A 56,777-nucleotide genomic window follows, 5' to 3' on the forward strand; every position below is an offset into this window, starting at 1 on the left:
CTTGCGGGAGCGGTAGAGCTCGATCAGCACCGGCAGGATCGAGAGGAACACGATGCCGAGCACGGCGATCTCGATGTGGTCCCGGATGAAGCCGACCTCGCCGAGCACCGCGCCCAGGGTGGTCAGTCCCACGGCCCAGATCAGGGCGCCGACGAAGTTGTAGATCACGAAGGTGCGGTACTTCATGCCGCCCACGCCGGCGACGATGGGGGCGAAGGTGCGCACGATCGGCACGAAGCGGGCGATGAGCACCGTCTTGGGGCCGTACTTCTCCAGGAAGTCGTGGGCCTTGGTGACGTGGCTCTGCTTGAAGAGCCGGGAGTCCTCCCGGGTGAAGAGCGCCGGGCCGACCCGCTTGCCGAACTGGTAGCCCACCTGGTCACCGAGCACCGCGGCGAGGAAGAACATCGGCAGCAGCACGAACAGGTGGGGCATGCCGTCGACGACGGGGGCGAGGGCGTGGCCGGGCTGGCCGAGCTGCACGTAGTCGTGGGCGCCGCCCGAGGTCAGGAAGCCGCTCAGGAAGAGCAGCGAGTCGCCCGGCAGGAAGAAGCCGAAGAAGAGCCCGGACTCGGCGAAGATGATGGCGGTGACCACGTACGCGGCGCTGCCGCCGGCCTTCTCGAGCCAGAACTCGGGCTTCCACGGTGCGGACGCGGCGAGCAGGGACAACCGGGCGAACATGGCCCGAACACTAGGGGGCGGGGGTCAGCCGGCCCCAGGCAGCGGAGCGCCACGCGGGTGCGGGCCGCGCCGCCGGGGCCAGGTCTCGGTGGGCCCGCCGATCGGCTCGCCCCGGGAACGGCGAACGGCGTGCACCCGGGCCCCGGTGGGGGAGGGTGCACGCCGTTCGCGAGGCGCGGTCCGGGGCGGTGCCCCGGTGGCGGTTCAGATGGCGGCGTCGGCCGCCATCTTGTCGCCGGACTTCTTCGAGTAGCCGATGGCACCGGCCACGACGATGGCGGCGATGACCGCGATCACGATGGCCATGCCTTCGGGCGACTGCTTGAGCACGCCCAGCTTGTCCTTGTCGTACACCTTGATGATGGCCGGCAGGATCAGCAGCGAGACCAGGTTCATGACCTTGATCAGCGGGTTGAGGGCCGGGCCGGCGGTGTCCTTGAAGGGGTCGCCGACGGTGTCGCCGATGACGGCGGCCTTGTGGCTCTCGGAGCCCTTGCCACCCTCGGCGCCGTCCTCGATGTACTTCTTGGCGTTGTCCCAGGCGCCGCCGGCGTTGCTGAGGAAGTTGGCCATCAGCTGGCCGACCACGATGACGCTGGCCAGGAAGGCGCCCAGCGAGATGGGGCCGAGGCCGAAGCCGATGATCACCGGGGCCAGCACGGCGATGATGGCCGGGGTGGCCAGCTCGCGGAGCGAGGCGGTGGTGCAGATGTCGATGGCGGGGCCGTAGTCGGGCTCCTTCTCGCCGCTCATGATCTTGCCGTCGGCGAACTGGCGACGGACCTCCTGGACCACCACGCCGGCGGTGCGGGACACGGCGCGGATGGCGAGGGAGGAGAAGATGAAGGCGATGGAGCCGCCGACCAGGAGGCCGATGAAGACCTTGGGGTCGGCCACGTTGATCGGGAACGAGTTGTCGCCGGCGTCGAGGCCGAGCTGCTCGATGATGGTCTCGCCGTAGGAGGCGAACAGGGCCACGGCGGCGATGACCGCCGAGCCGATGGCGAAGCCCTTGGTGACGGCCTTGGTGGTGTTGCCCACTGCGTCGAGCGCCACCATGATCCGCTCCGGCTCGCCCTCGAAGTCGCCCGACATCTCGGCGATGCCGGCGGCGTTGTCGGCCACGGGGCCGAAGGTGTCCTCGGCCACGATGATGCCGGTGGTGGAGAGCATGCCGATGCCGGCGAGGGCCACCAGGTAGACGCTGAACTTGAAGGAGCCGCCGCCGAGGGCGATGGCGCCGCCGATGGCCACGGCCACGGCGATGAGGGCGAACACGGCCGACTCGAGGCCGAGGCTCATGCCCTCCAGCACGGTGGTGGCCGGACCGGTCCGGGTGGCCCGGGCGATGTCCTGCACCGGCTTCTCGGTGGTGGCGGTGTAGTAGGCGGTGATCTTCGAGGCGGCGAAGCCGAGGGCCACGCCCACCAGCACGGCGCCGAACATGCGGGCGCCGGGGCTGCTCACGAGGAGCTTGCCGCCGTCGGCGGCGTCGGGCGTGCCGACGTAGAGGAAGGCCAGGGCAGCGGCACCGATGAGGGAGATGACCTGCGCCACGCTGATGCCCCGGTTGATGCACTTGAGGGCGTCGTCGTCGGTGGGGCCGGCCTTGACCATGAAGATGCCGATGGCCGAGGACACGAGGCCGAAGGCCATGACGGCCACCGGGAAGACGAGGCCGCGGGCGGCCTGGTCGGGCCCGACGCCGATGGCGGTGAAGGCGCTGACGCCCAGGATGATCGAGGCGACCAGGGTCACGCCGAAGCTCTCGAAGAGGTCCGAGGCCATGCCGGCGCAGTCGCCGACGTTGTCGCCCACGTTGTCGGCGATGGTGGCCGGGTTGCGGGGGTCGTCCTCGGGGATGCCGGCCTCGACCTTGCCGACGAGGTCGGCGCCGACGTCGGCGGCCTTGGTGAAGATGCCGCCGCCGACCCGCAGGAAGAGGGCCAGCAGCGAGCCGCCGAAGCCGAAGCCGACGAGGATGGCGGAGCTGGTGTTCTGGAAGATGAGGATGATCAGCGTGGAGCCGAGCAGGCCCAGGCCGGCGGTGGCCAGGCCGACCGAGCCGCCGGTGCGGATGGCGACCTTGAGGGCGCCGGGGAAGTCGCTCTTGGTGGCCGCCGCCGTGGTGCGGATGTTGCCGCGGGTGGCGAGCCACATGCCCAGGAAGCCGATGGAGCCCGAGGCGAGGCCGCCGAGCAGGAACGCCAGGGTGCGGAAGAGGCCGGACTCGGCGAAGCTCAGCGCGATGTCGCCCGGCGACTTCTCGATCTTGGCCGAGGTGGCGAACACCACGACCGCCAGGGGCACCACGATCATGCCGATCGTGCGGAACTGCCGCGTGATGTAGGCCATGGCGCCCTCTTGGATCGCGGTGGCGATCTTCTTCATGGCGGGCGTGCCGTCGTCGGCCTTGAGCACGTCGGACATCAGGAAGTAGCTGACGCCGAGGCCGGCCACGGCGATGAGCAGGCTGATGTAGAGGAGGGCCTTGTCGGTCCCTCCGAGCGTGAAGAGCTGGTAGCCGCCTTCGGCTGCGAGCAGGTGCACCGTGGATCCTTCGCGGGTCGGGGTGGGGCTGAGCATCTCCGAGGCGGGCCGAGGACGGCCCCAGACGGGCCGGACCGGGCGCGAACGGCCCGGAGACGGCCCATTCGCTACTACGAGGGGACAGACGTGTGCAAGATGGCACACCTCGTCGGACCGGGCGTGGCGCGCCGGTCCGGACGGGCCCCGGGCGTGGGATCTCCGGGGCGGGCGTCATGGCGGTGCCACGCTCTGGTCCTGCTGGCGTGGCTGGACGGATGGGGGAGGCGACGGCGCCCGTCGCCGCGCCGCGCCCCACGCCGCGCCCCCACGGCGCGGCGGTCGGCCCCCGGCCCGGGCGGGCGGGTGCTGCCCGCCGAGCCGCGCCCCGGCGAGGGCGGCGGCGGACGGCGCACGGCCCGCGGTGGGCCCTGGCCCTCGCTGCGCTGGGCAGCGCCGCCTGGACCGCTGCGCTGGCCAGCGTCGGCGGCTTCTACTACGACGACTTCTGGAACCTCACCGTCGCCCACGACCTCGGGTGGGGGTGGTCGTTCCTGGGGCGCCCGGTGTTCGGGCACGTGATACCGGGCGCCAACGCCATGGTGGGGCTCGTCGCCGGCCCCGGCGGGTTCCACCACGGCTGGGCGGTGGCCACCCTGGCGGTCCTGGCGGCGCCCATCCCGGTGCTGGGCGCCGCAGCCGCCCGTGCGCTCGGCGCCCGGCCGTGGCCGGCGGTGGCCGCCGGCGTGGTCGCATCGAGCTCGGCCGGGCTCGCGGCGGCGTCGGGCTGGTGGTCGGCCGGCCTGAACCTGTACCCCTCGGTGCTCGGGGGCATGGGCCTGGTGGTCGGGTTCGGTGTCGCTCGGAGCGGCCGGCGCTGGGGCGCTCCCGTCGCGGCTGCGGCGCTGGGCGTCGGCCTGGCCTGCTCGGAGGGCGCAGCGGTGTTCCTCGTCGTGCCGGTGGTGCTCGCGGTGGGCACCGGCTCGGGACCGCTCTTCTGGCGGCTCGTCCGGACGTGGGGCCGGCCCTCGGGGTGGGTGGTGGTCGCGACGCCCCTCCTCGCCGCGGTCGTGGCCCGGGCTTCGGCCGCGGCGCCGCTCGGCTCCGCTCCCCGCGCCCCGCTGGCCGACGTGGCGTCCTTCCCCCTGGTGTTCCTGGCCCGGGGGTTCCTCCCGAGCCTGGTGGGCCTCACCCCCGGGCGCGTCGACCTCCTCGGCCGGCCGGTGCTGAGCGTGTTGGCCGGCGTCGTCGGCCTCGTCGTGGCCGGCCTGGCGCTGCGCGACCGGCTCCGCCCCGGCTTCGCCGTCCCCGTGGTGGCCGTGGCCCTCGTGGTCGCGGCTCGCGCCGGGCTGGTGGCCTGGTCTCGCCTGGCCCTGCTCGGCTGGGACGACGCCGTCGAGCTGCGCTACCACGCCGACCTGGCGTGGCTGGTGCCCGTGCTGGTGGCGGCCTGGTGGCAGCCCGCCGGGCGTCGAGCCCGGTCCACGCCTGCTCGCCGGCGCCGGCTGGTGCTCGCGGTCGGCGTCGTGGCGGCGCTCGGCCTCGTCGGCCAGGTGGTCACCACCTCGGGCGAGCCGGCGCGGGCCAGCCGGGCGTACCGCGATCGGCTCGCCACGTCGTGGGCCGATCAGCCGTCGGGGACCGCCGTGCTCGACGCGCTGGTGCCGGCCGAGGTGCTCGGCCCGCAGTTCGGCGAGTTCCTGTTCCTCTCCCGCACGGTCGCCCGTGGCGGGTTGGACCTGCGCTACGGGCCGGCGTCGCGGGTGGTCGCTCCGGACGGATCGGGGCGGCTGGTGCCGGTCCGCCTCGGTCCGGTGGCCGACCTCCTACCAGACGCCGCCTTCACCGCTGCGGGCGAGGCCGGCGTGGACCACCGCGGCGGGTGCTGGGTGGCCCGCGACCGGCCGGCGCTGGTGTGGGTGCCGCTCTCGCGTCCCGTCCTCCCGGCCGCCTGGGTGCTGGACCTGCGGCTGGCCGGCCGGTCGGCGACGGCGGTGTCCTTCGTGGCGGCGGGGCAGGCGCCCGCAGCACCGATCGCGGCGAGCCCGGAGGGTCGGGGCCGCCGTCGGTGGGTGGTCACGACCGTCCCCTTCACCGCCTCGCAGGTCGGCTTCGCCATCCCGGCCGGTGAGCGGTTCTGCCTCGCCTCGGGCGTGATCGCCGCGGCCGAGGCCCGGCCGTGACGGCCCGAGGCGCCGTCCGGTGGCTCGTCGACCGCGCTCGGCCGGTGGCGGCGCCGGGGCCGGCCGCGGTGGGCGTCGTGGTGGCCGTGCAGCTGTGGGCCCTGCGCCACCTCTTGCGGCTGGTGTCGTGGCCCAACGACCTGTCGTTCCACGCCTCGATGGTCGACTGGGCCACCGGTCGCTTCCGAGCGGGCCAGGTCCCCACCGACGGCTGGTACCCGCGCTTGTCCGGCGGGCTCCCGCAGTTCCACCTCTACCAGAGCCTGCCGCACGTGCTCACCGGGCTGGCGGGCACGGTGATCGGCCCCGAGCGGGCCACCCACCTGGCCCTGTGGCTGCTCGTGGCCACCTGGCCGGTGGCCGTCTACCTCGGCGCCCGCGCCCTCGGGCTGTCGCCGCTGGCCGCGGCGGCGGCTGCGGCCTGCTCGCCCCTCGCGCGCTCGGCCACCGGGTACGGGTTCGAGCCCTACAGCTACCTCTGGATCGGCAACGGGCTGTGGTCCCAGGCCTGGGGCATGTGGGTGGCGCCGCTGGCGCTGGGGTGGACGGCGCGGGCGGTGCGCACCGGCGCCGGGTGCGGCCGGGCCGTGCTCGCCGTGGGCCTGACGGTGGCGTTCCACCTGCCCACCGCCTGGTTCGTGCTGCTGGCCCTGGGGCTGTGGCTCCTGGTCCGGCCGAGCGAGTGGCGGGCCCGGCTCCCCCGTGCGGCCGGGCTCGGCGTGCTGTCCGTGCTCACCGCGGCGTGGGTCCTGGTGCCGTTCCTGGTCGACCGCTGGGCGAGCAACGCCTCGTCGTTCAACGGGCAGGGAAGCTTCGCCGACTCCTTCGGCTGGCGACGGGTGGGCGGCTGGCTGCTCGCCGGCGACGTGCTCGACGCGCACCGGATCCCGGTCCTGAGCGTCGCTGCGCTGGCGGGGCTGGCGGTGGCACTGGCCACCTGGCGGCGCAGCGCGCCCGGCGGCCGTGAGGTCGTCGCCCTGGTGGGGCTGTCGACGGTGCTGTTCGTGGGCCGCGATCCGTTCCGGCTCCCCATCGCCGCCCTGCCGGGGTCGTCGCAGGTCTTCCTCCACCGCTACGTGGCGACGCTCCAGCTCGGCCTCGTGCTCGCGGTCGGCCTCGCCGTCGAGGCGGCGTGGCGGTGGTTGGCGTCGCGCCCGCCCGAGGCGCTCAGCCGTCCGGCGAAGGGCCTGGCGGCGGGGGTGGCCGTGCTGGCGCTGCTCGCGACCCCCGTGCGGTCGACGGCCCGGCTGTTCCACGAGGACGCCAGCTGGGTGCGGCAACAGGAGCGCCAGGACCGCGACGAGGGCGGCGACGCCGCTGCGCTGGTGGCCATCGCCCAGCAGCGAGGCGGGGGTCGGATCTTCGCCGGCAAGCTGAACGGGGCAGGCCGCGACCTCCGCATCGGCTCGGTGCCCGCCCCGATCTGGCTGGCCCACCTGCCCGTCGATGCCCTGGGCTTCACGCTCCGCGTCTCGGCGCTCGCCGCCGACCTCGAGACGTACCTCGACGAGCGGTCGGTCGCCGACCTCGACGCCTTCGGGATCCGCTACCTGCTCGTGCGGGCGGGGCAGGAGCCACCGGCCGGCACCTGGTTCCTCGCCGCGCGGGGGGACCTCCAGCTCTGGGAGGTCCCCGGCGACGGCCTGGTGTCGACGGCCCACGTCCTCGGCCCGGCCCTCCCCGTCGGGCGCGACGCCCTGGCCGCGGAGCTGCTACCCGTCCTGCGCGCCCAGGGTGGCTCGCCCACCGCGGTCCGGCTCCTCGACCTCGAGGGGCGGTCGCCGGCGGTGCCGACCCAGCGCGACCACCTCGACGTCCCTCCGGGGACCCTCACCGGCACCCGGCTCGACCTGGAGGCCGGACGGCTCGACACCACCACCCACTTCCGGACCGCCGGGGCGGTCGTGGTGAAGGCCAACTGGCACCCGAGGTGGCAGGCCACGGTCGACGGGAAGCCGGTGGCGGTCGCCGCGGTCGCCCCCACCTGGCTCGCCGTCCCGGTCGGGCCGGGACACCACCACGTGAGCCTGCGCTACCGGCCGTGGCCCTGGACCCCGCCGCTCGTCGCGCTGGCCATCGCCGCGGTGGTCGCGGGTTGGTGGTGGTCCGGGCGGGCCCGCCGGGCCGGTGCCCGGCGCGCCGAGGGCGAGGTCGGCGTCGCCGCCGACGAAGCCCCCGCAGCCCTCGAGGTGCCGGCATGACCGACCCTGGTGCGGGGTCGAGCGCGCGGCCCCTCGTCGGTGCGCTCGCGCTCCTCGTGGCCGCGACCCTTGCGGCCTGCGGCACCCCCCACGGCCTGCCGTCCGTCTCCGCTCGACGGGTCCCGGCCTCGTCGCCGCTCGCGAGGATCGAGGTCCGACGGCCCGACTCGTTCGCGACGCTCGACCGGCTGGTGGCGCCCGAGGGGCGGACCGTCCTCGTCCTGGTGGGCCCGGGGTGCACCCGCTGCCTCGCGCTGCTGGACCGGCTGGCGGCCACCGCCTTCGGTCGCCGTCCCTTCTCGGTCCTGGTGCTCGAGGCCGATCCGTCCGACGGGTCGGCGCCGCCTCCGGCCGTCGCCCAGGCGTGCGTCCGCCTCGGGCTCAGCCGCTGGAGCGTGCCCGCCCGCTCGGCGTCGGGCACCCCGGCCCGGGTCGGCCCCGCGCTCGGGCTGGCGCCCGCCGACCGGTCCGGCGTCGCGGTGGTCGCTGCCGACGGGCGCCGCCTGGGCCGCTGGTCGGGTGCACCGGAGCCGGCCGACGCAGCCGACATCATCGAGGAGGCAAGAGGATGACGACCACGCCACGGGTGGGAGCGGTCCGGTCGACGGGCGGGGGCTCGCCAGGTCGATCGCTCCCGGTGGTGGTGCTCGCCGTCGCGCTCGTCCTGCTGGTGGGGGTCGCCGGCGGCCGAGCCGCTGCCGACGTCCCCACCGGTCCGACCGGTCCGACGGGGCCGACCGGTGCGATCGGACCGAGCGGCGCGGCGCCGATCGCCTGCTTGGACGGCCGGCTGCGGCCGCGCGACGACTGCCCCACCGTGCAGGTGGGGGTGTCGCTGCGCGTGGACGGTGACGAGCTCGAGGTCCGGATCGCCAACGCCGGGGCCCGGCCGTGGGCGGGCGGGCCGGTGGCCGTCGAGCTGCCGCTGCCGGGGTCCGGCTCCGGTGCGCCGGACGACGAGCACGGGCCCACGGGGGCGGGGAGCGCAGCCGGTGCGGCCGAGGTGGCCGTGCGTGCCGGCGTGCGGGTGGGCCGGTGCGTGTTCGAACCGGTCGAGCGGCTCGCGCCGAGGCGGGCGCTGACCTGTCGCCTCCCGCGCTCGGGGTTGGCCGACGGTGAGCACGTGCTCTGGTTCACCGGCTTCGTCGGCGGGCTGCCCGCTGCGGCTGGGGACCTCGGCGATGCCGCCCCCGCCGTGGGGGTGGTGCCGGTGGCGACGCCACGCTCGCTCCGCTTCCGGCTCGTCGGCTCCACCGTCGCGGTCCTCGACGCCGCGACCGGAGCGGTCGCGGTCACCCGACCGGCTGCGACGACCGCCGAGCGCGGGGACGGGCCCGGACCGGTGCTGGCGGTGGTGCTGGGGTCGGGCCTGGTGGTGGCGCTCACCGTGGTGGTGCGGGCCCGGCGGCGTGCCGCCCGCTGACGGCGCTCCAGCCCCTCGCGTGCGAAGGCTGCCCGGACCTCCGTCATGATCGGCGGCGGATCTGCTCCCTGCTCTCTGGGACGACTCGGCACCGGGCCGAGCTCGCGTGCGACAGGGGCCATTCGATGCTGCGAACGAACCGACCACGGCGAGCGGTGGCGGCGCTCGCCGGCGCCACGGTGCTCTTGGGCCTGGGGCTGGCCTCGCCAGCGGAAGCCGGTCCCATCAGCGGCATCCCGGGGTCCTCGAGCTTCGTGCCGGCGAACCCGGGCGCCGGCGGGACTACCTCGTCCACCGGCACCGTCCCGGCCGGCGTGTGCCGGGGTCGCATCGAGGCTCGCGGCGGCGACGGCCAGCAGGTCGAGGACGGCCTGGCGGGCACCGGCTCCATCGTCCGTGGCACCTTCGCCGTCACCCCGGGCCAGGCCATCGACGTGCGTCGGGCCTCCGGCGGCACGGGCGGCCGCGGCGCCGGGAACCCCGGCGGAGACGGCGGTGACGCCATCGAGGTCCTCGTCGGCGGGAGCACCCGCATCGTCGCCGGCGGCGGTGGCGGCGGCGCCAACAACTCCGACGACTCCGCCAACACCGCCGACAACGGCCGCGGCGGCAGCGCCGGTCGCGCCACCGCCACCGGCGTGCAGAACGGCCAGGGCGGCTACGGCGGCCAGGCCACCAGCCCCTCGGGGGCCTCGGGCGGTGCTGGTGACGGCGACAACGGCACGGGTGGCGGCGGCGGCACGGGCGTCGTGGGGGCCGGTGGCGCCGCGGCGTCCAACGGTGGCAGCGGCGGGTCGGCCGGCTCGGGCCGGACGGGCGGGACCGGCGGCGACGGCGAGGACGAGTTCTTCGCCGTGGGAGCCGGCGGTGGCGGCGGTGGCGGTGGGGCCGGCTACGCCGGCGGTGGCGGCGGCGGTGGCGGCGAGGACGACCTCGCCGACGGCAACCCCGACGTCGGCGGTGGTGGTGGCGGCGGCTCGTCCTACGTCGACGCCAGCGTCCTGCTCGGCAACCGGCAAGAGGTCGCCTCGACGGTCAACCACCAGATCGACGCCCTGGCCAACGGTGCCGGGTTCGACGCCAACGTCGGCGCGACCATCACCTGGTTCCCGTGCGCCTACGACCTCGGGATCACCAAGACCCCCGCTCGGACCGCGGTGTCGGCCGGCGACGTCGTGACCTGGACCCTCGTGGTGACCAACTCCGGTCCGGACGCCATGTCCGCCAACACCGCGGCGGCGCCCGCCGGCGTGCCCGCCGATCGCGACACCGTGGTGATCACCGACTCCATGGTCCCCGCCGGCGCCTCCCTGGGCGCGCTGCCCAGCAACTGCCGGTCGACCGGTGGCGGGTTCCCGGTCACCTGCTTCAACATCGCCTCGGGCGCCAGCGTCTCGGTGCCCGTCAACTACACCGTGCCGGCAGGCACGGCCTCGGGCACCTGCTACCCGAACACGGCCAGCATCGACGCGCAGCGCCCGTCGGCGCCGGCCGGCGGCGATGCTCTGCCCAACGCGTCCTCGGCCCAGCAGGTCTGCGTGCTGGCCGACACCGGCCTGGCGAAGGTGGCCGGCAGCACGACGGTCCAGCGGGGTGGCTCGCTGACGTGGACCGTGACGTTGACCGCGGCGGACCCGATCGCCCCCGGCGGCCTGCCGACCATCGTCGACACCGGCCTGCAGAGCCTGCCGGCCGGCTTCACCCTCTCGAGCACCACCATCGGCGGGACGCCGGCGGGTTGCACCGGCACCACCGTGGTCGGGTGCACCGGTGGCCTGGCTGCCGGCCAGTCGATCACCGTGACCTACGTGGTGGCCGTGCCGTGCACGGCCCGCACCGGGTCCGTGCTCTTCAACAGCGCCTCGGCGCAGGACGAGGTCCGGACCGGGCCGGAGTCGGCCGACGAGGCCGGCGCCAGCGTGCTGGTGGTCGACAACCCGGCCTGCCCCGCCGAGCCCTCCGGCCCGAGCGGCCCCACGGGCGCCACCGGCCCCACGGGAGCGACGGGCGCCACCGGGGCGACGGGTGCCACGGGCGCCACCGGGGCAACGGGGCCGACCGGAGCGACCGGGGCCACGGGTGCCACGGGCTCCACGGGTGCGACGGGTGCCACCGGGGCAACGGGGCCGACCGGTGAGACGGGTCCCACGGGTGCCACGGGTGCCACGGGGGCGACGGGCGCCACCGGGGCAACGGGGCCGACCGGAGCGACCGGTGCGACGGGCTCCACCGGGGCGACGGGGCCGACCGGTGAGACGGGTCCCACGGGTGCCACCGGTGCGACGGGTCCGACCGGCGCCACGGGTCCGACGGGTGCGACGGGTGCCACCGGGGCGACGGGGCCGACCGGTGAGACGGGTCCCACGGGTGCGACCGGTGAGTCGGGCCCGACCGGCGCCACGGGGCCGACCGGTCCGACGGGTGCGACCGGCCCGACGGGTCCGACGGGTGCCACGGGTCCGACGGGTGCGACGGGTCCGACCGGTCCGACGGGTGCGACGGGTCCGACCGGCGCCACGGGTCCGACGGGTCCGACGGGTGCGACGGGTCCGACGGGTGCCACGGGCCCGACGGGTGCCACCGGTCCGACGGGTGCGACGGGTCCGACGGGTCCGACGGGTGCGACGGGTGCGACGGGTGCCACCGGTTCGACGGGTGCCACGGGCCCGACGGGTGCGACGGGTCCGACGGGTGCCACGGGCCCGACGGGTGCCACGGGCCCGACCGGTGCGACCGGCCCGACGGGTCCGACCGGTGCCACGGGTGCGACGGGTCCGACCGGTCCGACGGGCTCCACCGGTCCGACGGGCTCCACGGGGCCGACGGGCTCCACGGGTGCGACGGGGCCGACCGGCTCCACGGGCGCAACCGGCTCGACCGGGCCCACCGGCCCGTCGGTGCTCATCGAAGATCCGGTGGTCAAGGGGAACGGGGCCGGCAACGGCTCGGGCTCCGGCAGCGGGTCGGGTGGCGCAGGGGCGCTGCCCCGCACGGGTGCCGACCTGGACCACCAGATCCTGGCCGGTGGCGGGCTGTCGCTGGCGGGCGGTGCGGTCCTGCTCGCCACGCGGCGTCGCCGTCGATCGGCGGCCTGACCCCGGGTCGTTCGGTGCCGTCGCCTCGGCCGGGCGGCGGCACCGACGGCGTCCAGCGATCCCGGCGGCCGGCGAGCCGGTCCGCAGGCCCGAGCGATCAGGCCAGGAGCGTCACCACGTCGGCGGCGGTGGCTTCGCCGGAGCGCACGGCGCCCTCCATGTAGCCGTTCCACACCGGTGAGCACTCGGCCCCGGCCCAGTGCAGGCGGCCCACCGGCGCTCGGAGGGCGTCGCCGTAGGCGGTCCAGACCCCCGGCGTGAAGTGGGCGCCGTAGCAGCCCCGGCTGAACTCCTCGCCCATCCAGTCCCGCTCGAGGTACTCCAGCGGCTCGGCGGCCTGCGGGCCGAAGTAGCGCACGAAGCAGTCGATCGCCGCCTGGCGCCGTTCGGCGAGGGGAAGGCGGGCGAACCGCCGGCCGTCGTTCGCCTCCATGAACCCCATGAGCACGCCCGGCGTTCCCGACGGCGGCGAGTTGTCGAAGGTGACCTTGATCGGGCCCTGGTCCGAGGCTGCCTGGCCGTTGAGCCCGTCGGCGCGCCAGAAGGGCTCGGGGTAGACGGCGTAGAGCTTGATGACCGAGCCGGCGGGGAGCCGTTGGGTGAGCTGGTCGCGCCACGAGGGCAGCGCCGGTCCGTACTCGATGCGCCCGGCCAGCGTGGGCGGCAGGGTCACGATCACGTGGGATGCCTCGTGCACCTCGCCGCCCCGGGTGCTCACCCGCACGCCGTGTGCGTCGTGGTCGATGCGCCGCACCGGCGACGACAGCCGCACCTGGTCGCCCAGGCCGTCGGCCATGGCCTCGCTGATGCGGATCGAGCCGCCGACGACGCGGTCCTGCTGGGCGCCCCGGTCGACGGCGAGGAGGGTCTCGAGGTCGGTGCCGGAGTGGGCGTAGAAGAGGGCGTGCAGCGCCGAGAGGTCGGTGGACTCGGCGGAGAACACGGCTTCGCACGCCACCCGGAAGTACGAGCGGCCGGTGGTGGTGCGGAGGTTGCGGCGGATCCACGTCTCGAACGTCTGGCCGTCGAGGTCGTGGGCGCGGTCGGCCTTCCACGGCTCGGTGAGCGAGATCTTCGACGCCGCCTTGGTGAAGCGGGCCATGCCCTGGGCCAGGTCGGCCAGCGCGAAGGGGTTCAGCTTGGGCACCGCGCCCTTGTGCGACTTCATGCGGGAGGTGCTGCCGCCCAGCTGGATGAGCGTGGCGCCCTCGTTCCAGGTGGGGAACGTCTCGAGCCCCAGCTCGGCGATGAGCTCGTACATGCGGTTCTGGGTGGGCCCGACCCACTGGCCCCCCAGCTCGACGGGCGTGCCGTCGGCGGTGAGGCCGCCCTCGGTGCGACCGCCCACCCGGTCGCGCGCCTCCAGCACCGTGACGTCGATCCCGGCGGCGGCCAGGTGGCGGGCGGCGCTCAGGCCGCTGAGCCCGGCGCCGACCACGATCACGCCCGAGCCGCTCACGAGGCCACCGCCGCGGTCGATCCGGCCTGGGCCGACGGCTCGGGGTCCACCGCCAGGCCGGCGGCATCGTCGAGGCCCGACCACAGCGAGCGCAGCCAGCGGGGCCGTCGGTCGGGGAGCCCGGCGTGCACCAGGTCGTCCAGCCACGCCTGCTCGAGCTCGTCGGCGGCGGCGAAGGCCTCGGCGGTGGTGGGCGGCGCAGCCAGCCAGGCGGCCTGGGTGCGGTCCCGGCCGGCGGCGTAGCGGGCGGTGGCCGCGGCGTGGTCCCGGAGGCTCAGGCGGTGCAGGCGCTCGTGGCGCCACCACGCGCTGTCGGGGTCGGCGTGGTTGGTGGGATCGGGGCCGAGGTCGGTGGGCTGGCCGACGCGCACCGGCTTGAACAGCGACGTGCAGGGAGCGGCGGTCGCGGTCACCCAGTGCAGGGGGTCGGCCCGGAGGTCGGCCACCCAGGACGACGTGGTCTGGGTGGACGTGACCTTGCCGCCGGCGTGGGCGCAGGGCGCGCCGAGGGCGCCGTTGAGGGGCGACCAGCGTGGCGAGGGGTCGTCGCCGTGGTCGCGGAGGGCGGCGAAGAGGTCGGCCGGCGTGGTCGACCGGGCGGCCGACGCCTCGGTGCGCGCGGCGCAGGGAGCAGGACGCCACCCGGCCCTTGAGCCGGTCGGCGTGGGCCTCGGCGAAGCCGGCGATCGTCAGCCCGTTGGAGATCGAGCGGCCGGGGCCGCGGACCTCCTCGGTGGCCCAGTGCACGTCGGCGGTCTCCAGCACGATGGCCCCCTCGGGGTCGGCCACCAGGAAGCTGTTGTGGTACGTGAACCCGGGCCGCTCGTGGCTGCACGCCCCGCCCTGGCCGTGGCGCTCCAGCAGCTCCACCACGACCTGCACGGCCTCGGCGGCGGTGGTGGCTCGCTCGAGCGCGAGCCGCACCAGGTCCATGCCGAGCAGCGCGGTCTCGCCCTTGGGCCGCTTGGTGAACACCGCCTCGTTGCCGATCACCACGCCGTGCTCGTTGGCCCCCATCTCGGCGCCCCACATCCACCACGGCTGGGACAGTGCGACGGCGTGGGTGCGGGCGACCTGGGGGATCGAGATCCAGGTGCACGCCACCTCGGCCCCGGGGACGTGGTCGGCGGCGGCGTGCCAGCGCAGGACCTGGGCCTCGTTGGGGTCGCGGTCGCTGTTCTTGGCGAAGAGCACGCCGTCGTCGGTGAGGCTGACGAGGGTGTCGCACATGGCCGGGAGGCTACCGAGGCCCCAGCGGGGCTGGGGCCTCGCCGCCGGCAACGGCGCGCTCGAGCCGAGCGGCCGTTCAGCGGTGGGCGGCAGCCTGCTCGCGCACGCGGTCGACGATGTCGCCCATGGTGAGCGAGACGTCGACGAGGTGGAGGCCCCACTCGGGGGTGAGGTCGCCGCCGATGTCGTCGGCCCGAGGATCGGCGGGGTCGCCGTGGACCGTGACCTCCAGGTAGCGGAAGCCGTCGCGCTCGGTGCAGCGTCCGCTGACCAGTCCGGGCACCGAGACGAAGGGGGTGGTGATCGCGTCGCCGGCGGCGCCGGGGAGCCAGGGACCCTGCTTGCCGCCGCCCAGCGAGCCCAGGATCGACACCGTGGTGTCGGCCGGGAGGTAGGCGTGGAGGTCGTCGCCGTCGGCCGGGCTCACGCACCCGGCCACCAGGCCCTCGCCGCCGCCGCGGGGCTTGCCGAAGTACGCGCTGGCCGGGGGTGGGGCGGTCGATCGGAACGACGACCAGGTGGTCACGCACCCCGTGGGCGAGGCCGAGGAGCACAGCGGCACGTGCTGGAAGTCGCCGCCCACCGCCTTGCCGGCCGGGACGCCGACGGCGGTGCCCGCCAGGTAGGCGCCCACCAGCTCGCCCCGCACGTCCTCGTGCGGGTCGACCTCGGTGCGGATCAGCTGGTCGAGCAGGCCGGCGCCCTGGGAGTGGCCGAGCAGCACGAAGCCCCGGCCGTGGTTGTCCTCGGCCAGGTAGGTCCGGAAGGCGTCGAGCACGTCGGCGAACGGGTCGGCCTTCGGCCCCTCGAGCGGCTTGCCGCTCAGCCGTCCCAGCAACGAGGGCAGGGTCGCCTGGCGGTAGACGGGGGCGAACACCCGGCAGACCGACCCGAGCCGGGCGGCCTGCTGCTGGGTGACGTAGCCCTCCTCGTCCGGTGAGGCGTCCCAGTCGCTGAAGGGCGTCTCGTCGCGCGAGATGGTCGGGTACACGTAGAAGCAGTCGATGGGGGCGTCCGGGTCGGCGGTGAACCGCTCGACCGACGTCGTGCCGTCGGCCTGGATGATGGTGGTGTCGAGGTCGCCGTCGCACGCGCCGTCGGTGGCGTCGGGCCGGCACAGCCAGTGCGCCGGGTCGTCGTAGCTCTTCGACCGGTAGTCGGCGTAGCGCTCGAGCGTGGTCCCGTCGGTCCCGTCGGCCCGGTCCCCGCCCCCGCCGGCGTCGGTCGTGGAGGTCGTCGCGGCACCGTCGGCCGCGGTGGTGGCCGATCGCGAGCGGGCGCCGTCGCTGCCGTCCGACGAGCACGCGCCCAACCCGAGGGCGGCCACCGCCACCACCGCCGCCAGCTTCCGCACCGTCCTCGTGGTCCCCATGGGCGCCGACCGTACCGTCACCTCGGTGGGCGGTTCAGAAGGTGCGGTCGGGCACCGGCAGGTGGTTGGCGTCGCCGAGGGCGCGCAGCGACCAGATGTGGGCGCCGGCCATGGGCGTGGTGGTGAGCAGCGCCACCGAGGCGTGGCCCATGCTGAACCGGTCCCACTCCCACGGCTCGGGGGCGGCGCCGAGCAGGTGGGCGATGATCGTGGAGTTGGTGCCGCCGTGGGCCACGGCCACGATGCGGTCGGCAGCGGGGCCGTCGGCCGGCGGCGCCAGGTCCCAGAGCCCGGGCTCGGCGGCCGGCGTCACGCCCAGGTCGGCCAGCAGGCCACGCAGGCCGGTGGTCACCCGCTGGTGGAAGTCGCGGAGCGACTCGCCGCCCTCGTGGCCCTCCCACCAGGCCTCGCGGCCCTGGCGCTGGAGGTCGGCGAAGCGCTGCTCGATCTCCTCGATGGGCGCGCCCTCCCAGGCCGGCGGGTTGCGCAGCTCCCACAGCCACTCGTGGGTCTCGATCGGCAGGTCGAGGGTGGCGGCGATCGGGGCCGCCGTCTCCTGGGCCCGGACGGCTGGCGACACGAAGAGCCGGTCGACGTCGCCCCGGCCCGGGAGGTCCTCGGTGTCGGCCAATCGTTCGCCCACCCGGGCGGCCTGGGCGTGGCCGAGGTCGGTCAGGCCGGGGTCGTTGCGGCCCTTGCCCTCCGGGGTGGCCCAGGCGGGTTGGCCGTGTCGCACGAGGATCAGTTCCATCCGTGCCGACCCTACCGACCACCCGGTCCCGCCCCGGCGGTAGGTTCGCGAGCACCGACGACCCCGGGAGGCCGCCATGGCCCAGCTCGACCCGAAGCGCATCCAGGCCATGGTGGAGGAGGCCATCGACGAGGGCGCCACCTCCGTCGAGGAGATCCACCAGGCGGTGGCGGCGGCTCCGCTCGAGGCCCTCAAGGGCATCGACGCCCTCGCCGGCCCGGCCGAGACCGCCCAGGACCTCGCCGGTCGCAGCATCGGCGCGATCTACGACACCATCCGCACCGTCAACGAGCAGGTCGGCATCTTCGCCGAACGCCTCCTGGGCCAAGCCGAGGAGCGCGCCGGGGACTGAGCCCGAGCGCGCCGGTGCCCGGCCGAGGCCGGGCACCGGGGAGCCGTTCGTGGTGGGCGGGTGCCCGGCCCTCAGCCGCGGCTGAGGGTCTTGCGGTTCTTGAACTTCGACTTCAGGTAGTCCTTGTTCATCAGGGCGATGAAGTCGATGGAGATCTCCTTCGGGCACGCCTCCTGGCACTCGCCGTGGTTGGTGCAGGAGCCGAAGAACTCCTCCATGGTGTCGACCATGGCCTCCACCCGGCTGAAGCGCTCGGCCTGGCCCTGGGGCAGCAGGTTGAGGTGGCCCACCTTGGCGGCGGTGAACAGGTTGGCCGCCGAGTTGGGGCAGGCCGCCACGCAGGCGCCGCAGCCGATGCAGGCCGCGGCGTCCATGGCGGCGTCGGCCACCGGCTTGGGGATGGGGGTGAGGTTGGCGTCGGAGGCGCCGCCGGTCTCGGCGGTGATGTAGCCACCGGACTCGACGATGCGGTCGAAGGCCGACCGGTCGACCATGAGGTCCTTGACGATCGGGAACGCGGTGGCCCGCCAGGGCTCGATCACGATCTCCTGGCCGTCGTGGAACTTGCGCATGTGGAGCTGGCAGGTGGCCGTGCCCTTCTGCGGGCCGTGGGCCTGGCCGTTGATCATCAGCGAGCAGGTGCCGCAGATGCCCTCGCGGCAGTCGTGGTCGAACACCACGGCTTCCTTGCCCTCGTTGATGAGCCGCTCGTTGACGACGTCGAGCATCTCCAGGAACGACATCTCGTCGTTGATCCCGGGGGCGGCGATGGTGTCGAAGGAGCCAGGGGCGTCGGGGCCGGCCTGGCGCCAGATCTTCAGGGTCAGGTTCAGCTCGTTCACTTGTAGCTCCGGACGGCGAGGTGGACGTTGTCGAACTCGAGCGGTTCGGTGTGGCGGTTGGGGGCGCCGGGGTCGCCGGTCCACTCCCAGGCGGCCACGTGGGCGAAGTGGTCGTCGTCGCGCTCGGCCTCGCCCTCGTCGGTCTGGTGCTCGGCCCGGAAGTGGCCGCCGCAGGACTCCTCGCGGGTGAGCGCGTCGAGGCACATGACCTGGGCGAGCTCGAAGAAGTCGTCGATGCGCCCGGCCTTCTCCAGGGTCTGGTTCGTGCTCTCGCCGGTGCCGGTGACGCGCAGGTCGGTCTTGAACTGCTCGTGCAGGATCGGGATGAGGCGGAGCGCCTCCTGCAGGCTCTCCTTGGTGCGCTCCATGCCGCAGTGGTCCCACATGATCTTGCCGAGCTCCTGGTGGAAGGAGTCCGGGGAGCGGGTGCCGCCGATGGCGAGGTACCCGGCGAAGCGGTCCCGCGCCGCCTGCTCGGCCGCCTGGAACTCGGGGTGGTCGGTGGGGACCGGCGTGGTGCCGAGCTGCGGGGCGAGGTAGTTGCTGATGGTGTTGGGCAGCACGAAGTACCCGTCGGCCAGGCCCTGCATCAGCGCCGAGGCGCCGAGGCGGTTGGCGCCGTGGTCGGAGAAGTTGGCCTCGCCGGCGGCGTAGAGCCCGGGCACGGTGGTCATGAGCTCGTAGTCCACCCACAGCCCGCCCATCGTGTAGTGGACCGCGGGGTAGATGCGCATGGGCACCTTGTACGGCGACTCGTCGGTGATGCGCTCGTACATCTCGAAGAGGTTGCCGTAGCGCTCGCGGATGGTGTCCTCGCCGAGCCGGGCGATGGCGTCGGCGAAGTCGAGGTACACGCCGTTCTTGAGCGGGCCGACGCCCTTGCCCTCGTCGACCACGACCTTGGCGGCCCGGCTGGCGATGTCTCGCGGGGCGAGGTTGCCGAAGCTCGGATAGCGCCGCTCCAGGTAGTAGTCCCGGTCCTCCTCGGGGATCAGCTCGGGGGAGCGGGTCTCGTCGGGGCTCTTCGGGCACCAGATCCGGCCGTCGTTGCGCAACGACTCCGACATCAGCGTGAGCTTCGACTGGAAGTCGTCGCTCTGCGGGATGCACGTGGGGTGGATCTGGGTGTAGCAGGGGTTGGCGAAGGCGGCGCCGCGCCGGTGGGCCCGCCACGCAGCCGAGGCGTTGCACGCCATGGCGTTGGTGGAGAGGAAGAAGGCGTTGGAGTAGCCGCCGGTGGCCAGCACCACGGCGTGGGCCGAGTGGCTGGTGACCTCGCCGGTGAGCAGGTCCCGGACCACGATGCCGGCGGCCTTGCCGTCGACCACCACGACGTCGATGAGCTCGGTGCGGTTGTGCAGCTCGACGTTGCCGAGCCCGATCTGGCGGGCCAGCTGGGAGTAGACGCCGAGCAGCAGCTGCTGGCCGGTCTGGCCCCGGGCGTAGAAGGTGCGCGACACCTGGGCGCCGCCGAAGGAGCGGTTGTCGAGCAGGCCGCCGTACTCCCGGGCGAAGGGCACGCCCTGGGCGGTCATCTGGTCGATGATGCGGACCGACTCCTCGGCCAGGCGGTAGACGTTGGCCTCACGGGACCGGAAGTCGCCGCCCTTCACGGTGTCGTAGAAGAGGCGGTACACCGAGTCGCCGTCGCCCTTGTAGTTCTTGGCGGCGTTGATGCCGCCTTGGGCGGCGATGGAGTGGGCCCGGCGAGGGGAGTCGTGGAAGGTGAAGGCCTTCACGTTGTAGCCCTGCTCGCCGAGGGTGGCGGCGGCCGCCCCGCCGGCGAGGCCGGTGCCCACGACGATGATGTCGTACTTGCGGCGGTTGGCCGGGTTCACCAGCTTGCGGTCGAACTTGTAGTTCGTCCACTTCTCGGCGATGGGGCCGTCGGGGATCTTCGAGTTGAGCTCCATGGTGGTCCCTCAGTTCCCGACGATGCCGGCGAGCACGGCGATGGGGAACGACACGTTGCCGATGACGATGATGGCGGCGAAGCCGGCGGCGAAGTTGCGTCGCATGGCGTTGAACCGCGGGTTGTTCCAGCCCATCGACTGGAACAGGCTCCAGGCCCCGTGGAAGAGGTGGATGCCCAGGGCCAGGTTGGCCACGATGTAGAGCCCGGCCACCGGGAAGCGGCTGAGGCTGTGGTCGACGTTCTGGTAGGCCTCGCCGCGCACGTAGGTGGCGCCGGTGCCGGTCCAGCTCAGGTCGAACAGGTGCCAGATCAGGAAGAGGCCGAAGATGACGCCGGTCCAGCGCATGGTGCGGCTGGCGAAGTTGGCGGCGATGTAGTCGCGCTTCGACTGGTACTTCACGGTGCGGGCGGCGTGGTTCATCCGGGTCAGCGAGTACGCCGAGTGGATGTGCAGCCCGAAGGCCCCGATCAGGCCCAGGCGCAGGAGCCACAGGGCCACGGTGCGCGGGAGGATCGGCACGATCAGCTCCCGGAGGAACTCCCCGTAGTGGTTGAAGTCCTCGGCGCCCAGGTACATCTTCAGGTTGCCCACCATGTGGGCGAACACGAAGCCCATGAGCATGATCCCGGTGATCGCCATGACGTACTTCTTGCCAAGGGCGGACCGGTAGAACTCGACGGGGAAGGGGGCCTTGCGCTTTGCCTTGGTGGAGCCGGCCGCAGCCTTGCCCCGGGCAACTGTTGTCGTAGCCATCGCCGCCGACGCTACCCCTGCACGACTCCGCCACAAGAAACGGCGCGGACCCCCTCTGACGGGTCGTCAGAGGGGTGGTCCCGACCTAGGCTCACGGCGACCCGGGAGGCCGGGCGTCGAACGGGCTGGTCGACGGGGGGAGCGAGGGTTCCGCTACTGATCGGTCTGTCGACCGATCAGTCGCATCCTGGGATCTTGGGCGCAGATGGAAGGGACCATGCAGCGCGTCGTCGGCGCCAACATCCGCCGCGTGCGGAAGGCCCAGGGCCTCTCGCAGGAGACCTTCGGCGAGTCGGTCGGCTGGCACCGCACCTTCGTGGGGGCCGTGGAGCGCGGGGAGCGGAACCTCACGCTGCGCACCGTCGAGCGCATCAGCGACCAGCTCGGCGTGCACCCCATCGACCTCCTCTGGGACCGCGCCGCCGTCGCCGTCCAGCTCGACGCCGACGGGACGCTCCGATCCGTGGAGCCCCGCGCCGACCTGCGGGCGGCGGACGGCGGCACCGAGGCGGCGCCGGCCGGCGACGCCGGCGCGCGGCGACCTCGCCCCTCCCGATAGCGGTCGTCGCCCCTTCCCTGTCAGAGGGGGCTGCCATCATCTGCCGATGGCGGCATGGAACCCCTGGCGCGCCCTCCGGGCGATGGACGTCGACCTGTGGTTCGCCGCGCTCGGAGGCCCCCGGGGGCTCTGGACCCGCACCGGCGGCCGGGACGAGATCCTCCTCGAGGAGACGTTGGGCCGCCGTGAGCGGCGGGAGGTCCTGGCCCACGAGCTCGTCCACGTCGAACGGGGCATCGGGTGGCCCCTCGCCACCGCCGCCACCATGCAGCTCGAGGAGGACCGGGTGTGGCGGGTCGCCCTGCGGCGCCTCGCCCCGCCCGCGGAGGTGCGGGCCTTCCTCGTCCGGCGCGCCACGGTGGGGCCGGTCTCGGTGGCCGACCTCGCCGAGGAGTTCGACCTGACGATCCAGGGGGCCGAGCGGGTGGCCCACCTGCTGTCGCTAGAGGTCGGCGTCGTCCACCCAGAGGCCATGGAACCCGAACGGCACCCGGACCGGTAGCTCCACCTCGGCCACGGGGCCCCGCCGCATGGCCTGGGCGTCGAAGATGCCCAGCGACGACCGGTCGGTCCGGCGGTCCCAGATGTAGGTGAGGACGAACCCGTCACCCTCGTCGTCGCCCGTGGGCACGAAGAAGCCCTCGCCCGACCGGCGGTCCGGGCCCGGGTCCCACACGTCCTCTTCGCCGGTCTGCAGGTCGAGGTGGCAGATGCCCTTCAGCTCGAAGCCGTGCTCGGCGTCGACGCTGGTGGTGGTGGCGAACCAGCCGTGGCGGTTGGCCCGGCCGAGGTGGCGGCGGTCGATGGTCGGCAGGTCCATCTCGCGGTCGGTGACCCGACGCTCGGCGACGGTCAGCTGCGCGCCCCCGGTGCCGATGCGCCACTCGGTGAGGTGTGATGGCACCAGGTCGCCCTTGGGGCCGAAGGCCTGCTCCAAGCGGTGCAGGTGGACCACCACGTCGTCGCCCTCGCGGTGGGCGTTGAGGCCGTGGAAGGCGAACCCGAGCGGCACGTCGGCCCAGCGGATGTCGGCGCCGCTGCCGTCGAGCGGCATGACCCCCACGCGGGACGGGCCCGAGGGGTCCCAGTGGAAGGGGATCGACGGGTTGGGGTTCTTGGCGTCGGCGCCGAAGACCACCGGTCCGATCCAGAACACGGCGTCCCGGTCGGTGACGGCGAAGTCGTGGATCATCGTCGCCGCGTCGACGGCGATCGGGCTGACCGTGTCGAGCACGCCCTTCGGGTCGGCGGCGTAGTAGGTCAGCCCCGGCTTCAGGAACTCGTAGCCGAAGAAGTGCATCCGGCCCGTGTCGGGGTCGATCTTCGGGTGGGCGGTCATGGTGGGGCCGAGCTTGCCGCCGTAGCCGAAGGCGCCCTTGGTGGAGAGGTCCCTCGGGTCGAGCTCGAACGGCCACCCGACCTCACCGGTGGTCAGGAGCTTGCCGGCGTGGTGGACCAGCGCCACGTTCGACTGGTTGTTGGCCTTGCCGGGGATGCCGCCGAACTCGAGCAGGTCCTTGCCCGCCGCCTGCAGGGGGGGTCCGCACGTAGCGGTTGCGGTACCACTTGGCCCTGCCGCCGCCGAGCTGCACGCCGTGGACCATGCCGTCGCCCAGGAACCAGTGCAGCGACCTGCCGGTGGGCGGGTTCGAGCCGTTGCGGACGAACAGGCCCGACAGCGCCGCAGGGATCGATCCCTTGACGCGGAGGTCCGTGAAGGTCTCCTCGGTGGTGACCGGGGCGAAGTTGCCCTGCTCCCAGTACGGGACGTCCGGGTCGTAGCCCGCCGACGCCCGCAGGCTGGTGGTGGTCGCCGCGGTGCTGCTCGGGCTGCCGGTCGCCCGGGGATCGTCGTCGCTGGCGCACCCGGCGAGCAGGCCCAGGCCCCCCCACGGAGATGCCTGCCGCGCCCAGGCCGAGGGCGCGGAGCACGTCACGGCGCGCTCCAGGCCTCGTCGTCGTTCCCCCGTGCTCGTCCCACCGCGTCCCCTCGCTCCCGGCTCGGTCGGCGCTTCCCCTGCGCCGACGGCTGGCGAAGGTGTAGCACCTGCGGCGACCGAGGACGTGACCGGGAGCGGGTGCCCTCCGGGTGCGACGGTCAGCGGGTGACGATGCGGCTGCGGTCGGTGCGCACGATCGGCCCGTCGGGCACGCCGTCACCGGCGAGGGTGACCTCGAGGGCGACCGGTCCGGGGCGCTCGGGGACCTCGATCGGCAGGGTGCCCACGCGGACCACCGAATCGGCCTCGACGTCGCCGCCGAAGCGCCACCGCTGCTCGCCGTCGGCCCACGTGAGCTTGGCGGTGACCTCGATGTCGGCCACCGGCACCCGGAGGTCCGAAACGACGTGGACGTCGAGGGCGTGGGTGGCCCCGGCCACCAGCTCGACGGGCAGCCGGTCGGCCACCACGATCACGGGGCGGCAGGCGTCGCGGAGCGCGGCGTAGCCGGCCTTGGGCACCCGCTCGTGGTCCAGGACCGACCACGACACGGCGGGGTGGCCGTCGGCGAGGTGGAGCTGGGCGAACCCGCCGGTGGGCCGGTACTTCAGGCGACGCAGGGTCTCGACGTGGTGGCGGAGCAGCTCGGCCTGGTAGGCCTGGGTGGCCTCCCGCCACGACGCGAACGACGGGTGGTCGGCCGGCGGCACCCGCTTGTCGAAGGTGGCCTTCTGCAGGCCGTGGGTGCGGGCGAGGCGATCCCAGTCGAGGTCGGGCCAGCGCTCGGGCTCCAGGAAGGCATCGGTCTCGGGCACGGCCTGGGCGCCGAACTCGGACACGAACCGCACCTGGCGGGGCACCAGGCGGGCGAACCCCGGCAGGTCGCGCTCGTCGCCGTGGTGCCAGCCGAAGGAGAGGTGGCTGTCGGTGCCGTCGAGCAGCGGCGGGTGGGGGAGCACGCCGGAGTGGGCGATCACGGGCCGGGTGCCGTCGGCCTTGTCGATGGCCCGCTTCACCGAGCGGTCGAGGATCGTCTTGTTCCAGGTGGGCAGCTCCTGGGCGGCCACGTACCGGCCCAGGTGGGCGGTGAGGTCGCTGCCCTCCGTCGCCGGGTCGAGGTCGAGCGCCAGCGGCTCGTTGTGGCCGCACCAGATGGCCACCGACGGGTGGTGGCCGAGCAGGTCGACCGCCTCGCGGGCCTGGCGCTGGGCCTGCTTGCGGATGGTCCGGGCGTAGCCCCGCTGCAGGGGGAAGTCCTGCCACAGCAGCATGCCGGCCTCGTCGGCGGCGTCGTAGAGCTCGGGCCGGGAGATGTGGGCGTGGATCCGCAGCAGGTCGAGGTTGGCGTCCTTGGCCAGCGTGACGTCGCGGCGCAGCTCGTCGGGCGTCGCGTCGGCCAGGGCCAGGCGGGTGGGCCCGAGGTTGGCCCCCTTGAGGAACAGCCGCTCGCCGTTGACGTGCAGCACCCAGGCCCGGAGGTGCACCTGGCGCAGGCCGATGCGCCGGGTCAGCCGGTGGCTGGCCGGGGTGCCGTCGGGGAGCTCGTCGGCGCCCTCGGGGTGCGGGGTCACCTCGACCACGACGTCGTGCAGGACCGGCTCCCCCAGGGCGTGGGGCCACCACAGCTCGGGGTCGTCCACCCGGATGGTCCACTCGACCTGGTTCTCGCCGGCGGCCAGCCGCCGCACGTCGACCAGCTCGGTCTCGCCGACGGTGGACCGCAGCGTCACCTCGCAGGCGTCGGCGGCGTCGAGCACGGCGCGGAAGGCCACCTGGGCGCGGGTCTCGTTGGCGTCGCGGCACAGCACCCGCAGGTGGCGGATGCGGACCGGTCCGGTGCGCTCGAGGCTCACCGGCCGCCAGATCCCTCCGGGGTTGGCGTCGGGGTCACCGCTGTCCCAGTCCTGGAACACCCCGGTGATGTTGCGCTTGGCGGCGCGGTCGCGCTGCGGGCTGCAGGTGACCTCGACCCCGAGGGCGTGCTCCCGCCGCTCCGCCAGGGCGCCGGTCACCTCGAAGGTGTGGGGGAAGAAGTAGCCCTCGGTGTCGCCCACGTAGCCGCCGTCGAGCCACACGTCGCCCTGGTAGAAGAGGCCGTCGAAGCGCAGCCACCACCGCTCGTCGCCCTGCGGGCCGTCGTGCTCGAAGGCGGTGCGGTAGAGCAGCGGCCCGTCTTCGTCGGCGAAGCCCTCGCTCCCGCGCCAGTGCCCGGGCACCGCGATGGGTGCCCAGCCCTGCTGCTCGGCCGCGGCGAGGTCGGCGGGGCCGTCGTCGAGCCAGGTCCGCCGCAGGTCCTCGTCGGCCACGATCGCCTGCCACGACCCCTCCAGTTCCATCCGGACGACGCTACCGGTCGCCCACCACCCCCCGTTCTGGCGACCTCACCGCCGGGTCGCAGCGATCATCGGGTGGGCGGCGGACGCGGTGGGGGAGGGCGGCGATAGCGTCGGCCAGATGTCGAACCGGGCTGCCACGATCGGTCAACTGCGCGACTCCGGGTGGGAGTCGATCCCCGTCAAGGAGGAGCTGCGCCGCAACGCCGTCGCCCGCATCCGGGCGGGCGAGCCGCTGGTCGACGCCGTGCTGGGCTACGAGGACACGGTCCTGCCCCAGCTGGAGAACGCCATCCTGGCGGGCCACGACGTCATCTTCCTGGGCGAGCGGGGCCAGGCCAAGACCCGCATGATCCGCTCGCTCACCGGCCTGCTCGACGAGTGGCTGCCGATCATCGCCGGCAGCGAGATCAACGACGACCCCTACGCACCGGTGTCGCGCCACGCCCGGGAGCTGGTGGCCGAGAAGGGCGACGACGCCCCCATCGACTGGATCCACCGCGACACCCGCTACGGCGAGAAGCTGGCCACGCCGGACACCTCCATCGCCGACCTCATCGGCGAGGTCGACCCCATCAAGGTGGCCGAGGGCCGCTACCTCTCCGACGAGCTCACCCTGCACTACGGCCTCGTGCCCCGCACCAACCGCGGCATCTTCGCCATCAACGAGCTGCCGGACCTCGCCGAGCGCATCCAGGTCGGCCTGCTGAACGTGCTCGAGGAGCGCGACGTGCAGATCCGGGGCTTCAAGGTCCGCCTGCCGCTCGACGTGATCCTGTTCGCGTCGGCGAACCCCGAGGACTACACGAACCGGGGCCGGCTGATCACCCCGCTGAAGGACCGCTTCGGCGCCCAGATCCGCACTCACTACCCGCTCGACGTCGAGACCGAGATGGCCATCGTGGAGCAGGAGGTCCGCCCGCTCGAGGGCGATGGGCTCGAGGTGGTGACGCCGCCGTTCATGGCCGAGATCGTCTCCACCATCTCCCAGCTCGCCCGCCAGAGCAGCCACGTGAACCAGCGCTCCGGCGTCTCGGTGCGGCTCACCGTCACCAACGCCGAGACGCTGGTGGCCAACGCCGCCCGTCGCGCCCTGCGCGCCGGTGAGGACCAGGTCGTGCCCCGCGTGTCGGACCTCGAGGCCCTCGCCGCCTCCACCTCCGGCAAGGTCGAGCTCGACACGCTGGACGACGACGGCGGCGAGATCATCGAGCGCCTCGTGCAGGCGGCGGTCCTGCAGGTCTTCCGGGACCGGCTCGACGTGGGCCAGCTGCGCGGTGTGCTCGAGGCGTTCGACGACGGTCGGGTGATCCACGCCGGCGAGGACGTCGCCGCCGCCGACGAGGTCGCCCTCGCCACCGAGATCCCCGCCCTGCGTGATGCGGTCGTCGCCCTCGTCGAGGACGACGAGCGCCCGGGCGTGGTGGCCAGCGCCGTCGAGTTCGTGCTCGAGGGCCTGCACCTGTCGAAGCGGCTGAACAAGGACGCCGACCACCGGGGCACCCGGGCCACCTACCGGGCGCGCTGAGCCCGCCAGCACCCTCGGGCCGGGCGCGCGACGATGCGCCCATGCTCGATCACCTCTCCATCCAGGTCGACGACTTCGCCGCCGCCGGCTCCTTCTACGACGCCGTCCTCGAACCGCTCGGCTACCGCCGGCTCATGGACTTCGACGGTGCGGCCGGGTACGGCGAGGCGTTCCCCAGCTTCTGGATCGGCACGGCCACGGACGCCATCCCGAACCGGCAGACCCACATCGCCTTCCAGGCGCCGAGCCGTGAAGCGGTGGAGGCGTTCCGGGACGCCGCGGTGGCCGTCGGCGCCGAGGTCCTCCACGAGGCGCGGGTCTGGCCCGAGTACCACCCCGGCTACTACGGCGCCTTCGTGCGCGACCCCGACGGCAACAACGTCGAGGCCGTCCACCACGACTTCTCCGCTGCCCCGGAGGCGGACGGGTAGCGCCGGCGGCCGGCTCGGCGCTCAGCCGCCGAAGGGCTTGGCGCAGTCCCAGGCCTGCTCGATCTCCACCTTCTGGCGGCCGAGGTAGGCGTTCGGGTGCTCGCGGCGGCAGCGCCAGTCGGTGACCACCGGGCCCCACCCGACGCCCACGCCGGCCTTCCCGCCGGTGGCCTCGTTCGGGTTGTCGGGCTGCACGAGGTCGAGGCGGACCACGCAGAACAGCAGCTGCAGCGCCACCAGGCCCACGAGGAGCGCCGGCTTGCGGTGGAGGGCCACGGCCAGGGCCACCGCCAGGCACAGGAGGCAGGGCAGCAGGTGCGGCATCTTCCAGGGGAAGCGCACGAACAGCGCCTGGGAGAGCACGAAGCCCGGGACGGCGAAGCGGACGAGCCACGAGGTGCGCCAGGTGCGCAGGGCGGCCCAGAGGGCGGGCACCGCGAACAGCAGGACCACGCTGGCCACCGGGCCGAGCAGCGTGAGGTCCTTGATGGCGGCCCGACCGAGCTGCACCACCAGGGTCGAGGTGGCGAAGTCGTTCTGGGCGAAGGCCAGCCCGCCCGCCGCCACCACCGAGGGGATGAACAGGACGGCGGTGACCACCGCGGCCACGGCTGCGGTCACCACGGCGCGCCGGCGCGACCTGGCCCGATCGGCGGTCGGGGCGTCGGTGTCGCCTGCGGCGACGGAGCTCGCCGGAGACCGGGGCTCGGTGAGCTCGGCCAGGAGCAGGGCGAGCACCAGGAACGCCGAGCCGATGCGGCACCCCATCGACGCCGCGGCAAGTGCGCCGGCAAGCACGGGCCGGTCCGAGCGCAGGGCGAGGGCGGCGAGCACGACGAACAGGAGGGCGAAGACGTAGTCGGCGGTGGAGGTGGCGGCGACCAGGAACCACGGGTTGGCGGCCACCAGGGCGAGGGCCCACCGTCGGCCGGGGCCGAGGCCTTCGCGGGCGAGCAGGCGGTCGAGGGCCAGCAGCAGGCCGATGGCGGCGGCGATGGACGCCAGGTTGGTGAGCAGCGGTCCACCCACCAGGTCGAGCACGCCGACCACCAGCTCGTGCACCGGCGCCCCAGGGGCCCGGCTGGGGACGTAGGAGAGGTGGCGGGCGATGGCCCGACCGGAGCGGAACACGTTGCCGACGTCGAGGTCGTTGCCCGGCCCGGAGACGGCCATGGGGATCCCCACGACCAGGGCGAGCAGCCCTCCGGCGAGCAGCCAGCGGGTGGACTCGTCACGCACCCGCAGCCGTTCCAGCACGATCGGCGAGTCTACGGACCCCGCCTCCAGCGGCCGGAGCGCCGGTCGGAACGCGCTGTCGTCAGGCCGCCCTCCTGGAGCAGGCTGCCGCCATGCCTGTGCCCGCCGCTCCCGCCGCCGACCCCCACCGCTGGTACGCCCAGGAGGAGCTCACCGGCGCGCTCGTCCACCTCCGGCCCCTGCGCCACGAGGACGCGGCCGGCTTCCTCGCCGCCCTCCACGCCGGGAGCGGCGCCGACGCCGTGTACGAGTTCCTGGGCAAGGGCCCCGCCCCGGCCACCGAGGCCGCAGCACAGGCCGAGGTGGACGCCGCCCTGCGCGCCCGGGCACGGGGCGAGCGCCTGGCGTTCGCCCAGGTCGACCTCGCCAGCGGCGAGCTCATCGGCACCACCAGCTACTACGAGGTCTCCCCGGCCTCGCGCTCGCTGGCGATCGGCCACACCTGGCTGGGCCGGCCGTGGTGGCGGACGGGGCACAACACCGAGTCGAAGCTGCTCCTCCTGGCCCAGGCCTTCGACGTGCTCGGCGCGGCGCGTGGTCTGGCACACCGACCTCCTCAACGAGCGTTCGCAGGCGGCCATCGCCCGCCTGGGTGCGGTGCGCGAGGGCGTGCTGCGCAAGCACCGCATCCGGGCCGACGGCACCTGGCGGGACTCCGTGCAGTTCGCCATGACCGACGACGACTGGCCGGAGGTGGCCGCCCGCCTCCGGCAGCGCCTGGCCGCCGGCTGAGGGCCGGCTCAGCCGAGCTTCGAGAGCTGGGCGGCGGCGGTGAGCAGCCACAGCCCGCCCAGCCCGAGGGTGGCCAGCGGCAGGGGCCACCGCTTCGCCGAGCCCAGCACCACCAGGATCGAGAGCAGCCCGGCCTCGGTGCCCGCCCGCATGAACGCCGTGGCCCCGGACCAGAGGTAGCCGTTCAGCAGGAGCACCACCACCACGGCCGGCAACCAGGCGCACCGCTCCGCCAGCGGCGTCGCCGATCGGCGCCAGCACCATGCGGCCAGCCCGACGAGCAACACCAGGCCGGCCGCGGACAGCACCCGGAACGCTTCGTCGCCGCCGCTCGGCGGCAGGCTGTCCCGGGCCAGGTCCACCAACCCCACGAGCGGGCCGCTGAGGTTGTTGTCGCCGGACGACGTCAGCGGGAGCGCCCCGAACCGGGCCCGTTGGAGCAGCTGCCACGCGCCGAAGGCGACGAGGGCCACCAGTCCGGCGGCGGCGAGGCGAGGCCCGTCGCCAGGGGCGACTGCGGCGTCCGGCGCCGACGCCGGGGTGCGGGCTCCCACGGCGGCGCCGGGTGCCGACCCTTCGCGACGGTCGGCGGTGTCGGGCCCCGTGCCCAGCGCGGCGACCAGCGCGCCCGACGGCTGCCGGGCGGTCCACCAGGTGACCGCACCGGCGAGCACGATCCCGGCGGGGATGGCGGCGGTGGTGTCCCGCGTGAGGACCGCTGCCGTGAGGAGCAGGCCGGCGGGCAGCCACCGCCGGTGGCGCAGGGCGAGGAGCCCACCGAGGGCGAAGGCCGACGCCACCAGCTCCGAGGTGTCGAGCGACAGGGAGTAGGCGAAGCCGGGCCAGAGCACCAGGGCCAGGCCCCAGGCGGCGTGGCGGCCCGAGGCGCGGGCCAGCCCGCCGCCGACGGCACCGACCGCCACCGCGGCGACGAGGTTGAGGCCCACCAGCGCCCACGGCACCAGGTCCGGGTCGCCGCCGCTGGCCACGAAGGCCAGCGCGCCGTAGCCCCAGCGGGCGTTGCGCAGCGAGGGCAGGTCGTAGGTCACCCCGCCGACCTCGCGGTCCTTCGACCACGGGCTCACGCCCAGCCGGTAGAAGAACTGGCCGTCGAAGCCCTCGTCGGCCGCCTGGACCGTCAGCGATCCGGGAGCGGCGGTCGCCGAGGTGTTCGGCGGTGCGGCGTGCACGAGCAGCGAGGCGTCACCGCCGGCCCGCACCAGCAGGGCGCCCACGAACGCCAGCGCCAGCAGGCCGGCCAGCAGCGCCGGCAGCCACACCTGGTCGGGCAGCGCCCGCCCGGCGGGCCGTCGGTCGAGAGCAGCGGCCGAGGTCACCGGCCGACCCTATGCGGCGGTGCTCAGGCCGACGGGAGGGGAGCGGCGTCGGCGTCGGGGATGCCGTTGGCGAAGCCGCCCGGGCGCCGGCGGACGGCGCTGCCGCTGCGCCGCTCGATGCGGGTGGCCAGCAGCGAGAGCAACGAGCAGAGCACGACGTAGACCGCTCCCACCACGATGGCCACCGGGATGATCGGCCGTCCGAAGCGGGACTCGTCGGTGATGCCCTGGCCCTCGAAGAGCAGCTCCTGGAAGCCGATGACGAAGCCCAGGGCGGTGTCCTTCAGCACCACCACCAGCTGGCTGATGATGGTGGGCAGCATCGCCCGCACGGCTTGGGGGAACAGCACGATGCGCAGCGTCTGCGCCCGGGTGAGCCCGATCGCCGAGGCCGCCTCCTGCTGGCCCTTGGGCACCGCCACCACGCCCGCCCGGAAGATCTCGGCCAGGACCGAGCCGTTGTAGACGGTGAGCCCGAACACCACGCACCACAGCAGGGGGATGCTGGTGTCGAGCAGCGGCTTGGCGCCCAGGTACGGGAAGTACATGAGCACCACCACCGGCAGGGCCCGGAACACGGTGACGACGGCGGTTGACGGCCAGCGGACCCAGGCGCGCGTCGACAGGCGGCCGACGGCCAGGCCGAGGCCCAGCACGATCGACAGGAAGGCGGCGATGGCGAAGGCCTTGAGCGTGGTGATCAGGCCGCGGAGGAGGTTGCGCTGGATGCCCTCGTACTCGATCCACTCCCACCGGCGGCCCTCGAACTGGCCGCTGGCGTGCAGCCGGGACACGGCCACGAAGGCGATGAACAGCACCAGCACGGCGCCCAGCACCGTGAGGACGGCGTTGCGGCGCTTTGCCGCCGGGCCGGGCTCGTCGAACAGGACCGAGCTCATCGGGCGAACGCCACCCGTCGCTCGAGCAGCTCGAAGGCCCAGCTCATGGCGAGGATGAGCACCAGGTAGCAGAGGGCCACGCCGAACAGCGCCGGCACCGCCTTGCCGCCCTCGTTGAGCCGGCTGACCACGCTGGTGAGCTCGAGGACCGAGAAGCCCACCGCCACCGAGGTGTTCTTGGTGAGCGCGATCAGGGTGCTGGCCATGGGCCCCACGACGGATCGGAGGGCCTGCGGGAGGATCACGAGGCGCAGGTTCTGGGTGAACCCGAGGCCGATGGCTCGGGCTGCCTCGGCCTGGCCCGCCGGCACGGTGTTGATGCCGGAGCGCACCACCTCGCACACGAACGCCGCCGTGTAGAGCCCGAGCGCCAGCACCGCCCGGGTCCAGTAGCTCGTGCCGCGGATGTCGACCTTCGGAGCGCCGAAGACGATCAGGAAGAACAGGACCGTCAGCGGCAGGTTCTGCATGAGGTTCACGAACCCCGCCGCCGGGATGCGCAGCGAGGGGACCGGCGACACCCGGCACGCCGCCAGGAGCACGCCGAGGACGAGGGCCAGCGCCGCCGACGCCGCGGTGAGCGTCAGGGTCGTCTTCATGCCGGCCCAGAACAGGTCGGCGTTGTCGATGATGACGTTCACGGCGTGGCCCTCGTCCCGACCGAGGTCAGGCCGAGGCCTTCCCCTCGGTGATGGCGGGGATCTCGGGCATCTTCGTGCCGGAGCGCCCGAGGGTGGCGTCGTAGGCCTTCTCGTAGTCGCCGCTGTCCTCGTGGCGCTTGATGGCCGAGGCCACGAAGTCCTGGAGCTCGGTGTCGCCCTTGGCCAGGCCCACGCCGTAGGGCTCCTCGCTGAAGGTGTTGCCGACGACCTTCAGGTCGTCGGGCTCCTCGGCGGCGTAGCCGGCGAGGATGGCGTCGTCGGTGGTGACGGCGTCGACCTCACCGTCGAGCAGGGCGTCGACGCACTTCGAGTACACGTCGAACTCGGTGGTCTTGGCCTTCGGGTGCTCGGTCTTGATGCGCTCGATCGGCGTGGAGCCGGTGGCCGAGCAGACGTTCTTGCCGTCGAGGTCGTCGGGGCCCTTGATGTCGTCGTCGTCCTTCTGGACGAGCAGGTCTTGGCCGGCGACGAAGTAGGGGCCGGCGAAGCTCACCTGCTCCTTGCGCTCGTCGTTGATGGTGTAGGTGCCGACGTACAGGTCGACCTCGCCGTTGGCCAGCGCGGTCTCGCGGTTCTTCGACGGGACCTGCTTGAACGTGATGCCGTCGGCATCGATGCCGAGGTCGGCGGCGATCATCTTGGCGATCTCGATGTCGAAGCCGGAGTACTCGTTGGTGTCGGGGTCCTGGTAGCCGAGGTTGGGCTGGTCGGCCTTCACGCCGATGGTGATCTTGCCGGCGTCGGCCAGCTCCTTCGGCGTGCCGCTCAGGCCGTCGACGGCCTTGACGTCGTAGGTGGGAAGCTCGGCGGCGCTCTCGCTGCCACCGTCGCTCCCGCCGGTGGCGGTGCCGTCGCTGTCGCTCTTGCCGCACGCGGCGGCCACCATCAGCAGGGCGGCGAACAACGCCACCACGCTCAGGGATCGGGTCCTTCTCATGGGGAGCTCCTTGGTTCGGGGGGGATTGCGGGAGATCGTGCAGCGGCACGGCCGGGGGCCGCGCCGTCAGTGGCTGAGGATCTTCGAAAGGAAGTCCTTGGCGCGGTCGGTCTTCGGGGCGGTGAAAAACTCGTCCGGCGGCGCCACCTCGAGGACCTTGCCGTCGGCCATGAAGACCACCCGGTTGGCCACCCGGCGGGCGAAGCCCATCTCGTGGGTGACCACCACCATGGTCATGCCCTCCTTGGCGAGGGCGGTGAGCACGTCGAGCACCTCGTTCACCATCTCGGGATCGAGCGCCGAGGTGGGCTCGTCGACCAGGAGCACCTTCGGGTCCATGGCCAGCGCTCGGGCGATGGCCACCCGTTGCTGCTGGCCGCCGGAGAGCTGGGCGGGCATCTTGTCGGCCTGGTCGGCCAGGCCCACCCGCTCGAGCAGCTCGCGCTCGGGACGCCGCTTCGGCCTTGGCGACGCCTCGCACCTTGGTGGGCCCGAGCGTCACGTTCTCGAGCACCGACTTGTGGGCGAAGAGGTTGAAGCTCTGGAAGATCATCCCGACGTCGGCCCGCAGGCGGGCGAGGGCCTTGCCCTCCACCGGCAGCGGCTCGCCGTCGATGGTGATGGTGCCGCCCTCGATGGGCTCGAGCCGGTTGATGGCTCGACAGAGGGTGGACTTGCCCGAGCCCGAGGGCCCGATGACCACGACGACCTCGCCGCGGCCGATCGTGAGGTCGATGTCCTGCAGCACGTGCAGGTCGCCGAAGTGCTTGTCGACGTGGTCGATGACGACCAGGGGATCCATGCGGGAGCGCCTCTTCCAACGGGGGCTTGGAGCGAGTGCGCCCCTACGTACCCCCTCGTCGTCCGGTTCACCCCTCCGGGCGAGCGGCTCAGCCGGGGACGGTGCGCTCGTCCGCCACCCGGGCGAGCAGCTCGGCGGCCGGCTTCGCCCGCCGATCGGCGTCGAAGAGCCCCGGTCCGGGCACCGGGTGCGCGGCCCGACGGGCGGTGGCGGCGACCTCCGCCGGAGCCAGCGGATCGATGGGCGTCTCCCACCAGAAGCCGCGCAGGTCGATCCCGCCGTCGACCGCCTCCTCGGCGATGGCGAGGCCGTCGCGCAGGTGCTCGGCCTGGTCGGCCGGATCGTCGAACGCCCGCCCGTAGCCGGCCACCAGCAGGCCGTGCTCGGGCAGCGACTCGGCGACGTGGTGCAGGGCGAGGCCCAGGCCCTCGGCCCAGGGGACGTGGCCGTCGGGGCCGGTGACGGTGTTCTGCGGGTACGGGAACAGGGCGCCGTCGCCGCGCACCGCGAGGGCGTGGCGGTAGGTGAGGCCGAGCACGTCGAAGGCCGTCGCGCGCCGGGCACGGGCACCGGTGGCCGGCCGGGGACCACCAGCACCTCTTCGGCGAGCATCCGCTGCCAGCACCCCCAGAGCGCTTCGTCGACCACGCCGGTCATCACCTCGGCCTCGGCCCCGGCCGGGCTCGACGGGTCGGCCCGAGCGGGGAAGAGCGGCACCAGCCACTGCGCGGCGGCGACCGGGTGGCCGTCCTGGCGGAGGCGGAGGGCGGCATCGACCGATGCGAGGTGCACCCCTTCGAGGATCGCCGCGAACCCCTCGGCGTCGTCCTGCTTGCCCGGGGGGCGCGAGCCGTCGATCCAACCCTGGGTGGCATAGCGGGACGGCTCGAACACGGGCATCCAGCCGTGCACCAGGTCACCGAAGGCCTCGCCCACCAGCTCGACGTGGCGCGACCAGAAGTACTGCCGGCTCCGCACGTCGGCGAAGCCCCGCTCGTCGTGGGAGAACCAGCCCGGCAGCGTGCTGTCGAACAGGCACCCCCACACCAGCACCCCGGCGGCGCGGGCCTCCTGCAGGACGAGGCGCAGGTGCTCGACGGCCTCCACGTCACGAGCGCCCGGCGTCGGCTCGATGCGGGCCCAGTCGAACGTGACCCGCAGGTGGGTGAGCCCGTGGCCCGCCAGCAGCGCCAGGTCGTCGCCGTACGTCGTGGCGAAGCCCGAGCCGGCGCCGGACGGGACGAGGCGGCCCTCGCGCTCCCACGCCGCGAGCTCCGAGCCCGGCGCCGCCCCCTCGGCGACGGTGCCCGACGCCCCCGAACCGAACCAGAAGCCTTCGGGGAACGTCATGCCGGCATCCTCCCACCGATGGGTCGGGACGCCGACCGGCCGGCCGTGGGCCGCCGTGCGCCTCGCGGTGCGGGTCCGCCCGAGGGCCCGACGCCGGGGCGGTTCCCCGACCGGGGCCGCAGGGTAGGCCGACCCCGACCCCGACCCCGACCCCGACCGTGGAGGTGGAGCGATGGACGACCCGGCCCCTGGACCCACCCTGCCCCCGCCGCCGGCGCCGCCGCAACCGGTGCCCCCGGCCGGCTCGGAGCTCCGGGGCGGGCCGGCCGACGTGCTCCGCGTGGCCAGCGCCGTGGTGGCCCTGGCGGCCCTGGCCCTCTACCTGTGGGCGGTGTCGGTGCCGCCGGTCACCGTCGGCCCCGACCGCAGCCGGATCGCCTCGCTGGCGAACCCCGGCCAGGTCGTCACCCTGCTGGCCCCGATCCTGCTGCTGGGCGCCCTGGCCGGCACCGCGGCGCTGGGCCGCGGGTGGCGAGCGGTGGTGGGCGCCGCCCTGGCCTACTTCCCCGCCACCGCGTGGGCGGTCGGCCCGACCGTGCTGTGGGAGTACCCCGAGCCGCTCCGCGCCGTCGACGGCTACCGCTGGTTCGGTTGGGCGCTCGTGCTGGCCTGCGTGGCCACCGCCCTCGGGGCGCTGGCCCTCGCTGCCGCGGGGATCGGCCGGCCCGCCGAACCGTCGGCGGGCGCCGGCGCACCCGCCGTCGGCCGGCCCGGTCCGGCGGTCATCGAGCGGGTGGCGGCAGGCGTGGGCACCGCGGTCCTGGTGCTCACCTGGTTCCTGAGCCGGGAGGTCATCGTCGAGCCGGACCGCCGGGTGGACCAGGGGGCCGTGCTGTACCGGCACTGGCCGGCGATCGGCGACGGGATGGGCAGGGTGGCCAGCGTGCTCGGGGCGCTGCTCACCCTCGCCGTCCTCGTCGGTGGGTTGGCGCTTGCTGGGCGCCAGCCCGGCGGCCGCGTGCGGGCGCAGCTCTGGCTCGGCGCGGCCGTGGGTCTGGTGCTCGACCTCGCCGCGCGCGCCCTGTCGTTCGGGAACCTCGTCCGCCCCGAGGTGTACCGGGACCAGCCGCCGGCCTTCCCCGACCCCCCGACCACCGCCGTCTACCCGTTGGGGATCCTGCTGGTGGTGCTCGCCGCCGTGGCGCTGGCCGTGGCGGCCTGGTCGGCCGCCCAGGTCCCGACGGCCCGGGCGGGACCGCCCGACGCAACGGGGTGAGGCGGGCGTAGCCTCGGCGCGGTGCCCCGTCGACCTCACTTCCGGTACTCCCGTTGGGACGGCACCCAGGTCGGCTTCGACCTCGATGCCGACTCGGTCATGGCCGAGATCAACGACGACCTGCTCTACCACGGCGACCTCAACGCGGCCCTGCGCCGCCTCATGAACCAGGGCTTCGAGGACCGCAACGGCGAGCGCGTCCAGGGCATGAAGGAGCTCATGGAGAAGCTGCGCCAGCAGCGGCGCGAGCGCCTCGAGAACCACGACCTCGGCGGGGTCTACGACGACATCGCCGAGCAGCTGCGCGAGGTGGTCGACATGGAGCGCGCTGCGCTCGACGAGCTCCAGCGCGAGGCCGCCGAGTCCGGCGACGCCCGCCGCAAGGAGGTCACCGACGACGCCGTGGAGAGCCGTCGCATGGAGCTCGACCTGCTCCCGCCCGACCTCGCCGGCATGGTGCGCGAGCTGTCGGACCACGACTTCACCTCCAGCGAGGCCCGCGAGAAGTTCGAGGAGCTCACCGACCAGCTCCGCCAGCAGCTGGCCCAGAAGTGGTTCAACCAGATGGCGGGCGCCATGAACGACGTCTCGCCGGAGGCGCTGGCCCGCACCAAGGACATGCTGGCCGAGCTCAACCAGATGCTCGAGGCCAAGGCCGCCGGCCGCGAGCCCGACTTCGAGGGGTTCATGGAGCGCTTCGGCGACTTCTTCCCCGAGGACCCGCAGAACCTCGAGGAGCTGCTCGAGGTCATGGCCCGCCGCATGGCCGCCATGCAGGCGATGATGAACTCGATGACGCCCGAGCAGCGGGCGCAGCTGCAGGGCCTCTCGGACCAGCTGCTCGAGGACATGGACCTCAGCTTCCAGATGGCCCAGCTGTCCTCGAACCTCCAGCAAGCGTTCCCCGACCTCGGGTGGAACCGCCGGTACGACTTCTCCGGGCAGGACCCGCTCGGCTTCGCCGAGGCCGCCGAGGTCATGAACGAGCTGGGTGACCTGGACCAGCTCGAGCAGATGATGCGGGGCGCCGCCAACCCCGGCGCCCTGGCCGAGGTCGACGTCGACCGGGCGCGCGAGCTGCTCGGCCCGGAGGCGGCCGACAGCCTCGAGAAGATGGCCGAGCTGGCCAAGATGCTCACCGAGGCCGGCCTCATCGAGAACAAGGAGGGCCGGTACGAGCTCACGCCCGCCGGCCTGCGCCGCATCGGCAAGAACGCCCTGAACGACCTGTTCTCCAAGCTGGCCCGGGACAAGTTCGGCCAGCACGAGCTCACCCGCACCGGCCTCGGGCACGAGCGCTCGCAGGACACCAAGCCCTACGAGTTCGGCGACCCGTTCAACCTCCACATCGAGCGCACCATCCGCAACGCGGTGTCCCGCTCCGGTGGCGGCACGCCGGTCACGCTCACGCCCGAGGACTTCGAGATCGAGCAGACCGAGCAGAGCGTCCGCTCCGCCACGGTCCTGATGATCGACCTCTCGCTGTCGATGCCCATGCGCGACAACTTCCTGCCCGCCAAGAAGGTCGCCATGGCGCTGCACTCGCTGATCAGCAGCCGCTTCCCGCGCGACTACCTGGGCCTGGTGGGCTTCAGCGAGGTGGCCCGCATCATCGAGCCCCGCGAGCTGCCCGAGGTCTCGTGGGACTACGTCTACGGCACGAACATGCAGCACGGCTTCCAGCTGGCCCGCAAGCTGCTGGCCCGCGAGCACGGCACCAAGCAGATCATCATGATCACCGACGGCGAGCCCACGGCCCACATCACCGCCAGCGGCCAGCCGCTGTTCAACTACCCCCCGGTGCAGGAGACGGTCGATGCCACCCTGCACGAGGTCATGCGGGCCACGCGGGAGAACATCCGCATCAACACCTTCATGCTCGACGCCACGCCGTACCTCACGCGGTTCATCGAGGAGCTGACCAAGCTCAACCGCGGCCGGGCGTTCTTCACCACCCCCGAGACCCTCGGCGACTACGTCCTGGTCGACTTCCTCGAGTCCCGTCGCCAGATGTCTCGCGGCGGGCGCGGTCGCCGCTCCGCCTGACCGCTCGGGGCGAACCGGCCGGCGGTCAGGCCAGCAGGGCGTCGTAGCGGGCGAGGTCGTCGGCGCTGAACGCGCACAGGACGACCTCGGCGACGGGGGTCTCGGTCGAGCGGATGGTGTCGACGGCGATCCGGGCCGCCTCGTCCTTCGGGTAGCCGTAGACGCCGGTGGAGATGGCGGGGAACGCCACCGAGCCGGCACCCAGCTCGGCGGCGACCTCCAGCGAGCGCCGGTAGCAGGACGCCAGGAGCTCGGCCTCGCCCTCGGTGCCCCCGTGCCAGACCGGCCCGACGGCGTGGATGACCCAGCGGGCCGGGAGCCGGAACCCCGGGGTGGCCTTGGCGTCGCCGGTGGCGCACCCGCCGAGCGGACGGCAGGCCGCCAGGAGCTCGGGGCCGGCGGCCCGGTGGATCGCACCGTCGACGCCACCCCCGCCGAGCAGCGAGGAGTTCGCGGCGTTCACGATGGCGTCGACGTCGAGCGTGGTGAGGTCGGCACGGCGGGCACGGACGGCGGGGGAGGGCACGGCCGCCCGCCCTACCCCGTGCGCGGCGTCCCCTTCGCCGGGCGCTTCGTGGCCGCGGCCTCGGCCGCAGCCGGGGCCTTGGCGGCGCGGGCCCGCCGAGCCGGCTTCGGCGCGGGGAGGCGACGGGCCACGAAGTCGTCGATGGCGGCGGCGATGGCGTCGGGCTCTTCGACCGGCAGCGTGTGGCCGGCCTCCGGGAACGTGATGAGCTCGCTGCCGGCGATGCGGTGGTGCATCGCCTCCGAGCACCGGGCGGGCGTGAACACGTCGGCACCGGCTGCGACCACCAGCGTGGGCACGGTGATCTCCGGCAGCAGGTCGGCTGCGGAGTGGGCTCGCATGGCCCCGGCCATGAGCATGACCACCGCGAGGTCGGCCGCCTTGAGGTGGAGCAGGTACGGGTGGAGCTGGGCGGCCGTGGCCTTGGGGCCCGCCGCCTTGGCCGCACGGGCGCCGAAGTGGCCGACGCTGGCCGGGCCGATGGTGGCCTGCACCGGCTTCACGACCTCGGGCAGGTACCGCATGGTGGCGCCGAGGAGCGGGAACAGCTTGTCGCCGATCGAGTACCCGTAGAAGGTCTTCGCCGGGTTCTCGTAGGTGCCGGCCAGCAGGACGAGCCCGGCCACCCGCTCGGGGATCTGTCGGTACACCTCGAGCGCGGTCTGCACGCCCATCGAGTGGCCCACGACCAGGGCCCGGTCGAAGCCGGCGTCGTCCAGGACGGCCACCAGGTCTCGGGCGATGCGGGCCATCGAGAGGTCGTCGATGGTCAGGTTCCGGGCGCCGCGCCCGGCCGGGCGGGGAAGGCCGGACCGCCCGTGGCCGCGCGTGTCCGGGAGGATGCACGGGTGGCCGCGGGCCTCGAGCGCCGGGAGCAGGTCCACCCAGTAGGCGTCGCTGCACGACCAGCCGTTGGCGAACAGGACCGGCACCCGAGAACCGCCCCGGTTGCGCACCGTGTAGGCGATGGGGGTGCCGTCGTCGGCGACCACCCGGCCCTCCTTGGCGAACAGCGCGTAGGCGGCGTCACTCCCCGCCGCGGGCTCCCAGGGCTGGTCGATGGGTTGGGTCAACGCGTCCTCCGCCGTTCGTTCCGGGCCCCGATCATCGCGCTCGCGGCGGTCCCGTGACGGGTCCCTCTGTGCCTCCACCGTTGCTGTGCAGGTACCTGCACGAAGTTCCGCTTGCGCAGACGCGCGTCAGCGGCGACAATCACACTGTTGTAATTCCACACGTGGTATGGGTTCCGGTCCGCCGGGCACCAGCGCCACCCGACAGCAGGTGACCGATCGGTCGGCCGCTTCGGCAAGCCGACACGACTCTGGGGGACCCGCCCATGCACGACACCTCCGACGAACTCGAAGCCAAGGGTTGGCAGGACTTCGCCAACTGCCTCGGCGTCGATCCCGACCTCTTCTTCCCCGAGCGGGGTGCCTCCACGCGCGAGGCCAAGGAGGTCTGCCGCGGCTGCGTCGTGCGGGAGGACTGCCTGGAGTACGCGCTCGCCAACGGCGAGAAGTTCGGCATCTGGGGTGGGCTGAGCGAGCGGGAGCGGCGTCGCATCCGTCGCCAGCGGGCCCTCACCCGGCGCACGGCCCTCGACGGTGAAGCCACCGCCGACGGCGTCGGCGCCTGACCCTCGCTCACCGTCGGCGCCTGACCCTCGCTCACCCCCGGCGCCGCTCGCGTCGGGCCAGCCGGGCCTCGATGGTCCGGTCCTCGGCCAGGTCCAGGGCCCCCCAGCGGTCGGGATCGGTCGCTTCGAGCACCGAGCGGGGCACCAGCCCCACCAGCTCGCAGCCGGCGATCGCCACCTCTGCGGCCACCGCGTCGGTGGCCTCCCCCGGTCCGAGGTGCTCCGGGTCCACCAGGTTCATCGAGACCTGCACCCGGTCGCCCACCGCCAGCCCGAGGGTGCGCAGGCCCGGGCGCCGGATGGCCTTGGCCACGGCTCGCGCCCGCTCCAGGTCCGGTTCGGCCAGCCAGACGTTGTAGGCCACCAGCAGCGGCCGGGCGCCGATGGCCACCGCGCCGGCCGAGGGGTGGGGGCCCGCCGGCCCGTGGTCGGGCGCCAGCGCGCCGAACGCGTGGCGCCGGACGTCGGGGAGCGAGCGCTCGGGCCCGTAGGCGAACGACGGCAGGTCCAGCTCGGCCGCCGCCCAGGCGCCGAAGGCGTCGCGAGCGGCCACCGCATCGGCCATGGTGGCCGGGCCGAGCGGGACGAAGGGCACCACGTCCACCACCCCGATCCGGGGGTGGACGCCGTCGTGGCCGCGCAGGTCGAGGTGGTCGAGGGCGGCGCGGGCGACCGCCCGAGGGGCGTCCTCGCCCACCAGGGTGAGGACGCTGCGGTGGTGGTGCGGGTCGGTGTGGACGTCCAGCAGGTCGTCGCCGGCGGCGCCGGAGACCGCTTCGATCACCCGGAGGTCGCGGCCCTCGCTGATGTTGACGACGCACTCCAGCACGGCGCGAGCCTGGCAGAACGAAGCGGGGCCACGGCGTGCCCTCGTGTCGGCCGGGTGAAATGACCGGCGCCGACGTGGTGGGCAGCCGGTTGCAGGAGTACGGTGGTCCGCATGGGACTCGGAGCACCAGAACTCATCATCGTCCTCGTCATCGTGCTGGTGATCTTCGGCGGCGCCAAGCTGCCGAAGCTGGCCAAGTCGCTGGGCGAGGCGCAGCGCGAGTTCAAGAAGGGCTCCGAGGAGGGCGCGGTCGAGGAGACCACGGTCACCAAGACCGTCGTCGTCGAGAAGGACGGCACCGAGGGCCCGAAGGCCTGAGCCCCTGGGTGCGGCGCTGGCGCCGACCCGAGCACGAACGAAGCTCCACGGAACCCGGCTTCGGCCGGGTTCCGTCGCGCCGGGGCCCGAGCGCGCCGCAGCCCGGCCGAGGCTGGGCTGCGAGGGTGATCGGGGTCGGGCGGGTCAGACCCGGGCGGCCGCCTCCTGGCGGCGGCGCTTCAGGATCCGGCGGCGCTCACGCTCGGAGCAGCCGCCCCAGACGCCGTGGTCGATGCGGTTGACCAGGGCGTACTCGAGGCAGTGCTCCTGGACCTTGCAGCTGGCGCAGATGCGCCGGGCGGCGTCGACGCCGACGCCGTCGCTGGGGAAGAAGGCGCCCGGGGGGTAGTTCCGGCAATCGCCGTCCCGCATCCACTGGAGCTCGACCTCGTCCATGTTCAGCCTCCGGGGGCGCTGGGCCCCGCATTCGTCGATCGGACCTGTCCGGAGCCACCCGGCGATGCGGATGGTCGGACGTGCACCCGTACTGACGTGCGGGGCCCAGCCATCGTTCCCCAGGGCTCGTGCAGATTCGGTGCAGGCGCGGTGGAGATGTCGAGAAAACGTGCTTGCATGGCCTCCATGAGCCGCCCGGGAGACGAAGCGCCTCCCACCGGGGCGTGGTCCCCGTGGGCCGCCCGCAGCGAGGCCGATGCCGCCTCCACCCGCCCGGTGGCCGCCCCCCGGCCGGTCGGGAAGGCACCGATGCCCACCGCGCCGCCCACCAGCGGCGGACCGGCCGCCGCACCCCCGTGGGCACCAGCACCGGCACCGGCACCATCGCCGGCTTCGGCCGCGGCTCCGGGGTCCGGGTGGGCCCTGCCCGACCGTGCGCCGGTGGCCGACGACCGGCGGGCTCCCGGCGCCGGTTCGCGCCCTCCCACCGACTGGCCGGCCCCCAAGCTGGCCGGGCCGCTGCCCGGCGAGGTCGAGCGCACCCGCCGCAGCCCGGCCCTCGTCGGCTTCCTCGCCTTCCTGCTCGGTGCGCTGGTGGTCGGCGCCGCCTTCGCCACCTACGCCTTCGGCGACCGCCGGGGCCGCAGCGGCGCCGAGGTGGCCACCAAGGGCGCCACCACCACCCAGCCCCGCAGCACCGGGCCCGCCGCCGCGCTCGACATCCGCAAGATCCTCGACATCGCCCAGCCGTCGGTCGTGAGCATCACCACCGGCGGCGCCGACAGCATCTTCGGCGGCGCCGGCTCCGGCGTGGTGATCTCCAAGGACGGGCTGATCCTCACCAACGCCCACGTCATCGAGTCGGCGGGCGGCAACATCTCGGTCCGCTTCAGCGACGGGCAGACCTCCGAGGCCACCCTGGTCGGCGCCTCGACCACCGAGGACGTGGCCCTCCTGCAGGTGCAGCGCAGCGACCTCACGCCCGCCACGCTGGGCTCGTCGGCGAACCTCCTCGTCGGCGACAACGTGGTCGCCATCGGCAACGCCCTCGCCCTGGGCGACGACCCCAGCGTCACCTCCGGCATCGTCTCGGCCAAGAACCGCTCGATCAACGACGGCAAGATCTCGCTGGACCACCTGATCCAGACCGACGCCGCCATCAACCCGGGCAACTCCGGCGGGCCCCTGGTCAACGCCGCCGGCGAGGTGGTCGGCATCAACACTGCCATCATCCAGGGCTCCCAGAACGTCGGCTTCTCGCTGGCCATCGACGAGGTCCGCAAGGTCGTCGAGGACCTGAAGGCCGGCAAGGGCGACCTCAAGCCCAACACCGCCGTGCTCGGCGTCGCCACGGTCACCGTCGACAGCTCGCTCAGCGCGACCGTGCGGGACCAGTTCAAGGTCACCGCCACCTCGGGGGCCCTGGTCACCGCGGTCGAGCCCGACTCGGCGGCGGCCGACGCCGGGATCGAGGAGGGCGACGTCGTGGTGGAGGCCGGGGGCGGCCCCGTCTCCAGCAACGAGCAGCTCACCGACCTCGTCCGTCGGAAGGCCCCGGGCGACAGCCTGGCGGTCACCGTCGAGCGCCAGGGGCGTCGGCGCAGCTTCGACGTCACCCTCGGCCCCAAGTAGCCCCACCGGGGGCGAGGGCGCCGTCGCCCGACCGAGGGCTTCGGACAGGCCGCGGCTAGCATCGACGCCCATGTCGATGACCGAGACCGAGCTCCCCCAGGAACCGCCCCGCGGCCACGTCCGCGTGGTCTACCTCGGCCCGGTGGCTCCGCACTGGGACCTCCAGAGCGACTTCGGTGACCGTGCCATGGTCGAGGGCTTCCGCGACCGCATGCAGGCCCGCCTGCAGCTCGTGCCCCCGCACGACCCGCAGTTCCGCCGCAACCGCGAGCGCGTCATCCGCGACGCCGAGCGCGAGAACCTGCTGCTCGACTGGGACCTGGGCGTCCCGGAGAGCTGATCCCGGGCGGCAGTTCGCCGTCCGTTCAGGTGAACGTCACCTCGCGGCCCGCCGCCGTCGGGGCGGGCGTCTCCGGGGGGTCGCTACCCTCGGACCATGGACACCGTGGCCGATGACGCACCCGTGGCGGCGCCGGCGGGCTTCACGCCCATCAGCGACGACCCCAAGCGGTTCCTGAACCGGGAGCTGTCCTGGCTCGACTTCAACGCCCGGGTGCTGGAGTCGGCCGCCGACCCCGAGACGCCGCTGCTCGAGCGGGCCAAGTTCTGCGCCATCTTCAGCCAGAACCTGGACGAGTTCTTCCAGGTGCGGGTGGCCGGCCTCGCCGACCAGGTGATCGCCGGCGTCGGGCGCACCTCGGCCGACGGCCTCTCGCCCAGCGAGACGCTCCGCGCCGTGGCCGACCGCGTGGGCGAGCTCGTCGATCGGGCCGAGCACCTGTTCCTCGACCGGATCGTGCCGGCGCTGGCCGAGGTCGGGATCGTGTTCTCGAGCTGGGACCAGCTCGACGACGACGACCGGGCCTACCTGGTCGACGAGTTCGAGAGCCGCATCTTCCCGGTGCTGACCCCGCTCGCGGTCGACCCTGGCCACCCGTTCCCCTACATCTCCAGCCTCTCGCTCAACCTGGCGGTGGTGCTCCGGGACCCGTTCAACGGCGAGCGCCGCTTCGCCCGGGTGAAGGTGCCGCCGCTGCTGCCCCGCTTCGTGGTCATGCCCGACGGCGAGCGGTTCGTGCCGCTCGAGCAGGTCATCGCCTCACACCTCGACCGGCTCTTCCCGGGCATGGAGGTCGTCGAGACCTTCGCCTTCCGGGTCACCCGCAACGCGGACCTCACCCTCGAGGAGGAGGAGGCCGACGACCTGCTGGCCGCGGTGGAGATGGAGCTGCGCCGACGGCGCTTCGGCGTGGCCGTGCGCCTGGAGGTCGACGCCCGCGTGACCCCCGAGGTGCGCGAGCTGCTCGTCCGCGAGCTCGACCTGACCGAGGACGCCGTGCACGAGAGCGTCGGCCCGCTCGACCTGGGGGGCCTCTGGGCGCTGCGCGAGCTCGACCGGCCGGACCTCAAGGACCCGCCCTTCACGCCGGTCACCCAGGCGCGCCTGGCGGCCAACGACGACGAGAAGGTCGACATCTTCAAGGTGATCCTCGACGGCGACGTCCTGGTGCACCACCCCTACGACTCGTTCCACACCTCGGTGGAGGAGTTCGTGCGGCAGGCGTCTCGGGACCCCAAGGTCCTCGCGATCAAGCTCACGCTCTACCGCACCTCGGGCGACAGCTCGATCATCAAGTCGCTGGTGCGGGCGGCCGAGCGGGGCAAGCAGGTGGCCGCCCTGGTCGAGCTCAAGGCCCGCTTCGACGAGGCCGCCAACATCGGTTGGGCCCGGGCGCTGGAGACCGCCGGCGTGCACGTCACCTACGGGCTCGTCGGCCTCAAGACCCACACCAAGACGGCGCTGGTGGTCCGCGACGAGGGCAGCGGCGTGCGCAGCTACTGCCACATCGGCACGGGCAACTACAACGCCAAGACGGCCAAGCTCTACGAGGACCTCGGCATCCTCACCGCCGACCCCGTGATCGGGGCCGACCTCGCCCAGCTCTTCAACTACCTCACCGGCTACGGACGCGACGTGCAGTACCGGCGCCTGCTGGTGGCGCCGCACCCGCTGCGGAGCAGGCTCCTGGAGCTCATCGACGGCGAGGTGGCGGCCAGCCGGGCCGTGCCCGGCAGCGGGCGCATCGTGATGAAGATGAACAGCCTGGTGGACCCGGTCTCCATCGATCGCCTGTACGCCGCGTCGCAGGCCGGCGTCGAGATCGACCTGGTGGTGCGGGGCATCTGCTGCCTGCGGCCCGGCGTCGAGGGCCTCTCGGAGCGCATCCGGGTGCGGTCCATCATCGGCCGGTACCTCGAGCACTCCCGCATCTTCCGCTTCGCCAACGGCAACGGGGTGGGCGAGCCGGTCACCTACATCGGCTCGGCCGACCTGATGCCCCGCAACCTCGACCGGCGGATCGAGGCCCTGGTGCCGGTGGTCGACCCGGCGCTGCAGCGCCGCATCGGCGAGATCATCGACGTGAACCTGGCCGACGACACCTTGGCCTGGGACCTCGGCCCCGAGGGGACCTGGTCGCACGTGCCGCGCGTGGAGACGGTCGACGCCCACCTCCGCTTCCAGGAACTGGCCCAGGCCAGGGCCCGTCGCACCGACACGCCGCGCCCGCTCTGATGGCCGACCCGATCGAGGTGCTCGCCGCCGGCGGCGCCGTGTGGCGGCGCGACGACATCGGCGCCATCGAGGTCCTGCTGGTGCACCGCCCCCGCTACGACGACTGGTCGCTGCCGAAGGGCAAGTGCGACGAGGACGAGAGCTTCCTGGCCTGCGCCCGCCGGGAGGTGCTGGAGGAGACCGGCCTGGTGGTCGAGGTGGGCGCCGAGCTCACCGACGTCTACTACCACGACCACAAGGGCCGCTCGAAGGTGGTCCGCTACTGGGCCATGGAAGCGGTGGGCGGCACGTTCGTGGCGAACGACGAGGTGGACGAGGTGGCCTGGCTGTCGTTCCCCGACGCCGTGGCCAAGCTCTCGTACCCCCACGACCGCCCCATCCTGCGGTCGCTCGTCACCACCCTCGCCACCCTCGACCGCACCGAGTAGCGCGGCCGGTCCGCTCCGACGGATCTGGCCTCTGACCTGCGGTTCCACGGGCGGCGACGGCTCGAGCGGCCACGCGCTGCGGCGCGCCCGCTCCGGGCCGAGCACGGCGTTGTGACCGGTGTCGGAACGGGCTCCGACTGTTGGGGGGGTCGTTCACCCGTGGTTCACCTCGACCCCCCTCGGGTGACATTCCCCCTCCGTACCGTCCCCCTCGTCAAACGCACTGGTACGCCCAAGGAGGGCTCCCCGTTGAAGAATCGAAAAGGTCTCGCATGGCTGTTTGCCATGGTCGCTGTGCTCTCGCTGCTGGCTGCCGCCTGCGGCAGCTCTGACAGCGATGGTGCGTCCAGCACCACCACCAAGGCCGCCGCCTCCGACGGCGACAGCACCACCACCACCAAGGCCGCCGACACCGATGGCCTCGACAAGCTCTCCGGCAAGCTCGACGGCGCCGGCTCCAGCTTCCAGGACACCTTCGAGCAGCAGGTCTCCGCCGACTTCGGCACCCTCGTGAAGGACGCCGGTGGCAGCGCCACCATCACCTACACCAAGAGCGGCTCGTCGGACGGCAAGAAGGGCCTCGCCGACAAGACCATCGACTTCGCCGGCTCCGACTCGCCCCTGAAGGACGAGGAGAAGCCCGGCTTCGGCGACCGCAAGGTCCTCTACTTCCCGATCGTGGGCGGCCCCATCACCGTGGCCTACAACCTCGACGGCGTCGACGAGCTCAACCTGAGCCCGGCCACCATCGCCGGCATCTTCCAGGCCACCATCACCACCTGGGACGACGACGCCATCAAGGCCGACAACCCCGACGCCGACCTGCCCTCGACCAAGATCACCGTCGTGCACCGCTCGGACGGCTCCGGCACCACCAGCAACTTCACCAAGTTCCTGGTGGCCGCCGCTCCCGACGACTGGAAGCTCGAGTCCGGTGAGACCGTCAACTGGCCGGCCAGCACCCAGGGCGCCGAGAAGAGCACGGGCGTCACCACGGCCATCGGCGACACCGACGGGGCCATCGGCTACGCCGACCTCGCCGACGCCGCCAAGGAGAACCTGTCCGTGGCCGCCATCGGCAACAAGAGCGGCGACTTCATCGCTCCCACCCCGGACAGCGCCTCGGCGGCCCTCGCGGCCTCCGACGTGGCCGACGACCTCACCTACAGCCCGCTGAACGTCGATGCCGACGGTGCGTACCCGATCACGTCCCCGACGTGGATCATCGTGGACGCCGTCCAGGCCGACCAGGGCAAGGCCGACATCATCAAGGCCTACCTCAAGTACGTCCTGACCACCGGCCAGGACCAGGCCAAGGCCCTGCTGTACGCCCCGCTCCCCGAGGAGCTGGCCACCAAGGCCATCGCCCAGATCGACCAGATCACCGTCGGCTGAGCCACCCCGTCGCGGTGAGCCCGGGCCCCGAGGGGGCCCGGGCTCTACCGTTTCCCGGACGACCCTCTCCTCCCGAGGACCCATGACCGTCGTAGACCTCCCCACCAACGGCCCCGCCCCCGCCTCCGCGGAGATGGCCAGCGCCCTGGCCTCGAGCAAGGGTGCCGGGCCCGACAAGGCCTTCCGTGGCCTCGCCGTCGCCGCCGGCGTCACCGTGCTGGTGATCCTCGCCCTGATCACCTACAGCACCACCAGCAGCGCCTGGCCCGCCTTCACCAAGTACGGCGCCGGCTACTTCTTCTCCACCGACTGGCGCCCGAACCAGCAGCACTTCGGGATCCTCGGCTTCGCCTGGGGCACCGCGGTGATCTCGTTCATCGGGGTGCTGCTCGCCGTGCCCACCAGCATCGGCATCGCCCTCTTCGCCACCGAGGTGGCACCCCGCCGCCTGCGCCGCTCGATCACGACGGTCATGGACCTGCTGGCGGCGGTGCCCTCGGTGGTCTTCGGCCTCGTGGGCGTGCTGGTCCTGCGGGTCCCGCTCGGCAAGCTGTTCCGCTCCATCGGCGACTCCGTCCACGGCGTGCCGGTCCTGCGGGACGTGCTGGGCCAGGGCTCCTCCGGCACCAGCCTCCTCACCGCCGGCATCGTGCTGGCGATCATGATCACGCCGATCATCACCTCGGTCTCCCGCGAGGTGTTCAACACGGTGCCCCGCAACGACAAGGAGGGCGCCCTCGCCCTCGGCGCCACCCGTTCGGAGATGATCACCGGCGTCGTGATCCCGCACTCGCTCGGCGGGCTCACCGGTGCGGTGATGCTCGGCCTGGGTCGGGCCATGGGCGAGACCATCGCCGTGACCCTGCTCATCGGCGCCTCGTCGAGCCCGCGGATCACCGCCAACATCCTCGGGCCGAGCGACGCCATGCCGGCCGCCATCGCCCGGAACCTCTCCGAGGCCTCGGGCGACTTCCGGGCCGCCCTCATCGGCCTCGGCGTCACCCTGTTCGTCATCACCATGGTCATCAACGTCGGCTCCCGCCGGCTGGTGGCCGTGGTCGACCGCCGCATGAAGGGCGCCGCATGACCGCCACCACCGTCCCGCCGACCACGTCGGTCGCCGACCGGCTCAAGGTCCCGAGCGACGTCCGGGTCAGCACCATCAAGGGCGCCCGCTTCGCCCGCAACCGGATCGCCACGGGCGCCATGGCGGCGGCGTTCGTCCTGGCCATGCTCCCGCTGCTCTTCGTGATGGGCAACGTCCTCATCAAGGGCGGCGACGTCATCAGCCCCAAGTTCCTCACCCGGGACATCCCGACCACCGCGGCGGCCACCGAGCTGAAGAACGACTGCGCCACGGTGTCGAAGTACGACCCCACCGCCTCCTGCAAGACCTCGGCGGCGCCCAAGATCGCCGAGCCCAAGCCCGGCATCGGCCCGGCCGTGGTGGGCACGCTGATCACCACGCTGCTCTCGGCCGCGCTGGCCATCCCGCTGGGGCTGCTCGCCGCGATCTACCTGAACGAGTACGGCAAGCGGAACCGGCTGGCCAACTTCATCCGCTTCATGACCGACGTGATGACCGGCGTGCCCTCGATCGTGATGGGCATCTTCATCTACACGCTGTGGGTGCTGCAGTTCGGCCAGGGCCGCTCGGCGCTGGCCGCCAGCCTGGCGCTGGCCTGCCTCATGCTGCCCATCGTGGTGCGCTCCAGCGAGGAGATGCTCCGGCTGGTGCCCAACGCCCTGCGCGAGGGCAGCGCGGCGCTCGGCTCGCGCACCTGGAAGACCACCCTCCGGGTGGTCCTGCCCACCGCGCTCCCCGGCCTGGTGTCGGGCTCGATGCTCGCCGTGGCCCGCGCCGCCGGCGAGACGGCCCCGGTGCTCTTCACCATCGGCGCCGCCAACACCGTGGCCGCCGCCACCACCGTCACCGGCCAGAGCACCACGCTCTCGTTCCAGATCTACAACCTCATCACCAACGGCGGGAAGATCTCGCCGCAGATGGCGTGGGGCGCCGCCCTCACCCTCATCGTGCTGGTGATGGTCCTGACCACGATCGCCCGGACCGTGAGCGCACGGTTCACCATGCGTTGACCGCCCACCGCCCCCATGCCTGACGAGGAGCCCTCCATGCCGCCCGAGACCACCACCGACGCCGTGCCCGCATCGCCGGTCGACGAGGTCGCCGGTGCCGACGACGTCACCACCGCGCCCACGCTCGGCGGCCTGACCCACGCCGGCGCAGCGGCCGACGGCGCCCCGGCGCCGACGGTGTTCGACGTCACCGACCTGTCCGTGCTCTACAGCGGCTTCCGGGCCGTGCGCGGCGTCAAGCTCGACGTCGCCAAGAACGACATCACCGCGTTCATCGGCCCGTCGGGCTGCGGCAAGACGACGGTGCTCCGGTGCTTCAACCGCATGAACGACCTCATCGACGGGGCCAAGGTCGAGGGCTCGCTCAAGTTCCACGGCGTCGACCTGTACGCCAAGGACGTGAACCCCGTCGAGGTCCGGCGGCGCATCGGCATGGTGTTCCAGAAGCCGAACCCGTTCCCCAAGTCGATCTTCGAGAACGTCGCCTACGGCCCCAAGCTGGCCGGCATCCGCAAGAAGGCCGAGCTCGACGAGATCGTCGAGCAGGCGCTGCGGGGGTCGGCGTTGTGGGACGAGGTCAAGGACCGCCTCGGCAAGTCGGCCCTCGGCCTCTCCGGCGGCCAGCAGCAGCGGCTCTGCATCGCCCGGGCCATCGCCGTGCGCCCCGAGGTCATCCTCATGGACGAGCCGTGCTCGGCGCTCGACCCGGTGGCCACCCTGCGCATCGAGCAGCTCATGCAGGAGCTGAAGGACGAGTACACGATCATCATCGTGACCCACAACATGCAGCAGGCCGCCCGGGTCTCGGACCGAACGGCCTTCTTCTCCGTCGACGTCGACGCCACGTCGGGCGACCGCACCGGCGAGCTCGTCGAGTACGACCGGACCGAGAAGATCTTCAGCCAGCCCTCGGACTCCCGCACCGAGGACTACGTCACCGGCCGGTTCGGCTGATCGTGACCGACGCCCCCGGCTCCACCAACGGCCCCGAGCGAGGCACGCCCCGCGCCCTGCGGCCCGGCTACGCCGCCGAGCTCGACCAGCTGCACCTGCAGGTCGAGCTGATGGCCGTCCGCGTCGACCAGAACCTCGAGCGCACGCGCACCGTCCTGCAGACCGGCGACCTCGCCCTGGCCGACCAGGCCATCGCCGCCGACGACGACATCGACGCCATGAGCGTGTCGCTCACCGAGCGCTGCTACGACCTCCTCGCCCGGGAGCAGCCCGTGGCCGGGGACCTGCGCTTCGTGGTGTCGGTCCTGCGGGTGCTCGGCGAGTTCGAGCGCATCGGCGACCTCGCCCTGCGGGTGGTGAAGCTGGCCCCGGACTTCGCCCTCCTCACCCGCAACGCCAGCACCTACGACCTGCTGCTGGCCATGGCCGACGCCGCCATCGACCGCTACCGCGAGGCCATGCGGGCGTGGTCCGGGCCCAGCGCGGAGCTGGCCCGGCACCTGCTGGAGACGCCGTCGATCGCCGGCCACCTCGAGGAGCGGCTCACCACGGAGCTGGTCGCCCTGCAGGGGTCCGGCGCGGCGGCGGTGGCGATCCGTACCCTGGTCGCTGGGAAATCCCTCGAACGCATCGCCGACCACGCCGGCATCATCGGGGCCCGGCTGCTCTTCCTGGTCACGGGCGACGCCGGGCACCTGGCGCACGAGGTCCGCTAGTGGCCGACCAGGGAGAGGCACCACCGATGTCCGACATCCGCACCCAGTTCCACGCCGAGCTCGACGGCATCCAGGCCGAGACCGTGCGCCTGGCCGCCATGGTCACCGAGCGGATCCCGTGGGGCACCGAGGTGCTGCTCGGCAGCGACCTCGCCGAGGCCCAGCGCCTCATCGACGCCGACGACGACCTGGACGTCCTCTCCATCGAGCTGGAGGAGCGCTGCTACCAGGCGCTGGTGCTGCAGGCCCCCATGGCCCGCGACCTGCGCGCCATCGTCACGGCGCTGCGCCTGGTGTCGGAGCTGGAGCGCTCGGGCGACCTCATGGTCAACGTGGCCAAGGCCATGCGTCGGCTCTACGGCAGCGAGATGGACCCGAAGCTGCGCGGCCTCGTGTCGCGCATGGCCGAGGAGGCCCAGCGCCTCATGCTCGTGGCCATCGACTCCTACGCCGAGGCCGACGCCGGCAAGGCGGCGGCGCTCGACGACATGGACGACCGGCTCGACACGCTCCACACCGAGTACATCCAGGCCATCTTCGAGAGCCACCGGGCCGGCAACGTCGACCTCGAGGCGGGCGTGCAGCTCGCCCTGGTCGGTCGGTACTACGAGCGCATCGGCGACCACGCTGTGAACATCGGCGAGCGGGTGCGCTACATGGTCACCGGGTGGCTGCCCGAGCACACCGGCGCCGCTCGCGCCGCGGCGCGCACCGAGCCCGACGGTCCGGACGCCTAGCGCCGTGGCCGACCTGGGCGCCCGGAGGCGGAGCTGATGTTCCGCGCCAACCAGGTCCGGCAGCGGCTCGACGCGCTCCGGGGCCGCTTCGAGCGTGCCCCCGGTCCCGGGTCCACGTCGGTCGACGACGCCGCCGAGCGGCTCGTGCGCGCCGTCGACCAGCACTTCGCCCACCAGGCCGCCACCACCGCCACCGCCGATCGCCTCGTCGGCGCCCTCGACGTGATCCCCCAGGGGATCGTGCTGGCCGACGCCGACGGGCAGGTGGTCTTCCGCAACCGGGCGGCATCGGGCTTCTTCGCCGCCCGCCACAGCGAGGCGCTGGTCGAGTCGGCCATCGCGGAGCTGATCGCCGCAGCCGTGCAGGGCGAGGCCACCACCCGCACGCTCGACCTCTACGGGCCACCGCGGCGCGCCCTGCAGCTGCGGGCCGTCCCCCTCGAGGGCAGCACCGGCGTCGGCGAGGGCGCCTTCCTCGTGGTCGAGGACGTCTCCGAGCGCCAGCGGCTCGACGCCGTGCGCCGGGACTTCGTGGCCAACATCAGCCACGAGCTCAAGACGCCGGTCGGCGCCCTCGGGCTGCTGGCCGAGACGCTGGCCGAGGAGACCGACCCGGTCGTCTCCCAGCGCCTGGCCGGCAAGATGCAGCGCGAGGCGTTCCGGGTGGCCCGCACCATCGACGACCTCCTCCAGTTGAGCCAGATCGAGTCGAGCGAGCTGCCGGACCGCGAGGTCGTCCCGGTCCACCTCGTGCTGGCCGAAGCGGTCGACCGCACCCGGCCCGGCGCCGAGCTGGCCGACGTGCGCCTCGCCGTGGCCGAGCCGGCCCGCCGGCTCAGCGTGGTGGGCGACCGCCGCCAGCTCGTGTCCGCGGTCGCCAACCTGTGCGACAACGCCGTGAAGTACTCCGACGCCGGCGCCGAGGTGTGCCTGAGCAGCCGCCTCGAGGGTGACGTGGTCTGCATCGACGTGGCCGACCAGGGGATCGGGATCCCGGCCCGGGACCTCGAACGGGTCTTCGAGCGCTTCTACCGGGTCGACCGGGCCCGCAGCCGCGACACCGGCGGCACCGGCCTCGGCCTCGCCATCGTCCGCCACGTGGTCGCCAACCACGACGGCGAGGTCACCGTCACCTCTCGCGAGGGTGAGGGCTCCACCTTCACCCTCCGGCTGCCGGCCGGGCCCGGGCTCGCCGCCCTGCCGCTCGAGCCCGCGCCCGACGTCCGCACCCCCGCTCCCACCCCAGAGGAGGCCGTCTCATGAGCCTGGCCCCAGTTGCCCAGAAGGAACGCCCCATGTCTGCACCGACCACCACGATCCTCGTCGTCGAGGACGAGGACAGCTTCATCGACGCCCTCACGGTCGGCCTCGCCCGCGAGGGCTTCCGCGTGCAGGTGGCCCGCGACGGGGCCGAGGCCCTCGACCTGTTCGACGCGGTGGCGCCGGACCTGGTGCTGCTCGACGTGATGCTGCCCAAGGTCTCGGGCATCGACGTCTGCCGCGAGCTGCGCAAGAAGTCGAAGGTGCCGATCATCATGGTCACCGCCAAGGGCTCCGAGATCGACACCGTGGTGGGCCTCGAGGTCGGCGCCGACGACTACGTGTCCAAGCCCTACCGGCTGCGCGAGCTGGTGGCCCGCATGCGGGCGGTGCTGCGCCGCTCGCCCGGTGACGCCGTGGCGCTCGACGGCGATCCCGCCGACGTGCTGGCCGTGGGCGACGTCTCGCTCGACCCGGCCCGCCACGAGGTGCTGATCCGGGGAGACGACGTGGCCCTGCCGCTGAAGGAGTTCGAGCTGCTGACCCTGCTGCTCGAGAACGCCGGCCGGGTCCTGCCTCGCGAGGTCCTGATCGACCGGGTGTGGGGCCACGACTACGTGGGCGACACCAAGACCCTCGACGTCCACGTGAAGCGGCTCCGCGCCAAGGTCGAGGAGGACCCCTCCAACCCCACCCGCATCGTCACCATCCGGGGCCTGGGCTACAAGTACGAGACCCCCAAGCCCGTCCGCGCCTGATCGAGGCCTCGCTCCGGCCCGCGCCGGGTAGGACGGCGGCCGTGCCCCGCCCACCCCGCCGTCGCCGCCGTCAGACGGGTTCCGTACGATGGGTGCCGTGACCGACCCCGCCAACGCCTTCGCCGTGCCCCGCCCGGGCACCCCGGCGGGGGCCAAGGCGTTCATCGTCACGCCCTTCGCCCGCATGGCCCGCACCCACGCGGGCTCGGCCATGGCCGACGCCATGGTGGCGGCCTCGCTCGCCGGCTCGCTGTTCTTCACCCTGCCCGCCGGCGACGCCCGGGTGCCGGTGCTGCGCTACCTGGTGATCACGATGCTCCCGTTCGCGGTGGTCTCGCCGCTGATCGGGCCCATGATCGACCGGATGAAGGGCGGTCACCGCCTGATGGTGATCGGCAGCCTCCTGCTCCGGTCCCTGCTCTGCTACCTCATGGCCACCGTCATCAACGGCGGCAGCCTGCTCTTCTTCCTCTACGCCCTGTGCCTGCTGGTGTGCCAGAAGGCGTACCAGGTGGCCCGCAGCGCCCTCGTGCCCACGGTGGTGCGCAGCGCCACCGAGCTGGTGGAGGCCAACTCCAAGCTGTCGCTGATCTCGGGCATCTCCGGCTTCGTGGGCATCGTGCCCGCCGGCATCCTGCTCAAGCTGTTCGGCCCGCAGTGGTCGCTCGGCCTCGGCATGGTCACCTACGCCGCAGCGGCGGTGCTGGCCTTCGGCATCACCGGCATCCGGGTGGCCGAGGAGTCGGCCGACGAGACCGAGCGCCACGAGCTGCGCGGCGCCGGCATCGTCATGGCCGGCTCGGCCATGGGGCTCATCCGGGCCTGTGTGGGCTTCCTCACCCTGCTGGTCGCCTTCGACTTCCGGGGCGGCGATCGCCCGGCGTGGCAGTTCGGCGTGGTCGGCGGCGCCAGCGTCATCAGCCAGCTCGCCGGCGCCGCGGCCGGGCCTCGCATCCGCTCGCTCACCAGCGAGGAGAACCTGCTCACCGGCGTGCTCGGCCTGCTGGTGGCCGGTGGCCTCATCGCGCTCGTGATCGGCGACGTCGTGGGCGCCACCATCCTCGGCGCCTGCGTCGGCTTCGCCGCCGGCGGCGGCAAGCTCGCCTTCGACTCGATCCTCCAGCGAGACGCACCGGACGCCAACCGCGGCCGCGCCTTCGCCAAGTTCGAGACCCGCTTCCAGGTCACGTGGGTCATCGGCGCCCTGGTGCCGGTGGCGGTCACCATGTCGATCAGCGTCGGGTTCGCCGTGGTGTTCGTGCTGGCGGTCATCGCCCTCACCTCCTACGCCGTCGCCCGCCTCGCCTACGCCCACCGCATGGGCACCCACCAGTCGGCCGCCACCGCGGCAGCGGTCGAGATCGAGGACCGCTTCGCCGAGGTGTCCGGCGAGGTCCGGGGCCGCCTGGCCGGCGCGCCCCGCGCCGCCTTCCGCCGCATCCGGGCCGGGCGCAGCGCCGAGGACGACGGCTACGACGACGACGGCTACCCGATCGAGCCCGGCTACGGCGCCGCCATCGAGGCCGAGGGCCTGGGCGACGACCCGGCGAGCTGGCCGGAGCCGGAGTGGGCCGACGGCGCCACCCACGTCGCCACCGAGCCGGTGACCGAGCTCGAGGCCGACCACCCGCGGCGGCGCGGCCGTCGCCGCCGTGCCCCGGAAGAGGCGCCCACCGCAGTGGCCGCGCCCTACGACGACCTGGC

At 73.5% G+C, this 56,777-nt stretch carries 50 protein-coding genes and 4 pseudogenes (2 of these 54 running past the window's edge); 29 read left to right on the forward strand and 25 right to left on the reverse strand.

All coding sequences use genetic code 11. From position 1 onward, the window contains the following. Together KSP35_RS19070 and KSP35_RS19075 are read right to left on the reverse strand one after the other, a co-directional pair. Positions 1-684, reverse strand: partial view of a DedA family protein gene (locus KSP35_RS19070; protein WP_216997356.1) — the 5' portion only. The gene continues 72 nt to the left of window position 1, outside the view; 684 of the gene's 756 nt are visible here — the first part of the coding sequence; the start codon lies at positions 682-684; the stop codon falls past the left edge of the window. 204 nt (positions 685-888) lie between these two features. Further along, a complete protein-coding gene (locus tag KSP35_RS19075) occupies positions 889-3,234 on the reverse strand; it encodes a sodium-translocating pyrophosphatase (RefSeq protein ID WP_254126854.1) in 2,346 nt (781 codons plus the stop codon). Between the two features lie 254 nt (positions 3,235-3,488). Here KSP35_RS19075 and KSP35_RS19080 point away from each other — a divergent pair, with 254 nt between their 5' ends. The 5 genes from KSP35_RS19080 (at position 3,489) to KSP35_RS25320 (ending at position 12,112) form a co-directional block, all read left to right on the forward strand. Further along, entirely contained in the window at positions 3,489-5,393 is a 1,905-nt protein-coding gene (locus KSP35_RS19080) for a hypothetical protein (RefSeq protein WP_216997358.1), read from the forward strand. Further along, the gene (locus tag KSP35_RS19085) at positions 5,390-7,594 is read left to right on the forward strand and encodes a YfhO family protein (protein ID WP_216997359.1); all 2,205 of its coding nucleotides are present in this window, start codon (positions 5,390-5,392) and stop codon (positions 7,592-7,594) included. The genes KSP35_RS19080 and KSP35_RS19085 overlap by 4 nt, the downstream gene beginning before the upstream one ends. Then, complete coding sequence (locus tag KSP35_RS19090) at positions 7,591-8,166, forward strand: hypothetical protein (RefSeq protein ID WP_216997360.1); 576 nt, start codon at positions 7,591-7,593, stop codon at positions 8,164-8,166. Before KSP35_RS19085 ends, KSP35_RS19090 begins: the two co-directional genes overlap by 4 nt. Then, on the forward strand, positions 8,163-9,017 hold the full coding sequence (locus KSP35_RS19095) for a hypothetical protein (RefSeq protein ID WP_216997361.1): 855 nt from the start codon (positions 8,163-8,165) through the stop codon (positions 9,015-9,017). Before KSP35_RS19090 ends, KSP35_RS19095 begins: the two co-directional genes overlap by 4 nt. Before the next feature lie 125 nt (positions 9,018-9,142). Beyond that, complete coding sequence (locus KSP35_RS25320; protein WP_216997362.1) at positions 9,143-12,112, forward strand: DUF11 domain-containing protein; 2,970 nt, start codon at positions 9,143-9,145, stop codon at positions 12,110-12,112. 97 nt (positions 12,113-12,209) lie between these two features. Here the strand turns inward: KSP35_RS25320 and KSP35_RS24815 are convergent, their stop codons facing one another. The 5 genes and pseudogenes from KSP35_RS24815 to KSP35_RS19115 form a co-directional block, all read right to left on the reverse strand. Beyond that, the gene (locus KSP35_RS24815; RefSeq protein ID WP_305853088.1) at positions 12,210-13,571 is read right to left on the reverse strand and encodes a flavin monoamine oxidase family protein; all 1,362 of its coding nucleotides are present in this window, start codon (positions 13,569-13,571) and stop codon (positions 12,210-12,212) included. Next, positions 13,568-14,017, reverse strand: coding sequence for a hypothetical protein (locus tag KSP35_RS24820; RefSeq protein WP_254127308.1), 450 nt, complete (start codon positions 14,015-14,017; stop codon positions 13,568-13,570). Before KSP35_RS24820 ends, KSP35_RS24815 begins: the two co-directional genes overlap by 4 nt. A gap of 412 nt (positions 14,018-14,429) precedes the next feature. Further along, positions 14,430-14,801, reverse strand: a pseudogene (locus tag KSP35_RS26185) (carcinine hydrolase/isopenicillin-N N-acyltransferase family protein); the annotation flags it as partial. A 76-nt stretch (positions 14,802-14,877) separates the two neighbouring features. Next, positions 14,878-16,173 carry a DUF3089 domain-containing protein gene (locus tag KSP35_RS19110; protein WP_216997363.1) on the reverse strand — a complete coding sequence of 432 codons (1,296 nt, stop codon included), beginning with the start codon at positions 16,171-16,173 and terminating at the stop codon, positions 14,878-14,880. Between the two features lie 34 nt (positions 16,174-16,207). After that, positions 16,208-16,924: a histidine phosphatase family protein gene (locus KSP35_RS19115; protein WP_216997364.1), complete on the reverse strand. Its 717-nt coding sequence runs from the start codon at positions 16,922-16,924 to the stop codon at positions 16,208-16,210. Positions 16,925-17,000: 76 nt separating this feature from the next. Between KSP35_RS19115 and KSP35_RS19120 the strand changes: the two genes are divergently transcribed. Then, complete coding sequence (locus KSP35_RS19120; protein WP_216997365.1) at positions 17,001-17,276, forward strand: hypothetical protein; 276 nt, start codon at positions 17,001-17,003, stop codon at positions 17,274-17,276. Positions 17,277-17,347: 71 nt separating this feature from the next. Here the strand turns inward: KSP35_RS19120 and KSP35_RS19125 are convergent, their stop codons facing one another. The 3 genes from KSP35_RS19125 to KSP35_RS19135 are packed head-to-tail and all read right to left on the reverse strand — an operon-like array spanning position 17,348 to position 20,787. After that, positions 17,348-18,109, reverse strand: coding sequence for a succinate dehydrogenase/fumarate reductase iron-sulfur subunit (locus KSP35_RS19125; RefSeq protein WP_371748996.1), 762 nt, complete (start codon positions 18,107-18,109; stop codon positions 17,348-17,350). 5 nt (positions 18,110-18,114) lie between these two features. Continuing rightward, the gene (locus tag KSP35_RS19130; RefSeq protein WP_216997367.1) at positions 18,115-20,031 is read right to left on the reverse strand and encodes a fumarate reductase/succinate dehydrogenase flavoprotein subunit; all 1,917 of its coding nucleotides are present in this window, start codon (positions 20,029-20,031) and stop codon (positions 18,115-18,117) included. A 9-nt stretch (positions 20,032-20,040) separates the two neighbouring features. After that, on the reverse strand, positions 20,041-20,787 hold the full coding sequence (locus KSP35_RS19135; RefSeq protein ID WP_216997368.1) for a succinate dehydrogenase cytochrome b subunit: 747 nt from the start codon (positions 20,785-20,787) through the stop codon (positions 20,041-20,043). A 217-nt stretch (positions 20,788-21,004) separates the two neighbouring features. Between KSP35_RS19135 and KSP35_RS19140 the strand changes: the two genes are divergently transcribed. Together KSP35_RS19140 and KSP35_RS19145 are read left to right on the forward strand one after the other, a co-directional pair. Beyond that, on the forward strand, positions 21,005-21,346 hold the full coding sequence (locus KSP35_RS19140) for a helix-turn-helix transcriptional regulator (RefSeq protein WP_254126855.1): 342 nt from the start codon (positions 21,005-21,007) through the stop codon (positions 21,344-21,346). 46 nt (positions 21,347-21,392) lie between these two features. Beyond that, on the forward strand, positions 21,393-21,848 hold the full coding sequence (locus tag KSP35_RS19145; protein WP_216997370.1) for a hypothetical protein: 456 nt from the start codon (positions 21,393-21,395) through the stop codon (positions 21,846-21,848). Here KSP35_RS19145 and KSP35_RS19150 read toward each other — a convergent pair. The 3 genes from KSP35_RS19150 to KSP35_RS19160 all read right to left on the reverse strand — a co-directional run bounded on the left by KSP35_RS19150 (position 21,789) and on the right by KSP35_RS19160 (position 25,622). Continuing rightward, the gene (locus KSP35_RS19150) at positions 21,789-22,811 is read right to left on the reverse strand and encodes a carotenoid oxygenase family protein (RefSeq protein WP_216997371.1); all 1,023 of its coding nucleotides are present in this window, start codon (positions 22,809-22,811) and stop codon (positions 21,789-21,791) included. The genes KSP35_RS19145 and KSP35_RS19150 overlap by 60 nt on opposite strands. Then, positions 22,768-23,283: a carotenoid oxygenase family protein gene (locus KSP35_RS19155; RefSeq protein ID WP_216997372.1), complete on the reverse strand. Its 516-nt coding sequence runs from the start codon at positions 23,281-23,283 to the stop codon at positions 22,768-22,770. The genes KSP35_RS19150 and KSP35_RS19155 overlap by 44 nt, the downstream gene beginning before the upstream one ends. A gap of 161 nt (positions 23,284-23,444) precedes the next feature. Next, positions 23,445-25,622, reverse strand: a complete 2,178-nt coding sequence (locus tag KSP35_RS19160) for a glycoside hydrolase family 2 protein (protein ID WP_216997373.1) — start codon at positions 25,620-25,622, stop codon at positions 23,445-23,447. A 118-nt stretch (positions 25,623-25,740) separates the two neighbouring features. Between KSP35_RS19160 and KSP35_RS19165 the strand changes: the two genes are divergently transcribed. Both KSP35_RS19165 and KSP35_RS19170 read left to right on the forward strand, forming a co-directional pair. Continuing rightward, entirely contained in the window at positions 25,741-27,147 is a 1,407-nt protein-coding gene (locus KSP35_RS19165; RefSeq protein ID WP_216997374.1) for a magnesium chelatase, read from the forward strand. Between the two features lie 41 nt (positions 27,148-27,188). Next, positions 27,189-27,578: a VOC family protein gene (locus KSP35_RS19170; RefSeq protein ID WP_216997375.1), complete on the forward strand. Its 390-nt coding sequence runs from the start codon at positions 27,189-27,191 to the stop codon at positions 27,576-27,578. A 21-nt stretch (positions 27,579-27,599) separates the two neighbouring features. On the opposite strand, the gene KSP35_RS19175 is transcribed toward KSP35_RS19170, so the two are convergent. Further along, a complete protein-coding gene (locus KSP35_RS19175; protein WP_216997376.1) occupies positions 27,600-28,835 on the reverse strand; it encodes a hypothetical protein in 1,236 nt (411 codons plus the stop codon). Between the two features lie 92 nt (positions 28,836-28,927). Between KSP35_RS19175 and KSP35_RS26190 the strand changes: the two are divergent. Further along, positions 28,928-29,311 (forward strand): annotated as a pseudogene (locus KSP35_RS26190) (GNAT family N-acetyltransferase); the annotation flags it as partial. 58 nt (positions 29,312-29,369) lie between these two features. Then, complete coding sequence (locus tag KSP35_RS19180; RefSeq protein ID WP_216997377.1) at positions 29,370-29,567, forward strand: GNAT family N-acetyltransferase; 198 nt, start codon at positions 29,370-29,372, stop codon at positions 29,565-29,567. An 8-nt stretch (positions 29,568-29,575) separates the two neighbouring features. On the opposite strand, the gene KSP35_RS19185 is transcribed toward KSP35_RS19180, so the two are convergent. From KSP35_RS19185 to KSP35_RS26195, 7 genes and pseudogenes are all read right to left on the reverse strand, one after another. Further along, complete coding sequence (locus KSP35_RS19185) at positions 29,576-30,904, reverse strand: hypothetical protein (RefSeq protein ID WP_216997378.1); 1,329 nt, start codon at positions 30,902-30,904, stop codon at positions 29,576-29,578. Positions 30,905-30,927: 23 nt separating this feature from the next. Continuing rightward, complete coding sequence (locus KSP35_RS19190; protein WP_216997379.1) at positions 30,928-31,803, reverse strand: amino acid ABC transporter permease; 876 nt, start codon at positions 31,801-31,803, stop codon at positions 30,928-30,930. After that, positions 31,800-32,444 (reverse strand): amino acid ABC transporter permease, encoded by a 645-nt coding sequence (locus KSP35_RS19195; RefSeq protein ID WP_216997380.1) that lies wholly within the window; start codon positions 32,442-32,444, stop codon positions 31,800-31,802. Before KSP35_RS19195 ends, KSP35_RS19190 begins: the two co-directional genes overlap by 4 nt. Positions 32,445-32,469: 25 nt before the next feature. After that, positions 32,470-33,402 carry a glutamate ABC transporter substrate-binding protein gene (locus KSP35_RS19200; protein WP_216997381.1) on the reverse strand — a complete coding sequence of 311 codons (933 nt, stop codon included), beginning with the start codon at positions 33,400-33,402 and terminating at the stop codon, positions 32,470-32,472. Positions 33,403-33,468: 66 nt separating this feature from the next. Then, a pseudogene (locus KSP35_RS19205) lies at positions 33,469-34,204 on the reverse strand (amino acid ABC transporter ATP-binding protein). A gap of 88 nt (positions 34,205-34,292) precedes the next feature. Further along, positions 34,293-34,742 (reverse strand): hypothetical protein, encoded by a 450-nt coding sequence (locus tag KSP35_RS19210; protein WP_217002329.1) that lies wholly within the window; start codon positions 34,740-34,742, stop codon positions 34,293-34,295. 323 nt (positions 34,743-35,065) lie between these two features. Continuing rightward, positions 35,066-35,554 (reverse strand): annotated as a pseudogene (locus tag KSP35_RS26195) (family 1 glycosylhydrolase); the annotation flags it as partial. Between the two features lie 172 nt (positions 35,555-35,726). Here KSP35_RS26195 and KSP35_RS19220 point away from each other — a divergent pair. Further along, positions 35,727-36,770: a hypothetical protein gene (locus tag KSP35_RS19220; protein WP_216997382.1), complete on the forward strand. Its 1,044-nt coding sequence runs from the start codon at positions 35,727-35,729 to the stop codon at positions 36,768-36,770. Positions 36,771-36,791: 21 nt separating this feature from the next. Then, positions 36,792-38,816, forward strand: coding sequence for a VWA domain-containing protein (locus KSP35_RS19225; RefSeq protein WP_216997383.1), 2,025 nt, complete (start codon positions 36,792-36,794; stop codon positions 38,814-38,816). A gap of 25 nt (positions 38,817-38,841) precedes the next feature. On the opposite strand, the gene KSP35_RS19230 is transcribed toward KSP35_RS19225, so the two are convergent. Beyond that, positions 38,842-39,342, reverse strand: a complete 501-nt coding sequence (locus KSP35_RS19230) for an O-acetyl-ADP-ribose deacetylase (protein ID WP_216997384.1) — start codon at positions 39,340-39,342, stop codon at positions 38,842-38,844. A gap of 11 nt (positions 39,343-39,353) precedes the next feature. After that, positions 39,354-40,415 carry an alpha/beta fold hydrolase gene (locus tag KSP35_RS19235; protein WP_216997385.1) on the reverse strand — a complete coding sequence of 354 codons (1,062 nt, stop codon included), beginning with the start codon at positions 40,413-40,415 and terminating at the stop codon, positions 39,354-39,356. Positions 40,416-40,678: 263 nt separating this feature from the next. On the opposite strand from KSP35_RS19235, the gene KSP35_RS19240 reads away from it, so the two are divergent. Continuing rightward, positions 40,679-40,978, forward strand: coding sequence for a WhiB family transcriptional regulator (locus KSP35_RS19240; RefSeq protein WP_216997386.1), 300 nt, complete (start codon positions 40,679-40,681; stop codon positions 40,976-40,978). Between the two features lie 31 nt (positions 40,979-41,009). Here the strand turns inward: KSP35_RS19240 and KSP35_RS19245 are convergent, their stop codons facing one another. Next, positions 41,010-41,807 (reverse strand): hypothetical protein, encoded by a 798-nt coding sequence (locus KSP35_RS19245; RefSeq protein ID WP_216997387.1) that lies wholly within the window; start codon positions 41,805-41,807, stop codon positions 41,010-41,012. A gap of 111 nt (positions 41,808-41,918) precedes the next feature. Between KSP35_RS19245 and tatA the strand changes: the two genes are divergently transcribed. Continuing rightward, positions 41,919-42,125, forward strand: a complete 207-nt coding sequence (tatA, locus tag KSP35_RS19250; protein WP_216997388.1) for a twin-arginine translocase TatA/TatE family subunit — start codon at positions 41,919-41,921, stop codon at positions 42,123-42,125. Positions 42,126-42,269: 144 nt separating this feature from the next. Here the strand turns inward: tatA and KSP35_RS19255 are convergent, their stop codons facing one another. Continuing rightward, a complete protein-coding gene (locus KSP35_RS19255) occupies positions 42,270-42,521 on the reverse strand; it encodes a WhiB family transcriptional regulator (protein WP_305853089.1) in 252 nt (83 codons plus the stop codon). A gap of 441 nt (positions 42,522-42,962) precedes the next feature. Here KSP35_RS19255 and KSP35_RS19260 point away from each other — a divergent pair, with 441 nt between their 5' ends. The 13 genes from KSP35_RS19260 to KSP35_RS19320 all read left to right on the forward strand — a co-directional run. Beyond that, positions 42,963-44,153 carry a S1C family serine protease gene (locus KSP35_RS19260; protein WP_216997389.1) on the forward strand — a complete coding sequence of 397 codons (1,191 nt, stop codon included), beginning with the start codon at positions 42,963-42,965 and terminating at the stop codon, positions 44,151-44,153. A 70-nt stretch (positions 44,154-44,223) separates the two neighbouring features. Continuing rightward, positions 44,224-44,493 carry a hypothetical protein gene (locus KSP35_RS19265; protein ID WP_254126856.1) on the forward strand — a complete coding sequence of 90 codons (270 nt, stop codon included), beginning with the start codon at positions 44,224-44,226 and terminating at the stop codon, positions 44,491-44,493. 96 nt (positions 44,494-44,589) lie between these two features. Continuing rightward, positions 44,590-46,728, forward strand: a complete 2,139-nt coding sequence (locus tag KSP35_RS19270; protein WP_216997390.1) for an RNA degradosome polyphosphate kinase — start codon at positions 44,590-44,592, stop codon at positions 46,726-46,728. Beyond that, positions 46,728-47,156: an NUDIX hydrolase gene (locus tag KSP35_RS19275; RefSeq protein ID WP_216997391.1), complete on the forward strand. Its 429-nt coding sequence runs from the start codon at positions 46,728-46,730 to the stop codon at positions 47,154-47,156. The genes KSP35_RS19270 and KSP35_RS19275 overlap by 1 nt, the downstream gene beginning before the upstream one ends. Positions 47,157-47,441: 285 nt before the next feature. Next, entirely contained in the window at positions 47,442-48,551 is a 1,110-nt protein-coding gene (gene pstS, locus KSP35_RS19280; RefSeq protein ID WP_216997392.1) for a phosphate ABC transporter substrate-binding protein PstS, read from the forward strand. An 82-nt stretch (positions 48,552-48,633) separates the two neighbouring features. Next, positions 48,634-49,638, forward strand: a complete 1,005-nt coding sequence (gene pstC / locus KSP35_RS19285; RefSeq protein ID WP_216997393.1) for a phosphate ABC transporter permease subunit PstC — start codon at positions 48,634-48,636, stop codon at positions 49,636-49,638. Continuing rightward, a complete protein-coding gene (pstA, locus tag KSP35_RS19290) occupies positions 49,635-50,648 on the forward strand; it encodes a phosphate ABC transporter permease PstA (protein ID WP_216997394.1) in 1,014 nt (337 codons plus the stop codon). The genes pstC and pstA overlap by 4 nt, the downstream gene beginning before the upstream one ends. Positions 50,649-50,684: 36 nt before the next feature. Beyond that, entirely contained in the window at positions 50,685-51,602 is a 918-nt protein-coding gene (pstB, locus tag KSP35_RS19295) for a phosphate ABC transporter ATP-binding protein PstB (RefSeq protein WP_216997395.1), read from the forward strand. Between the two features lie 2 nt (positions 51,603-51,604). Next, complete coding sequence (locus KSP35_RS19300; protein ID WP_216997396.1) at positions 51,605-52,318, forward strand: PhoU domain-containing protein; 714 nt, start codon at positions 51,605-51,607, stop codon at positions 52,316-52,318. A gap of 26 nt (positions 52,319-52,344) precedes the next feature. Then, a complete protein-coding gene (gene phoU, locus KSP35_RS19305; protein WP_216997397.1) occupies positions 52,345-53,055 on the forward strand; it encodes a phosphate signaling complex protein PhoU in 711 nt (236 codons plus the stop codon). Positions 53,056-53,091: 36 nt separating this feature from the next. Further along, positions 53,092-54,318 carry a cell wall metabolism sensor histidine kinase WalK gene (locus KSP35_RS19310; protein ID WP_216997398.1) on the forward strand — a complete coding sequence of 409 codons (1,227 nt, stop codon included), beginning with the start codon at positions 53,092-53,094 and terminating at the stop codon, positions 54,316-54,318. A gap of 32 nt (positions 54,319-54,350) precedes the next feature. Then, positions 54,351-55,073 (forward strand): response regulator transcription factor, encoded by a 723-nt coding sequence (locus KSP35_RS19315; protein ID WP_216997399.1) that lies wholly within the window; start codon positions 54,351-54,353, stop codon positions 55,071-55,073. A gap of 97 nt (positions 55,074-55,170) precedes the next feature. Then, positions 55,171-56,777: the 5' portion of an MFS transporter gene (locus tag KSP35_RS19320; RefSeq protein ID WP_216997400.1), read on the forward strand. It continues 157 nt past the right edge of the window; 1,607 of the gene's 1,764 nt are visible here — the first part of the coding sequence; the start codon lies at positions 55,171-55,173; the stop codon falls past the right edge of the window.

Source organism: Aquihabitans sp. G128 (assembly GCF_019048865.1).
Taxonomy (GTDB): Bacteria; Actinomycetota; Acidimicrobiia; order Acidimicrobiales; family Iamiaceae; genus Aquihabitans.

Bases quoted from the DNA above. Each gene is read 5' to 3' on its own strand.
- KSP35_RS19240 (WP_216997386.1), top strand. From the start codon at position 40,679: ATGCACGACACCTCCGACGAACTCGAAGCCAAGGGTTGGCAGGACTTC.
- KSP35_RS19315 (WP_216997399.1), top strand. From the start codon at position 54,351: ATGTCTGCACCGACCACCACGATCCTCGTCGTCGAGGACGAGGACAGC.
- phoU (WP_216997397.1), top strand. From the start codon at position 52,345: ATGTCCGACATCCGCACCCAGTTCCACGCCGAGCTCGACGGCATCCAG.
- KSP35_RS19090 (WP_216997360.1), top strand. From the start codon at position 7,591: ATGACCGACCCTGGTGCGGGGTCGAGCGCGCGGCCCCTCGTCGGTGCG.
- KSP35_RS19115 (WP_216997364.1), bottom strand. From the start codon at position 16,924: ATGGAACTGATCCTCGTGCGACACGGCCAACCCGCCTGGGCCACCCCG.
- KSP35_RS19135 (WP_216997368.1), bottom strand. From the start codon at position 20,787: ATGGCTACGACAACAGTTGCCCGGGGCAAGGCTGCGGCCGGCTCCACC.
- pstC (WP_216997393.1), top strand. From the start codon at position 48,634: ATGACCGTCGTAGACCTCCCCACCAACGGCCCCGCCCCCGCCTCCGCG.
- KSP35_RS19255 (WP_305853089.1), bottom strand. From the start codon at position 42,521: ATGGACGAGGTCGAGCTCCAGTGGATGCGGGACGGCGATTGCCGGAAC.
- pstS (WP_216997392.1), top strand. From the start codon at position 47,442: ATGGTCGCTGTGCTCTCGCTGCTGGCTGCCGCCTGCGGCAGCTCTGAC.
- KSP35_RS19120 (WP_216997365.1), top strand. From the start codon at position 17,001: ATGGCCCAGCTCGACCCGAAGCGCATCCAGGCCATGGTGGAGGAGGCC.
- KSP35_RS19200 (WP_216997381.1), bottom strand. From the start codon at position 33,402: ATGAGAAGGACCCGATCCCTGAGCGTGGTGGCGTTGTTCGCCGCCCTG.
- KSP35_RS19275 (WP_216997391.1), top strand. From the start codon at position 46,728: ATGGCCGACCCGATCGAGGTGCTCGCCGCCGGCGGCGCCGTGTGGCGG.
- KSP35_RS19110 (WP_216997363.1), bottom strand. From the start codon at position 16,173: ATGGGGACCACGAGGACGGTGCGGAAGCTGGCGGCGGTGGTGGCGGTG.
- pstB (WP_216997395.1), top strand. From the start codon at position 50,685: ATGCCGCCCGAGACCACCACCGACGCCGTGCCCGCATCGCCGGTCGAC.
- KSP35_RS25320 (WP_216997362.1), top strand. From the start codon at position 9,143: ATGCTGCGAACGAACCGACCACGGCGAGCGGTGGCGGCGCTCGCCGGC.
- KSP35_RS19160 (WP_216997373.1), bottom strand. From the start codon at position 25,622: ATGGAACTGGAGGGGTCGTGGCAGGCGATCGTGGCCGACGAGGACCTG.
- KSP35_RS19140 (WP_254126855.1), top strand. From the start codon at position 21,005: ATGCAGCGCGTCGTCGGCGCCAACATCCGCCGCGTGCGGAAGGCCCAG.
- tatA (WP_216997388.1), top strand. From the start codon at position 41,919: ATGGGACTCGGAGCACCAGAACTCATCATCGTCCTCGTCATCGTGCTG.
- pstA (WP_216997394.1), top strand. From the start codon at position 49,635: ATGACCGCCACCACCGTCCCGCCGACCACGTCGGTCGCCGACCGGCTC.
- KSP35_RS19080 (WP_216997358.1), top strand. From the start codon at position 3,489: ATGGGGGAGGCGACGGCGCCCGTCGCCGCGCCGCGCCCCACGCCGCGC.
- KSP35_RS19095 (WP_216997361.1), top strand. From the start codon at position 8,163: ATGACGACCACGCCACGGGTGGGAGCGGTCCGGTCGACGGGCGGGGGC.
- KSP35_RS19265 (WP_254126856.1), top strand. From the start codon at position 44,224: ATGTCGATGACCGAGACCGAGCTCCCCCAGGAACCGCCCCGCGGCCAC.
- KSP35_RS19170 (WP_216997375.1), top strand. From the start codon at position 27,189: ATGCTCGATCACCTCTCCATCCAGGTCGACGACTTCGCCGCCGCCGGC.
- KSP35_RS19270 (WP_216997390.1), top strand. From the start codon at position 44,590: ATGGACACCGTGGCCGATGACGCACCCGTGGCGGCGCCGGCGGGCTTC.
- KSP35_RS19190 (WP_216997379.1), bottom strand. From the start codon at position 31,803: ATGAGCTCGGTCCTGTTCGACGAGCCCGGCCCGGCGGCAAAGCGCCGC.
- KSP35_RS19165 (WP_216997374.1), top strand. From the start codon at position 25,741: ATGTCGAACCGGGCTGCCACGATCGGTCAACTGCGCGACTCCGGGTGG.
- KSP35_RS19130 (WP_216997367.1), bottom strand. From the start codon at position 20,031: ATGGAGCTCAACTCGAAGATCCCCGACGGCCCCATCGCCGAGAAGTGG.
- KSP35_RS19145 (WP_216997370.1), top strand. From the start codon at position 21,393: ATGGCGGCATGGAACCCCTGGCGCGCCCTCCGGGCGATGGACGTCGAC.
- KSP35_RS19220 (WP_216997382.1), top strand. From the start codon at position 35,727: ATGGACGACCCGGCCCCTGGACCCACCCTGCCCCCGCCGCCGGCGCCG.
- KSP35_RS19310 (WP_216997398.1), top strand. From the start codon at position 53,092: ATGTTCCGCGCCAACCAGGTCCGGCAGCGGCTCGACGCGCTCCGGGGC.